This window comes from Microlunatus parietis (genome assembly GCF_013407955.1).
GTDB classification, from domain to species: Bacteria; Actinomycetota; Actinomycetes; order Propionibacteriales; family Propionibacteriaceae; genus Microlunatus; species Microlunatus parietis.
This window is the reverse complement of record NZ_JACCBU010000001.1, coordinates 4,852,232-4,907,171: the sequence shown is the minus strand read 5'-3', so window position 1 is coordinate 4,907,171 and position 54,940 is coordinate 4,852,232. Positions and strand designations below refer to the sequence as shown.

At 70.3% G+C, this 54,940-nt stretch carries 54 protein-coding genes, 1 tRNA gene, 1 pseudogene and 1 riboswitch (2 of these 57 cut by a window edge); of the genes and pseudogenes, 29 read left to right on the top strand and 27 right to left on the bottom strand.

Going from position 1 to position 54,940, the window contains the following annotated elements; genetic code table 11:
* Positions 1-542: the 5' portion of a phytanoyl-CoA dioxygenase family protein gene (locus BKA15_RS23570; protein ID WP_179754922.1), read on the bottom strand. 211 nt of this gene lie to the left of the window's left edge; only the first 542 of its 753 coding nucleotides appear in the window; it begins with the start codon at positions 540-542; its stop codon lies off the left edge, out of view.
* 352 nt (positions 543-894) lie between these two features.
* On the opposite strand from BKA15_RS23570, the gene BKA15_RS23565 reads away from it, so the two are divergent.
* Positions 895-2,322 carry an MDR family MFS transporter gene (locus tag BKA15_RS23565; protein ID WP_312879233.1) on the top strand — a complete coding sequence of 476 codons (1,428 nt, stop codon included), beginning with the start codon at positions 895-897 and terminating at the stop codon, positions 2,320-2,322.
* Here the strand turns inward: BKA15_RS23565 and BKA15_RS23560 are convergent.
* From BKA15_RS23560 to BKA15_RS23545, 4 genes are read right to left on the bottom strand one after another with little or no spacing between them, the layout of a single operon-like run.
* Entirely contained in the window at positions 2,316-3,092 is a 777-nt protein-coding gene (locus BKA15_RS23560) for an SDR family oxidoreductase (RefSeq protein WP_179754920.1), read from the bottom strand. The genes BKA15_RS23565 and BKA15_RS23560 overlap by 7 nt on opposite strands.
* Entirely contained in the window at positions 3,080-4,030 is a 951-nt protein-coding gene (locus tag BKA15_RS23555; protein WP_179754918.1) for a Gfo/Idh/MocA family protein, read from the bottom strand. Before BKA15_RS23555 ends, BKA15_RS23560 begins: the two co-directional genes overlap by 13 nt.
* Positions 4,031-4,058: 28 nt before the next feature.
* Positions 4,059-4,748, bottom strand: a complete 690-nt coding sequence (locus tag BKA15_RS23550) for a response regulator (protein ID WP_179754916.1) — start codon at positions 4,746-4,748, stop codon at positions 4,059-4,061.
* Positions 4,724-6,016, bottom strand: a complete 1,293-nt coding sequence (locus BKA15_RS23545) for a sensor histidine kinase (RefSeq protein ID WP_218871546.1) — start codon at positions 6,014-6,016, stop codon at positions 4,724-4,726. The genes BKA15_RS23550 and BKA15_RS23545 overlap by 25 nt, the downstream gene beginning before the upstream one ends.
* A gap of 128 nt (positions 6,017-6,144) precedes the next feature.
* On the opposite strand from BKA15_RS23545, the gene BKA15_RS23540 reads away from it, so the two are divergent.
* Positions 6,145-7,026: a CPBP family glutamic-type intramembrane protease gene (locus BKA15_RS23540; protein ID WP_179754914.1), complete on the top strand. Its 882-nt coding sequence runs from the start codon at positions 6,145-6,147 to the stop codon at positions 7,024-7,026.
* A complete protein-coding gene (locus tag BKA15_RS23535; RefSeq protein ID WP_179754912.1) occupies positions 7,023-7,598 on the top strand; it encodes a TetR/AcrR family transcriptional regulator in 576 nt (191 codons plus the stop codon). Before BKA15_RS23540 ends, BKA15_RS23535 begins: the two co-directional genes overlap by 4 nt.
* Before the next feature lie 120 nt (positions 7,599-7,718).
* Here the strand turns inward: BKA15_RS23535 and BKA15_RS23530 are convergent, their stop codons facing one another.
* Positions 7,719-8,228 carry a GNAT family N-acetyltransferase gene (locus BKA15_RS23530; protein ID WP_179754910.1) on the bottom strand — a complete coding sequence of 170 codons (510 nt, stop codon included), beginning with the start codon at positions 8,226-8,228 and terminating at the stop codon, positions 7,719-7,721.
* A gap of 79 nt (positions 8,229-8,307) precedes the next feature.
* Here BKA15_RS23530 and add point away from each other — a divergent pair, with 79 nt between their 5' ends.
* Complete coding sequence (gene add, locus BKA15_RS23525) at positions 8,308-9,315, top strand: adenosine deaminase (RefSeq protein WP_179754908.1); 1,008 nt, start codon at positions 8,308-8,310, stop codon at positions 9,313-9,315.
* On the opposite strand, the gene BKA15_RS23520 is transcribed toward add, so the two are convergent.
* A complete protein-coding gene (locus BKA15_RS23520) occupies positions 9,316-9,504 on the bottom strand; it encodes a hypothetical protein (RefSeq protein ID WP_179754906.1) in 189 nt (62 codons plus the stop codon).
* Positions 9,505-9,568: 64 nt separating this feature from the next.
* Entirely contained in the window at positions 9,569-10,042 is a 474-nt protein-coding gene (locus tag BKA15_RS23515) for a DUF6194 family protein (RefSeq protein ID WP_179754904.1), read from the bottom strand.
* Between the two features lie 61 nt (positions 10,043-10,103).
* Between BKA15_RS23515 and BKA15_RS23510 the strand changes: the two genes are divergently transcribed.
* The 3 genes from BKA15_RS23510 (at position 10,104) to BKA15_RS23500 (ending at position 12,792) form a co-directional block, all read left to right on the top strand.
* The gene (locus tag BKA15_RS23510; protein ID WP_179754902.1) at positions 10,104-10,832 is read left to right on the top strand and encodes a MerR family transcriptional regulator; all 729 of its coding nucleotides are present in this window, start codon (positions 10,104-10,106) and stop codon (positions 10,830-10,832) included.
* Between the two features lie 38 nt (positions 10,833-10,870).
* Positions 10,871-11,314: an Rrf2 family transcriptional regulator gene (locus tag BKA15_RS23505; protein WP_179754900.1), complete on the top strand. Its 444-nt coding sequence runs from the start codon at positions 10,871-10,873 to the stop codon at positions 11,312-11,314.
* An 80-nt stretch (positions 11,315-11,394) separates the two neighbouring features.
* The gene (locus BKA15_RS23500; protein WP_179754898.1) at positions 11,395-12,792 is read left to right on the top strand and encodes an MFS transporter; all 1,398 of its coding nucleotides are present in this window, start codon (positions 11,395-11,397) and stop codon (positions 12,790-12,792) included.
* Here the strand turns inward: BKA15_RS23500 and BKA15_RS23495 are convergent.
* Together BKA15_RS23495 and BKA15_RS23490 are read right to left on the bottom strand one after the other, a co-directional pair.
* Positions 12,776-13,930: a S8 family peptidase gene (locus BKA15_RS23495; RefSeq protein ID WP_179754896.1), complete on the bottom strand. Its 1,155-nt coding sequence runs from the start codon at positions 13,928-13,930 to the stop codon at positions 12,776-12,778. The genes BKA15_RS23500 and BKA15_RS23495 overlap by 17 nt on opposite strands.
* 326 nt (positions 13,931-14,256) lie before the next feature.
* Positions 14,257-14,853 carry a TetR/AcrR family transcriptional regulator gene (locus BKA15_RS23490; protein WP_179754894.1) on the bottom strand — a complete coding sequence of 199 codons (597 nt, stop codon included), beginning with the start codon at positions 14,851-14,853 and terminating at the stop codon, positions 14,257-14,259.
* 31 nt (positions 14,854-14,884) lie between these two features.
* Here BKA15_RS23490 and BKA15_RS23485 point away from each other — a divergent pair, with 31 nt between their 5' ends.
* Both BKA15_RS23485 and BKA15_RS23480 read left to right on the top strand, forming a co-directional pair.
* On the top strand, positions 14,885-16,627 hold the full coding sequence (locus BKA15_RS23485; RefSeq protein WP_179754892.1) for an ABC transporter ATP-binding protein: 1,743 nt from the start codon (positions 14,885-14,887) through the stop codon (positions 16,625-16,627).
* Positions 16,620-18,407: an ABC transporter ATP-binding protein gene (locus BKA15_RS23480; RefSeq protein ID WP_179754890.1), complete on the top strand. Its 1,788-nt coding sequence runs from the start codon at positions 16,620-16,622 to the stop codon at positions 18,405-18,407. The genes BKA15_RS23485 and BKA15_RS23480 overlap by 8 nt, the downstream gene beginning before the upstream one ends.
* Before the next feature lie 27 nt (positions 18,408-18,434).
* Here the strand turns inward: BKA15_RS23480 and BKA15_RS23475 are convergent, their stop codons facing one another.
* The 3 genes from BKA15_RS23475 to BKA15_RS23465 all read right to left on the bottom strand — a co-directional run bounded on the left by BKA15_RS23475 (position 18,435) and on the right by BKA15_RS23465 (position 22,475).
* Positions 18,435-19,703 (bottom strand): ATP-binding protein, encoded by a 1,269-nt coding sequence (locus BKA15_RS23475; protein WP_179754888.1) that lies wholly within the window; start codon positions 19,701-19,703, stop codon positions 18,435-18,437.
* A gap of 92 nt (positions 19,704-19,795) precedes the next feature.
* On the bottom strand, positions 19,796-21,862 hold the full coding sequence (locus tag BKA15_RS23470) for a RecQ family ATP-dependent DNA helicase (protein ID WP_246322411.1): 2,067 nt from the start codon (positions 21,860-21,862) through the stop codon (positions 19,796-19,798).
* Positions 21,863-22,004: 142 nt separating this feature from the next.
* Positions 22,005-22,475, bottom strand: a complete 471-nt coding sequence (locus tag BKA15_RS23465; RefSeq protein WP_179754886.1) for a hypothetical protein — start codon at positions 22,473-22,475, stop codon at positions 22,005-22,007.
* A gap of 246 nt (positions 22,476-22,721) precedes the next feature.
* Here BKA15_RS23465 and BKA15_RS23460 point away from each other — a divergent pair, with 246 nt between their 5' ends.
* From BKA15_RS23460 to BKA15_RS23450, 3 genes are read left to right on the top strand one after another with little or no spacing between them, the layout of a single operon-like run.
* Positions 22,722-24,752 (top strand): hypothetical protein, encoded by a 2,031-nt coding sequence (locus BKA15_RS23460; protein WP_179754884.1) that lies wholly within the window; start codon positions 22,722-22,724, stop codon positions 24,750-24,752.
* 16 nt (positions 24,753-24,768) lie between these two features.
* A complete protein-coding gene (locus BKA15_RS23455) occupies positions 24,769-25,839 on the top strand; it encodes a glycoside hydrolase family 43 protein (protein ID WP_179754883.1) in 1,071 nt (356 codons plus the stop codon).
* On the top strand, positions 25,836-26,159 hold the full coding sequence (locus BKA15_RS23450; protein WP_179754879.1) for an antibiotic biosynthesis monooxygenase family protein: 324 nt from the start codon (positions 25,836-25,838) through the stop codon (positions 26,157-26,159). The genes BKA15_RS23455 and BKA15_RS23450 overlap by 4 nt, the downstream gene beginning before the upstream one ends.
* A 66-nt stretch (positions 26,160-26,225) precedes the next feature.
* Here the strand turns inward: BKA15_RS23450 and BKA15_RS23445 are convergent, their stop codons facing one another.
* A complete protein-coding gene (locus tag BKA15_RS23445) occupies positions 26,226-27,479 on the bottom strand; it encodes a sensor histidine kinase (protein ID WP_179754878.1) in 1,254 nt (417 codons plus the stop codon).
* On the bottom strand, positions 27,476-28,132 hold the full coding sequence (locus BKA15_RS23440; RefSeq protein WP_179754875.1) for a response regulator transcription factor: 657 nt from the start codon (positions 28,130-28,132) through the stop codon (positions 27,476-27,478). The genes BKA15_RS23445 and BKA15_RS23440 overlap by 4 nt, the downstream gene beginning before the upstream one ends.
* A 219-nt stretch (positions 28,133-28,351) precedes the next feature.
* Here BKA15_RS23440 and BKA15_RS23435 point away from each other — a divergent pair, with 219 nt between their 5' ends.
* The 4 genes from BKA15_RS23435 to BKA15_RS23420 are packed head-to-tail and all read left to right on the top strand — an operon-like array spanning position 28,352 to position 31,879.
* Complete coding sequence (locus BKA15_RS23435; protein ID WP_179754873.1) at positions 28,352-28,912, top strand: hypothetical protein; 561 nt, start codon at positions 28,352-28,354, stop codon at positions 28,910-28,912.
* A complete protein-coding gene (locus BKA15_RS23430; protein WP_179754871.1) occupies positions 28,909-29,961 on the top strand; it encodes an efflux RND transporter periplasmic adaptor subunit in 1,053 nt (350 codons plus the stop codon). The genes BKA15_RS23435 and BKA15_RS23430 overlap by 4 nt, the downstream gene beginning before the upstream one ends.
* Entirely contained in the window at positions 29,958-30,662 is a 705-nt protein-coding gene (locus tag BKA15_RS23425) for an ABC transporter ATP-binding protein (protein ID WP_179754869.1), read from the top strand. The genes BKA15_RS23430 and BKA15_RS23425 overlap by 4 nt, the downstream gene beginning before the upstream one ends.
* Positions 30,659-31,879, top strand: a complete 1,221-nt coding sequence (locus BKA15_RS23420) for an ABC transporter permease (protein WP_179754867.1) — start codon at positions 30,659-30,661, stop codon at positions 31,877-31,879. The genes BKA15_RS23425 and BKA15_RS23420 overlap by 4 nt, the downstream gene beginning before the upstream one ends.
* On the opposite strand, the gene BKA15_RS23415 is transcribed toward BKA15_RS23420, so the two are convergent.
* Positions 31,880-33,184: a glycosyltransferase gene (locus tag BKA15_RS23415; RefSeq protein ID WP_179754865.1), complete on the bottom strand. Its 1,305-nt coding sequence runs from the start codon at positions 33,182-33,184 to the stop codon at positions 31,880-31,882.
* 49 nt (positions 33,185-33,233) lie between these two features.
* Here BKA15_RS23415 and BKA15_RS23410 point away from each other — a divergent pair, with 49 nt between their 5' ends.
* A complete protein-coding gene (locus tag BKA15_RS23410) occupies positions 33,234-33,842 on the top strand; it encodes a TetR/AcrR family transcriptional regulator (RefSeq protein WP_179754863.1) in 609 nt (202 codons plus the stop codon).
* A gap of 9 nt (positions 33,843-33,851) precedes the next feature.
* Here BKA15_RS23410 and BKA15_RS23405 read toward each other — a convergent pair whose 3' ends face one another.
* Positions 33,852-34,127 (bottom strand): ubiquitin-like small modifier protein 1, encoded by a 276-nt coding sequence (locus BKA15_RS23405; protein WP_179754861.1) that lies wholly within the window; start codon positions 34,125-34,127, stop codon positions 33,852-33,854.
* Positions 34,124-35,404 carry a threonine synthase gene (thrC, locus tag BKA15_RS23400; protein WP_312879229.1) on the bottom strand — a complete coding sequence of 427 codons (1,281 nt, stop codon included), beginning with the start codon at positions 35,402-35,404 and terminating at the stop codon, positions 34,124-34,126. The genes BKA15_RS23405 and thrC overlap by 4 nt, the downstream gene beginning before the upstream one ends.
* Before the next feature lie 13 nt (positions 35,405-35,417).
* Positions 35,418-35,529, bottom strand: a riboswitch (SAM riboswitch).
* Between the two features lie 98 nt (positions 35,530-35,627).
* Between thrC and BKA15_RS23395 the strand changes: the two genes are divergently transcribed.
* A complete protein-coding gene (locus BKA15_RS23395; RefSeq protein WP_179754859.1) occupies positions 35,628-36,041 on the top strand; it encodes a hypothetical protein in 414 nt (137 codons plus the stop codon).
* A gap of 19 nt (positions 36,042-36,060) precedes the next feature.
* On the opposite strand, the gene BKA15_RS23390 is transcribed toward BKA15_RS23395, so the two are convergent.
* Entirely contained in the window at positions 36,061-36,369 is a 309-nt protein-coding gene (locus BKA15_RS23390) for a DUF3263 domain-containing protein (protein ID WP_179754857.1), read from the bottom strand.
* Between the two features lie 184 nt (positions 36,370-36,553).
* Between BKA15_RS23390 and BKA15_RS23385 the strand changes: the two genes are divergently transcribed.
* The 4 genes from BKA15_RS23385 (at position 36,554) to BKA15_RS23370 (ending at position 39,433) form a co-directional block, all read left to right on the top strand.
* Positions 36,554-37,555 carry a Gfo/Idh/MocA family protein gene (locus tag BKA15_RS23385; RefSeq protein WP_179754855.1) on the top strand — a complete coding sequence of 334 codons (1,002 nt, stop codon included), beginning with the start codon at positions 36,554-36,556 and terminating at the stop codon, positions 37,553-37,555.
* A 20-nt stretch (positions 37,556-37,575) separates the two neighbouring features.
* Complete coding sequence (gene manA / locus BKA15_RS23380) at positions 37,576-38,766, top strand: mannose-6-phosphate isomerase, class I (RefSeq protein ID WP_218871545.1); 1,191 nt, start codon at positions 37,576-37,578, stop codon at positions 38,764-38,766.
* A 308-nt stretch (positions 38,767-39,074) separates the two neighbouring features.
* The gene (locus BKA15_RS34990) at positions 39,075-39,245 is read left to right on the top strand and encodes a CPBP family glutamic-type intramembrane protease (RefSeq protein WP_218871544.1); all 171 of its coding nucleotides are present in this window, start codon (positions 39,075-39,077) and stop codon (positions 39,243-39,245) included.
* On the top strand, positions 39,242-39,433 hold the full coding sequence (locus tag BKA15_RS23370) for a hypothetical protein (RefSeq protein ID WP_179754853.1): 192 nt from the start codon (positions 39,242-39,244) through the stop codon (positions 39,431-39,433). Before BKA15_RS34990 ends, BKA15_RS23370 begins: the two co-directional genes overlap by 4 nt.
* Here the strand turns inward: BKA15_RS23370 and recQ are convergent.
* Entirely contained in the window at positions 39,409-41,271 is a 1,863-nt protein-coding gene (gene recQ / locus BKA15_RS23365) for a DNA helicase RecQ (RefSeq protein ID WP_179754852.1), read from the bottom strand. The genes BKA15_RS23370 and recQ overlap by 25 nt on opposite strands.
* Before the next feature lie 154 nt (positions 41,272-41,425).
* Between recQ and BKA15_RS23360 the strand changes: the two genes are divergently transcribed.
* The 3 genes from BKA15_RS23360 (at position 41,426) to BKA15_RS23350 (ending at position 44,368) form a co-directional block, all read left to right on the top strand.
* Positions 41,426-43,219, top strand: coding sequence for a glycerophosphodiester phosphodiesterase family protein (locus tag BKA15_RS23360; protein WP_179758656.1), 1,794 nt, complete (start codon positions 41,426-41,428; stop codon positions 43,217-43,219).
* A gap of 62 nt (positions 43,220-43,281) precedes the next feature.
* A tRNA-Thr gene (locus BKA15_RS23355) sits at positions 43,282-43,353 on the top strand.
* Positions 43,354-43,399: 46 nt separating this feature from the next.
* Positions 43,400-44,368 carry a hypothetical protein gene (locus BKA15_RS23350; RefSeq protein WP_179754850.1) on the top strand — a complete coding sequence of 323 codons (969 nt, stop codon included), beginning with the start codon at positions 43,400-43,402 and terminating at the stop codon, positions 44,366-44,368.
* 51 nt (positions 44,369-44,419) lie between these two features.
* Here BKA15_RS23350 and BKA15_RS23345 read toward each other — a convergent pair whose 3' ends face one another.
* Together BKA15_RS23345 and BKA15_RS34985 are read right to left on the bottom strand one after the other, a co-directional pair.
* Positions 44,420-46,513: a PhoX family protein gene (locus BKA15_RS23345; RefSeq protein WP_179754848.1), complete on the bottom strand. Its 2,094-nt coding sequence runs from the start codon at positions 46,511-46,513 to the stop codon at positions 44,420-44,422.
* Between the two features lie 9 nt (positions 46,514-46,522).
* Complete coding sequence (locus BKA15_RS34985) at positions 46,523-47,230, bottom strand: CGNR zinc finger domain-containing protein (RefSeq protein ID WP_218871543.1); 708 nt, start codon at positions 47,228-47,230, stop codon at positions 46,523-46,525.
* Between the two features lie 83 nt (positions 47,231-47,313).
* Here BKA15_RS34985 and BKA15_RS37350 point away from each other — a divergent pair.
* Positions 47,314-47,859 (top strand): annotated as a pseudogene (locus tag BKA15_RS37350) (MFS transporter); the annotation flags it as partial.
* 43 nt (positions 47,860-47,902) lie between these two features.
* Complete coding sequence (locus BKA15_RS35805) at positions 47,903-48,157, top strand: hypothetical protein (RefSeq protein ID WP_246322409.1); 255 nt, start codon at positions 47,903-47,905, stop codon at positions 48,155-48,157.
* A 217-nt stretch (positions 48,158-48,374) separates the two neighbouring features.
* On the opposite strand, the gene BKA15_RS23330 is transcribed toward BKA15_RS35805, so the two are convergent.
* From BKA15_RS23330 to BKA15_RS23315, 4 genes are read right to left on the bottom strand one after another with little or no spacing between them, the layout of a single operon-like run.
* Positions 48,375-49,184: a GolD/DthD family dehydrogenase gene (locus tag BKA15_RS23330; protein ID WP_312879227.1), complete on the bottom strand. Its 810-nt coding sequence runs from the start codon at positions 49,182-49,184 to the stop codon at positions 48,375-48,377.
* Positions 49,181-50,248 (bottom strand): substrate-binding domain-containing protein, encoded by a 1,068-nt coding sequence (locus BKA15_RS23325; protein WP_179754844.1) that lies wholly within the window; start codon positions 50,246-50,248, stop codon positions 49,181-49,183. Before BKA15_RS23325 ends, BKA15_RS23330 begins: the two co-directional genes overlap by 4 nt.
* A 26-nt stretch (positions 50,249-50,274) precedes the next feature.
* Entirely contained in the window at positions 50,275-51,315 is a 1,041-nt protein-coding gene (locus BKA15_RS23320) for an ABC transporter permease (protein WP_179754842.1), read from the bottom strand.
* Entirely contained in the window at positions 51,312-52,883 is a 1,572-nt protein-coding gene (locus tag BKA15_RS23315) for a sugar ABC transporter ATP-binding protein (RefSeq protein WP_179754840.1), read from the bottom strand. Before BKA15_RS23315 ends, BKA15_RS23320 begins: the two co-directional genes overlap by 4 nt.
* A 130-nt stretch (positions 52,884-53,013) precedes the next feature.
* Between BKA15_RS23315 and BKA15_RS23310 the strand changes: the two genes are divergently transcribed.
* Positions 53,014-53,979, top strand: a complete 966-nt coding sequence (locus BKA15_RS23310; protein ID WP_179754838.1) for a sugar-binding transcriptional regulator — start codon at positions 53,014-53,016, stop codon at positions 53,977-53,979.
* The gene (locus BKA15_RS23305) at positions 53,976-54,476 is read left to right on the top strand and encodes an MFS transporter (RefSeq protein WP_179754836.1); all 501 of its coding nucleotides are present in this window, start codon (positions 53,976-53,978) and stop codon (positions 54,474-54,476) included. Before BKA15_RS23310 ends, BKA15_RS23305 begins: the two co-directional genes overlap by 4 nt.
* An 89-nt stretch (positions 54,477-54,565) precedes the next feature.
* Here the strand turns inward: BKA15_RS23305 and BKA15_RS23300 are convergent, their stop codons facing one another.
* Positions 54,566-54,940, bottom strand: partial view of an RNA polymerase sigma factor gene (locus BKA15_RS23300; RefSeq protein WP_179754834.1) — the final stretch only. It continues 876 nt past the right edge of the window; 375 of the gene's 1,251 nt are visible here — the last part of the coding sequence; its start codon lies off the right edge, out of view — the gene reads right to left on this strand; it ends in the stop codon at positions 54,566-54,568.

Sequence of the window (54,940 nt, the reverse complement as noted above, 5' to 3'; positions counted from 1 at the left end):
CGCAGATAGCCGCACTCGTCGTAGAGCCGGTCCGATCCCTTGAGCACCCGACCCTGTTGATCACGAGCGCGACCGCTCCCGTACCTCCCCACGAGGCGGTGCGACCCGGTGACCACGGGCGTCCCACCACCGCCCGGCCTCACCTCGTTGAGGAACGCGAACGCCTTGACCCAGCGCACCGGATCGCAATCGACGTCGAAGCCCCAGTCCTGATGCCAGCCCTCGTGCGGCAGCCGCCAGCCGGTCGGTCCGGGGAAGGTGATCAAGAAATCGCCCCAGTCGGACGGCCACTCCCAGCCTCCCTCGCCGAGCAGGTCGTCGACCATCGCCGCCAGCCGGTCCGTCAGCAGTTCCTCGAAGATCGGCGCAGCTCCGGCCTCGGCCAGCGGTCGTTTCCGGAACTCACCCCAGGTCGAGCGGTCCGCCCGGTCGAACCCGAAGTTCCAGCCCAGCACCTGCCAGACCAGGTCGCTCATCGCGGCGGCGGCCGGGCCGGGGAAGGCGCCGTCGACGCGGATGATCCCGCTGTCGCCGAACCCCATGCCTGACCTCCTCCTGCGGCTCCAACCAGGATCCGACCACGCTGCCGGACGCGCTGTCACCCGAGTTTGCTGGTCGCACACACGGGCCGGGCCCGGGCCGGGGTACGGAGCCGCCAGCCCAGGGTCGTTCGCACGGGCAGGGCGGAAGTGCCGAGCCTGACCCAGCCCTTCCCCTTCGACAGGCTCAGGGAACGTTCGAAACCACCGGACGCTTCGCAGCTGATTTCCGCCGGGTGTAACCGGCCGAAATTCACTCCGGACCGGGCGGAACTTCGGGACCCCGCGGAAGGCCGCTCGGAGCCGATGTGTTCTGGTTGGGTTTGTGGTCCAGCCCGAAATCACCCGCGCGTCCGTGGGTCTGCGGTCCGAGCGCGGTCCGGTCCTGTTGTCGGTGATGCTGTCGGCCGGGCTGGTGGCGATCGACTCGACGATCCTCGCCACCGCCGTGCCGGCGATCGTGGACGACCTCGGCGGTTTCTCCCAATTCCCCTGGCTGTTCTCGATCTACCTGCTGGCCCAGGCGGTCGCGGTGCCGATCTACGGCAAGCTGGCCGACATCATCGGCCGCAAGGCGATCATGCTGTTCGGCATCGGCGCGTTCGTGCTCGGTTCGGTGCTCTGCGGGCTGGCCTGGAGCATGCCCGCCCTGATCGCGTTCCGGGCGGTCCAGGGGCTCGGCGCCGGAGCCGTCCAGCCGATGGGGATGACGATCATCGGCGACATCTACACCCTGGCCGAGCGGGCCAAGGTGCAGGGCTATCTGGCCAGTGTCTGGGCGATCTCGGCCGTCGTCGGGCCGACGCTGGGCGGCCTGTTCGTCGACTTCCTCGACTGGCGCTGGATCTTCTTCGTCAACGTACCGCTCGGGGCGGTCGCGGTCTGGATGCTGGTCCGCAAGTTCACCGAGGAGCAGCTGACCCGGACCAAGCACAAGATCGACTACGCGGGCGCGGTCCTGCTGACGGTCGGCGGTTCGCTGTTGATCTTCGGCCTGCTGGAGGGCGGCGTGCTCTGGCCGTGGATCTCCTGGCCCAGCCTGGCCGTGCTCGGCGGTGGCGTGCTGTTGTTGATCAGCTTCGCGCTGGTCGAACGGAAGGCCGCCGAGCCGATCCTGCCCGGCTGGATCTTCAGCCGGCGGATCCTCAACGGGGCCAACCTGGTCAGCCTGACCGTCGGCGTCATCCTGATCGGACTCACCTCCTATGTGCCGCTGTTCGCCCAGGGGGTGCTCCACACGTCGGCCCTGGTGGCCGGCTTCGCGCTGGCCGCGATGACGATCGGCTGGCCGTTGGCGGCCTCCAACTCGGGCCGGCTCTACCTCTGGATCGGCTTCCGCAACACCGGCCTGATCGGGTCCGTGCTGGTGCTGGCGGGTGCCGGACTTCTGTTCACCTTGGGCGTCGGCAGCTCGATCTGGGTGGTCGCGCTGACCTGCTTCCTGATCGGCCTCGGCATGGGCCTGGTCGCCAGCCCGTCCCTGATCGCGGCCCAGTCGACGGTCGGCTGGCAGCACCGCGGCGTCGTCACCGGCGCGAACATGTTCGCTCGGTCGATGGGCAGCGCGATCGGCATCGCGGTCTTCGGAGCGATCGCCAACGCCTCGCTGGCCGGCAAGGGCGCGATCGGCTCCCACGGCAGCACCAGCAGCGACGTCCCGCCCGAGGTGCTGGCGCCGGCGATCCACCAGGTGTTCATCGGGTCGGCGGTCTTCGCCGTCCTGCTGGTGATCGCGGTGTTGATCATCCCGCGCAAGATCGAGACCGACGAGTCCGTTCAGTAGGTCGTCGAGAGCCCGCCGTCGACGGCGATCGTCTGACCGGTCAGGTACGACGCGCCGTCGCCGGCCAGGAACGCGACGATGCCGCCGATCTCCTCCGGCCGGCCCCAGCGGCCGAGCGCCGTCCGGGACGTGACGAACTCGGTGATCTTGGGGTCGGCCACGATCGGTGCGTTGGTCTCGGTGGCGAACGGCCCCGGCGCGATCGAGTTGACCCGGATCCGGTGCGGCCCGAGTTCGGCGGCCAGGGTCCGGGTCAGGCCGTCCAGACCCGCCTTCGCCACCGTGTACGCGACGTCGGCCCGGGCGCCCAGCAGCCCGCCGACCACCGACGAGACGTTGATGATCGACCCCGGCCGGCCGAGGTCGACCAGCCGGCGGGCGACCACCCTGCTCATCGTGTACGCACTCGTCAGGTCGACCCGGACCAGCCGTTCGAAGTCGGCCTGGTCCATCTGCAGCACGCCGCGCCGATCCCGCTGACCGACGTTGTTGATCAAGATGTCGATCGGGCCGTGATCATCGGCGAGCCGCTCGACCGCCTCGGCCGCACCGGGGCCGGCGACGTCGAACGCCGCGGGCCGAGCGTCCAGCCCGGTCGCCCGGAGCGACGCGCAGACCTCACCCAAGGGTCCGGCGTCGCGGCCGTTGATCAACAGCCGGGCTCCGGCCGCGCCGAGCGCGCGGGCCATCTCCAGGCCCAGCCCGCGCCGGCCACCGGTAATCAGGGCCAGCCGCCCGTCGAGTCCCGGCACCGGGGTCAGACCCGCCATCGGAGCTCGGCTCCACCCTGCCGCGCGGATTCGTCCGCCAGCAAGGAGATCCGGGTGCTCAGCAGCTGCTCGGCCACGGTGCTCGGCGCCGGCCGCCGGATCAGGTCGGTGAGCACCCACTGCGCCTCGTCGGCCGGCAGCCCGCAGGCGATCACGGCGGACGGCCGGTCGCCGATCATGGACCGGAACCTGCCGTTGCCGACCTCCCAGGCCACCGCGCCCTCGTCGCCGATCAGCTGCACCACGACCGTGTCGCCGGCCGCGGACGGATGGCGGATCACCTCGGCCAGGGCGTCGCCGTCCGGCCCGCTCCCCCGGACGGACATGATCACCAACTCCTCGGTCTCGCCGGTCTGTCGCACCGTCGTGCCCGCCCCGACGCCGCCGGTCACGGTGCCCTCGGTCACGCCGGTGAACCAGCGGAACAACTCCAGGACCTCACGCGTCGCGGCGGCCAGCGCGTCGTCCGCCACCTCGGCGGCCGCCTCCAGGACGACCTCCCGGATCCGGCCCAGCCGGCCCTGGTCGAACAGCTCGCGGGCCAGCCGAAACGCGGGATGGTTGCGGTAGGTGTGCACGACCGCGAGCCGGCGGCCGCCCGCGGTCGCGGCCTCGGCCAGCCGGTCCACCTCGGCCAGCGATCCGGTCAGCGGCGGCGCGACGATCACATCGACGCCGGCCGCCAGCGCGTCCCGAACCACCTCGGCGGTCACTTCCACCGGACTGGCGACCGCGATCATGGTCGGCTTGGCGCCGTCCAGCAACTCCCGATGACCGGCGAAGGCCGGCGTCTCATGCAGCACGGCGAACTCGGCCCTAGCCGTCTCGTCGGGCTCGCTGTAGCCGACCACGTGCACGCCGGCCCGGCGACGTTCCACCGGATGGACGAACAACCGGTGCCGCTCGTCGGCGACGCCGACCAGTGCGAAGTCGATCATGGTCTCCTCCCCGTGGCGGTGATCATGATCACCGCCGGTCCCCCCGCCGCAGGTACGCCAGCACGGCCAGCACCCGGCGGTTCCCGTCCGACTCCGGCGGCAGGTCCAGCTTGCCGAACAGGCTGCCGATGTGTTTGCCGACGGCGGCCTCGCTGACCACCAGGTTGGCCGCGATGGTGGCATTGGACTGCCCCTGCGCCATCAGGCCAAGCACCTCCAGCTCGCGCGGGGTGAGCCGCTGCAGCGGGTCGCGCCGGCTGCCAAGCAGGGCCCGGACCACGTCCGGATCGACGACGGTGCCGCCGCCGGCCACCTCGGTGATCGACTCGGCGAACTGGGTCACCTCGGCCACCCGGTCCTTGAGCAGATAGCCGACCCCGGCGCCCGAGGATTCGAGCAACTCGTCGGCGTAGGCCTGCTGGACGTACTGGCTGAGCACGATCACGGCCAGGTCGGGCCGGTCCCGGCGCAGCTGGACGGCCGCGCGCAGGCCCTCGTCGGTGAAGTCCGGCGGCATCCGTACGTCCGTGATCACCAGATCCGGATCATGATCACGGACCGCCTCGATCAAGGACGTCGCGTCGCCGACGGAGCCGACCACCCGGTGCCCGAACCGGGTCACCAGGCTCTCCAGGCCGGATCGCAGCAGCACCGAATCCTCGGCGATCACGATCGCGAGCGCGCGTTTCCCGGTCAGGGGCAGGTCAGTGGCTGGCATGGCACCTCGAACCGTACAACGGTGGGACCTCCTGGGGGACTCGACACATACATCCGGCCGTCGACGACGGCCAGCCGATCGGCCAGGCCGAGCATGCCCGACCCGACGGACGGATCGGCGCCGCCCTGCCCGTCGTCGGTGACCTCGGCGATCAGCCGGTCGGTGCGCCAGTCCAGCGACACCGTCGCCAGTCCGGCCCTCGCATGCTTGGCGACGTTGGTCAGGGCCTCCGCCACCGCAAAGTAGATCGCCGTCTCGACCGGCGACGGATAGCGGTCCTCGACGGACAGCCGGGTGTCCACTGCGACCGGGGATCGGGAGGCCAGGTCGGCCAGCGCCGTGGCCAGCCCGCGCTCGACCAGGACCTGCGGATAGACGCCGCGGACCAGTTCGCGCAACTCGACCAGGGCCAGCCGGGCCTGCTCCTGGGCCTGCGCCAGCCGGTCCGCGGCCTCCGAACCCTCCGGTACGTCCATCCGGGCCAGCCCGAGCTCGACGCTCAGCGCGACCAGCCGCTGCTGGGTGCCGTCGTGCAGGTCCCGTTCGATCCGGCGCCGCTCGGACTCGAACGCGTCGACCAGCCGGGCCCGGGACGTGGTCACCTCGGTCAGCCGGCGGCCCAGCTCGGACTCCTTGGGCGCCAGCACGGCCCGGCTGATCGCCGCCCGGGCGCCGGCCCAGGCGGTCACCAGGTAGGCGAAGAAGGGCACCAGGACCAGGCTGATCACGGCCACGGCCAGCGATTCCAGGACGTTGCTGCCGGCGATGATGTCGATGATCGACAGCACCGCCATCACGAACGGGGCCACGAACACGGCCAGGACGACGCCGTCCATCAGGCAGAGGATCGTGCAGACGACCGCGTACCCGATCTCCTGCCAGGTCAGCGGATCTCGGAGCCGGGTGGCCGCCCAGACCCGCAGATCGGTGTGCCCGCTGCGGTTTCGCGGCCGGTCGATCGGCTCGGCGTCGACCATCCGGACCCGGAAGCGCTCCACCCGGGCCAGGCCGAGCCCGCAGAGAACGAAGACGCAGAGCAGGACGATCACCCCGACCAGGGCGAGCACGGTCTGCGGGCTGAGCCGGGTCACCACGATCTGCTGGACCATCACCGTCATCGCGATCACGATCAGCGCGAAGCAGGCGCCGATCACCACACCGACGCCGACTCCGCTGAGCAGGTACGCCAGCGAGAGCCACGGCCACCGCGACAGCAGGAAGCGTCGCGGTGGCTGGACCATGGCCTGCCAGGGTGCGCGAGCGGACACGCTTGTGACCCTACTGACGCGGAGCCGACGGCACAGTAGGCCCAGGCCTACTCCCCGGGTCGGGCAGGCCTCCCCACCGGCCGGGCGGCAGGCGGCATCCTGTACGAACGTACTGTACGATCGTATGCATGAGCGTGGAGACGACCCCGACGACGACAACCGGACGACCGAGCTGGCGACTGACCCTCGGCCGAGCCCTCGCAGCCATGATCATCTTCTGCGTTGCGCTCGGGGTCGCAAGCGGGATCGGACTCGGGGTCGCGACCATGATGGGCTGGCCGTGGCCGGCCGGCCCGTTGCTGCAGGCCGCACTCTGCACGGTGATCACCCTGGCCGGGATCGGCTGGTTGGCCCGGGTCACCCGGTCCGCCGCCGAGTGGTACGGATTCCGCCGCAGCAAGATCATCCGAGACCTCGGCATCGGGGTCGGAGTGATCGCCGCAGCCGCGCTGGTGGTGATCGGGCCGACGGCCGTGCTCGGCGGAATTCACTTCCAGGGCGTCGATCCGGCCCCACTGCTGGCCTGGCTGGGCGTCACCGTGATCGTGGCGACCGGACTCGAGACGTTTCCCGAGGAGCTGGCGTTCCGCGGGCTGGCGTACAGCTCGTTGCGGGGCCGGCTCCGCCCATTCCTCGCCGCGACCGCCGCTACCGTGATCTTCGTCCTCGCCCCCGGGCTGGCGACGACGATCACCGCGCTCGTCACCCGGGCGCTCGGCGCCGGCGAGCCGCCCTGGTATTCGCTCGCACCGGCCGGCCAGGACACCGTCAGCTATCTGATGCTGCTGGTGCTGTGGAGCTGCTGCCTGATCCAGGCCCGGCAGGTCACCGGCAGCATCTGGGTCGGGGTCGGCGCACACCTGCTGCTGTTGATCATCAACCGGACCCTGCTCGGCTCGGCCACTGGCTCCGGCGTCGAGCTGGCGAGCCCGGACCTGATTCTGATCATTCCCGGGTACGTGATCCTGGCGACGGTCGGCTTCGGTCTCCTCCGCGGGCGCTGGTCATGACCGATGAGCCGCCGCGCGGCGCGCACATCCTGGACGCCGCCGTCCGGTTGATCGCCGCCGATGGCCTGGCCGGCCTGTCGATCCGGGCGGTGGCCGCCGAGGCGGGCGTGTCCGTGGCGCAGGTGCAGTACTACTTCGGCAGCAAGGACGCCCTGATCGAGGCCGCCTTCGACCGTGCCGGCGCCGAGTTCCTGAGCCTGCTGGAACCGGTCTTCCGGCGCCCGCCGTCCCCCCGCCGGCTGCGTGAGTTGATCATGCTCTGGCTGCCGCTGGACGAGCAGCGCGAGCACCGGGTCAAGGTGTGGCTCGCGTTCGCCGGCGCCGCCGCCTCGCACCCGGCGCTGGCCGAGTCGTCCCGGCAGAACGACCGCGAGGTGGCCCACTGGTTCGAGCAGGAACTGGCCGGCCTCGGCGTCGCCGACCCCGCCGTCCAGGCCGCCCACCTGCTCGCCCTGATCGACGGCCTCGCCCTCCGCTGCCTCACCCTGCCCCCGAGAACCCGGGCGACGTTGATCAAACAAGTCCTCGACTCGCACCTCGCGGTGCTCGTGCCCGGCACGATGCACACTTAGTCCGACAGCCGTATACCTGTGGAGGCCTGGAACATGGGGACCATCAAACTGGACGTCGATCACCACGTCCTCGGGGAACGCCATGCGCCTGGCTGGTGATCGGACCGGGTGATCCGGCCGTCAGGCTGCCCCACCCAGCAGCCGCGGGAAGATCGCCGACCAGCGTCCTTCATGATCAGGTTCCGGATACTGCGGAACATAGCCGAGCCGCAGATAGAGCTTGATCGCGGCCAGCCGGTGATCATCGGTCTCCAGCACCGAGGCGCCGAGGCTCTCGGCCGCGAACCGGTGCAGCACCGCGACGACGACCGCGAACCCGATGCCGCGTCCGCGGTCCGCCGGGTCGGTGGCGACCCAGTGCAGATAGCCGGCGCCGGGATAGCGGTCCGGCAGCGTCCGGGCCGACGCGGTCGCGATGATCCGGTCCCCCTCGCGGAGGACGAAGGTCCTGGTCACGGTCGGGTCGTCGAGCAGGTCGCGGTGCACGCGTTCGATGTCCCAGGGTTCGTCGAAGCAGGCGGTCAACAACCGGGCCAGGCCGTCCCCGTCCGCGGGGCCGGCGACCTCGGTGCCGTTCGGGGCGGCCGGCAGCGCCGCCAGGTCGGGCCGGCGCATCAACAGTGAGGTCATCAGTTCTCTCATCGGTACGAGGTGCGGGACCGCTGTCCAGTATTCACGGGTTCCGACGGTCTGCGATGATCATGACACCATGACCGGCCGTGATCTTCGACGCCTGCCCAAGGCCAACCTGCACCTGCATCTGACCGGCTCGATGCGGCCCGAGACGGCCGACGAGCTGGCGGCCCGGCATGGCCTGCCGCCCTTGCCGCCGGTCGATCCCGCGGGCCCGGTACCGCACGGCTGGGAGGTCTTCCAAGATCGTTACGACGCCGCCCGGAGCGCCGTCCGGACCGCCGCCGACATCCACCGGATCGTCACCGAGGCGATTGCCGACGACCAGGCCGCCGGCGCCGGCTGGGTCGAGCTGCAGGTCGACCCGACCGCGTACGCACCGCACCTGGGCAGCCTGGAGGCGGTGATCGAGGCCGTGCTCGCGGCGGTACGGGGACGGCCGGCGGGAGTGATCATCGCGGCCAGCTGGGGCGCGCCGGCCGATCACGCGGAGCGCCTGGCCGAGCTGGCCGTGCGCTACCGGCCGCACGGTGTGGTCGGCTTCGGGTTGTCGAACGACGAGCGGCGCGGCCGCACTGCGACTTTCGTGCCGGCCTTCCGGCTGATCACCGAGGCCGGTCTGCTCGCCGTGCCGCACGCCGGGTTCTACCAGGGTGCCTGGCACGTCCGCGAGGCGATCGAACTGCTCGGCGCACACCGGGTCGGGCACGGGCTGACCGCGGTCGAGGATCCCGCCGTGCTCGACCTCCTGGCCCGGCGCGGCATCGCCCTGGAGGTGTGCCCGACGTCGTACCCACCGTTCGGAGTGGTCGCCGATCTGGCCTCGATCCCTCTTGATCAACTCGCCGCGGCCGGAGTGCCGGTGGCGCTGGCCACCGACGATCCGTTGATCTTCGGCGTCGACCTGGCCGGACAGTACGCCCTGGTCCGGGACCACCTGGGCCGCACCGACACCGTGCTCGCCGCCCTGGCCGAGCAGTCCGTCGACGCCTCCGCCGCGCCGGCCGAGTTGAAGCAGCGACTCCGGGCCGGGATCAAGAGCTGGCTCGGCTCGCATAGCCGACCGCGACGCCGCCGGCACTGATCATGGCCGAGCCGAGCAGGCTGTTTCCCGCGGCGACCCGGCCCGCTCGACGTCGGCGGCCAGTTCCAGCCGGTGCACCGACAGCACGGCGCTCAGGCCGACGGTGGCGCCCAGGCCGCGGCGCAACGCCAGGGTGCCGCGCGGCAGCAGCGGCCGGGCACACCAGATCCCGGTCACCACCAGGAACACGGCCCGCCAGCCGAATACTCGGCCACCCCAGCACGGTGCTGGGGGCCCGGTTCTCCACTTAAGGTCAAGGCCGGCCCGATCGTCGCTCATACCGGCCCTTCGCCAGGTCGTACGCCTTCGTCAGCAACTCCCGGACGACGCCGGCGGTCTGTGGCCCCGGATTCACGACGGCGAGCCAGCCGAGCGAGCCGTAGACCGGGTGGGCGATCACCACGTCCTCCCGGCTCGGGTCACGGTCGTTCGGCAGCCCGGACTCGCGGGGCAGGTGCCCGACCTGCTCCACGAAGGCGTCCCGGCCGGCGGCCAGGTTAACCCGGAATGCGCCTGGCCGGTCCAGCCGGGACCGTTCGTCGTCCGGGTAGTTCTTGGTCACGACGGTGACGAACGGTTGCGTCGCCGTCGGCAGCACACCGTCCGGTGCGTAGTAGCAGAACACATCGCCCCAGGCGAGTTCCGGCGTCCCGTCGCCCGGACCCGACCGAAGCACCAGCGTCCCAGGCAGCGCGGCCAGCTGATCGACGATCTCCTCGAGTTCCATGGTTCGAGCGTTCCATTAAAGTGATTGTTGAGGCTTACGACTCTGAATCCGAGGAGAACCAGTGCCAACCCTCAATCGGCACGGCTGGCGCACCGGAGCCCTGGCCCGGCGGGCCGGCTACTCGGCCCAGCAGATCCGCAACCTGGAACGAGACGGCGTGCTGCCTCCGGCCGACCGCACCGACGCGGGGTACCGGAGCTACCGCGAGGTGCATCTGCAGTCCGCACAGGCCTATCGCGCGCTGGCCGCCGGGATCGGGCCGGTCGCCGCCAAGGCGTTGCTGCGAGCGGTGCACAGCCGGCCCGTGCACGAGGTGCTGGCCCGGCTCGATGCGGCCCATGCCGGCTTGGACCGGGAGCGGTCCGAGGTCCGACTGGCCCGCGCCGCCGTCGCGGCGATCGCCGACGAGCCGATCCGCGACGTCCGACCGAGCGACGCGATGAGTGTCTCCGAGCTCGCCACCGCCCTCGGCGTACGGGCCTCGACGTTGCGGCACTGGGACGCCGAAGGTCTGGCGGTGCCGGATCGGGTGACGCCCGGCGGCGCGCGCCGCTATGCACCGAACCAGGTCCGCGATGCCCGGATCGTGCAGCAGTTGCGACTCGCCGGCTACCGGATCGACACCCTCCGGGCCGTCCTGCCCGAGCTGACCGGCCACGGGAAGGCCGAGGTCACCGCCGCGCTGGCCGCCCGCGACGTCAGCATCGAGACCAGATCCCGGGCCCTGCTCGACGCCGCCGCCATGATCAGCAGGCTGCTCGCCGACCGGGACGCTCGGGCACGACTGTAACAACCTCTGTTACGGTTATCTCGAGAAGGAGGTGGGCGATGACCCTGAGCAGTCGCACGGCGGTGGCGATCCACACGCTGACCAAGCTCGCCCAGCACGGACAAGATCAACTTCTCACCTCGGCGGAGATCGCGGACAGCCTGAACGGCAACCCGGTGGCCGTCCGGCGGATTCTCGGCCAACTCCGCTCCGCCGGTCTGGTCGAGTCGACCGAGGGGTACGGCGGCGGCTGGCGGCTGAGCCGTCCGGCCCGGCAGATCAGCCTCTACGACGCGTACGCCGCGGTCGAGCCCGGCCCGGTCCTGGCCGGACACACACACCCGCCGAACCCGGGCTGCGTGATCGGCCGGCACATCACCACCCTGCTGCACAGCGAATTCAGCGCGGCCGAGACCGCCCTGCAGCGGCGGCTGAGCCGGACCAGCATCGCCGCCATCCACCGAAGCATCCTCGACCTGGAAACCGAAGCCGAGCAGGCCTGACCGTTCCACCATCCCTTCACCACTTGATCATGCCCAAACTGTAACAACTCTTGTTACAGTTTCAGAAAGGACTCCGCCCCATGCCGGTCGACCAAACCCGAACCGTCCGCCCGCGCACCACGGCGGGCGTGCTCGCGATCGTCGGGCCCGCCATGCTGCTGGTGGTGATCAGCAGCGACATGGTCACCCTGGTGCTGCCGATGATCGGCAGCGCGTACGGCGTCGCCAAGGCCGAGCTGGCCTGGCTGGTGACCGGCTTCCTGCTCACCTTCTCGATCGGCATCCCCTTCTACGGAAGGGTTGCCGACCGGTTCAGCCTGCGCAGCCTGTACGTCGGCACCTTGCTCGTGTTCGCCGGCGGCAGTGTCGTCGCCGCCCTCGCGCCCGGCTTCGTGCCGATCGTGATCGGCCGGGTGATCATGGGTGCCGGGGCGGCCGCGATCCCGGTCCTCTCGGTGGTCGCCGTGATGCGCCTGCTGCCGCCGGACCGGCGCGCCGTCGGTTTCGGCCTGCTGGGGGCGGTGGGCGGCACCGGAGCAGCGCTCGGCCCGGCCTTCGGCGGCGTCATCGGCCAGCTGATCGGTTGGCGAGGGCTGTTCTGGACCACGGCCGGGCTGGCGCTGGTGCTGCTGCCCGGCGTGCTTCAGGGCCTGCCGGCGACGCCGGGTGCGGACCGCCGCCCGATCGACGTGGCGGGCGGGCTCCTGCTCGGGTCGAGCATCGGCGCGCTGCTGCTCGGCGTCACCCAGGGCCAGACCAACGGGTTCGGGTCGCCGGCCAGCTGGCCGTTGATCATCGCGGCGCCGGTGCTGGCCGTGCTGTTCGTCTGGCGTCTGCGGACCGCCGCCCACCCGTTCGTGACGCCCGGACTGTTCGCGCACCGCGCCTTCACCGCCGCAACGCTCACCGTACTGCTGGCGATGGCGGTCAACCTGGCCACGCTGGTCTTCGTGCCGACCATGATCATCGAGGAGAACGCCCTGACGCCGGGCCTGGCCAGCGTGATCATGATCCCCGGTGGCATCGCCCTGGGCGTGCTCTCACCGGTCGCCGGCCGGCTGATGGGACGGTACGGCCCGCGGCCGCCGGTCCTCGGAGGCTTGATCATGATCGCGGCGGCGACGCTGACCCTGGCGTTCGGCGCCGGAGCGTCGCCGGTCCTGGTCGCGGTCGCGGTGACCGGCCTCGGCGCCGGCTTCGCGTTCGTGATCACCAACGTCACCGCGGTCGCAGCCGAGTCGCAACCACCTGAACTTGCCGGCGCGGGCCTCGGCATCTTCCAGGGCGCCCAGTTCCTCGGCGCCGGGACGGGGCCGGCGCTGGCCGGCGTCCTCCTCGACGCGCGGCACGGCACCGGCCCCGTGCTCCCCTGGTACGCCCTCGAGGCGCCCGCCTACTCCGACCTGTTCCTCGTACTCACCGCGGTCACCCTGATCGCGCTCGTGATCGCGGCCGGGACGCTCAGGTCACGGCCTTGACGCAGACCAGCCGGATCGTGCGTCCGTCCTTGCTCTTCGTCCCCGGCGAGACGGCCGCCCTCTTCAGCCAGGACTCGACCGAGGACGGGGTCACCGTCCGGTGCCGCGACAGATAGAGCGCCGCGGCGCCGGTGACGTGTGGTGCCGCCATCGACGTACCGGACATCGGGCCGATGCCGCCGCTGTTGCCGGTCGACTTGATGTCGACACCCGGCGCCCAGAGGTCGACGCACGGGCCGTAGTTCGAGAACGACGCCTCCCGGTCGCCGGAGCCGATCGCGGCGACGGTGATGATGCCGTTGTTGGTACCGGCGCCGGCCCGGGCCGGCGACTGCTCACAGGCCGACTTGCTCTTGTTGCCCGCGGAGAGCCCGTACACGACACCGGAGGCGGCCGACCGGCGGATCGCGTCGTCGAGCGCCTTGCTCGGGTTGCCGCCGATGCTCATGTTCGCCACGGCGGGCTTCTTGGCGTTCGCCGTGATCCAGTTGATCGCCGCGATCATGTCGGAATACCAGCCGTGGGTCTCGCAGTCGAGCACCTTCAGCGACGTGATCGGAATGCCCGGCGCGACGCCGACAACGCCGGAGGTGTTGTCCCGGGCGGCGATCGTGCCCGAGATATGGGTGCCGTGGCCGTGGCAGTCGGTGTCCGGCTCCTCGGTGAAATTGAGCCGTTTCACCACATTGAGATCGGGGTGCGGGGCGACCCCGGAATCGATCACGTACGCATTCACGCCGGTCACCGTTCCGGATCCGTTGCCGGCCTTGGTATAGCTCAGATCGGCCTGCACCCGGTTGATGCCCCAGGGGAAGAACTGCCCGTTCCCGGTGCCCTTCTGGTCCGGCTCGACGTACTTCACCTGCGGATCGGCCAACAGCTTCTTGACCAGCCCCTTCGGCATCGTCGCGCTGTAGCCCCGCAGACCCTTGTCGTACACGTGACCGATCTTCAGCCCGGTCATCGACTGCAGCCGGCGCAAGGTCGACCCGAGCAGGTCGGCCCTCTCGTCGAGGACGACGATGTAGCGGCCGAGCCGGTTGTCCTCCGGCTGCTCCGCCGCGGCCGGCGCTGCCGCCGCGCACGAGAGCAGGACGATCGCCGCGAATGCGGCGAAACCTTTCAAGAACCTGCGCATGAAAAACGTACCCCTCCCCCAAGACCCCCGCATCCGGCGGATACCGCCGGGTCTGATCTCGAATTCCGACCGTTCTTATCGGCCCGGAACTCACCATTTCGCAGGCCGTAACTCGGGAGCAATGAACTTCAAGAACTCCTGAGCGAGTCCCTGCGGAATACCGGGGAACCACAGATTCTTTGGGTAAGGGAATGTATTGACACCTGCAGGCGCTTTCCGCGGAGTTCATCGACTTCCGCCCTGCGGAGCGGGTTATCCGCTGGGTGCGCGGGCGGACGGTTACCGAGAATCGGCCGAGGGCCCGGTCGGGTTTCCGGCCGAGCGGGCTAGGTCGCCCGTTCGGCCATGATCAACCGGCCGAGCGAGCCGAGATTGCGCTCGAGCTCGGCCCGCCAGCGATCGCCGGCGACGGCTGCATCCGGCGGCGCGACGGGAACCGTGTCGACCTCCAGCGTGTCCGGCTCGGTGACCCAGAAGGCCTTGTTGGCAACGGAAACGCAGTAGCCGAGCAGGTGGGTGCTGATCAACCGCTCGACCCGGTACAGCTCGGCCGTGGACACTCCAGCGTCGTCGAGAATGCCGTACATCACCCGGACCACCCGGACGGCCTCCGGCGCGACATAGGGGCGGGTCAGGAGCAGCGGCATCACGGTCGGATAGCGGCGGCCGAGGGCCAGGAGTTCGAGCGCGACGTGCCGGAGCCGGGCCGGCCAGGGATCGGCCGGGTCGGGCAGGTCGAGCTCGCCGAGCAGGGCGCCGACCATCCCGTCGAGCAGTGCCTCCTTGCTCGGCAGGTGCCGATACAGGGCCATGGTGGTGAAGCCGACCTCCGCGGCGACGGCGCGCATCGAAACGGCACTGAGCCCGTCCCGGCCGGCGACCGCGAGCCCGGCCCGGACGATCTCGGAAAATCGGCTACCCACAGCAGAAGTGTACTTAGTACACTCCCGAGCCATGAGCAAGCGGGATCGGCGCGGACCGCTGCGCCGGATCCTGCCCTGGGCGAGGCCGTACCGACGCGACGTGGTGATCATGATCATCACCGACGTGCTGGCCCTCGGCGCGCAGATGTCGCAGCCGTTGCTGATCGCCGCCATGATCGACGGCCCGATCCTGCACGGGGATCCGGCCGGCATCTGGGGATACGGGGCCGCGATGCTCGCCCTGGGCGTCGTCCAGACGGTGATGTACGTGCTCCGCCGCCGCGCGATGCTGGCCTCGGTCCGCCTGGAGCACGATCTCCGGGTCGCGTGCTACGGCCAGTCGCTGCGCTGGGACCCGGAGCAGCACGCCCGGTCCGGCTCGGGGCACGTCGTCGCCCGGACGACCGGCGACCTGCACACGGTGGGCTCGTTCTTCAGCTTCGTGCTGCCGTACCTGATCTCGACGATGTTCACGCTGGTGTTCGTCACCGCCATGCTGCTGGTGCTGAACCCGGCGATGGGGGCACTGGTCCTCGTCGCGATGATCCCAATGGTGGCGGTGAGCCGGACGTTCGCCCATCGGTACGAGAAGCTCGCCGTCGAGGCCGGCAGCCGGACCGACCGGCTGACCACCGCGGCGTCCGAGTCGATCCGCGGGATCCGGGCGATCAAGCTGTACGGGCGGCGGCAGCTGATGCTCGACCGGTTCCTGGCCGGGGCGCACGGGCTGCGGGACGCCGAGCTGAGCCTGATGCGCCTGTTCGCGTCGTTCGACTCCGTGCTGGTCGCGTACCCGATCCTGGTGCTGGCCGGCGTCGTCGCGGGCGGCATCGCAGCCGTCACGACCGGAGCACTCAGCGTCGGCGGCTTCGTGGCGTTCACGGCCTTCTACTTCCGGCTGACCCGGCCCGTGATGGTGGCCGGCGGACTGCTGGCCCAGACCCAGCTGGCCTCGGCGGCGACGCGTCGGGTGCTGGAGTTGCTGGACACCGAACCCGCGCTGCGGGAGCCGCGTGATCCGCAGCCGTTGCCCGCCGGAAGTCTCGCCGTACGGTTCGACGGCGTGGTCCTGGACGAGGACCGGCCGGACTCACGGATCGACCTCGAGGTCGGACCGGGTGAGACCGTCGCGCTCGTCGGCGCCACCGGTTCGGGCAAGTCCCGGCTCGCCGCGCTGGTGCCGCGGCTGGCCGATCCGGTGTCTGGCCGGGTGTCGGTCGGGGGCATCGACGTGACCCGGCTCCGGCTCGCCGAGTTGCGGGAGCGGATCGGTGTCGCGTTCGAGGATGCGGTGCTGTTCTCGGGATCCGTACGGGAGAACCTCACGGCGGGTCGCCCGGCGATCGGCGAGGCCGAACTGCACCGGATCCTGGAGCTGACCCGGGCCGATTTCGTGCACCGGTTGCCGGACGGGCTGGACAGCGCGGTCGAGGAGCAGGGGCTCTCGCTTTCGGGCGGCCAACGACAACGGCTCGCGCTGGCCCGTGCGGTGATCGGACAACCCGCGGTCCTGGTGCTGGACGATCCGATCTCCGCCCTCGATGTCCGGACGGAGGCGGCGATCGAGCAGCGGCTGCGGCCGGTCCTGGACCGGGCGACCGTGATCATCGTGGCTCGCCGGTTGTCCACCGCGAGATTGGCGGACCGGATCGCGGTGCTCGACGCCGGCCGGATCGTCGACGTCGGAACCCATGCCGACCTGGTCCGGCGAAGCCCGGCGTACCGGTCCCTGATGCTGGGCCATCCCGGTCCGGAGGGTGGCCACGATGGCTGAGTCCGCTCTCGATTCCGTACGGCGGCGCCCCGGTGCCGCGCCGGCGGTTGCGCTGCTCGGTGATCTGTTGCAACCGCACCGCTCGGCGCTGTCAGTGCTGCTGGTGCTGGCGGTCCTGCAGACGGCCGTGTCCGTCACCGGACCCTGGCTGGTCGGCGTGGCCATCGATGTCGGGCTGAGCGAGGGACTGGCCGGCCGGATCGCCCCGGTGATCGGGGTGGTCGCCGCGCTGGCCGGCTCCGCCGTCCTGTCCGGCCTGCTGAACCGGCTCTGGATCAATCGCGCGGGCGTGCTCGGCCAAGAGGTGCTGTTGGCGCTGCGGACCCGGGTGTTCGACCGGCTGCAACGACACTCGGTCGCCTTTCATGATCGACTCGGCGTCGGCCAGGTGACGGCCCGGCTCACCTCGGACATCGCGACCGTCGACGCCCTCTTCGGGACCGCGCTGACCGGGCTGCTGCAGGCCGTGCTCACCGTGATCGTGATCATGGTCGTGATGATCGTGCTGGACCCGCTGCTGGCGCTGGTCACCGTGCTGGCCCTGGTCCCGCTCGCCGTCCTGACCGCGTGGTACTCACTCCGGTCGGCGGCTGCCTACCGTGATCAACAGGCGGCCGCCGCGGCGTTGACCGGACACGTCGTGGAGACCCTGGACGGCATCCATGCGGTGCAGGCCTACACCCGGGAGCCCCAGGCAGCCGCCGCCTACACCGCGTTGTCCGATCAGAGCCGGGCCGTCGGCGAGCGACAAGTCCGGCTCGGCACCGTCTACTTCCCGGCGATGGAGTTGATCTTCGGACTCACCACCGCCGTGCTCCTGGTCGCCGGCGGCTTCCGGGTGGCCGACCACAGCCTGCAGATCGGCATCCTCGCCGCGTTCATCCTGTATGTCGCCCAACTGTTCGGCCCGGTGCTCAGCCTGACCGGCTTCGTCGACGCCTTGCAGTCGGCGATCGCCGGGCTGGAACGGGTCGCTGCGGTGATCAACGCCCCCGACGACGTGCCGGAGCCGGAACAACCGATTCCGCTGCCGCGACCGGTCCACGGCCGGGTCGAGCTTCGAGCCGTCCGGTTCGGCTACCCCGGCTCCGGACGTACGGTGCCGGTCCTGAACGGGCTTGAGCTCGACCTTCCGGCCGGCAGCACCACCGCGATGCTCGGCGCCACCGGGGCCGGCAAGTCGACGATCGCCAAGCTGATCGCGAGGCTGCACGATCCGAATGCCGGCCAGGTCATCCTGGACGGAGTTGATCTTCGCCAGGTCGCTGACGCAGAGCTCCGCCGGTCGGTGAACCTGATCACCCAGGAGACCCAGCTGTTCGCCGGCACCATCGCCGACAACCTTCGGTTCGGCCGCCCGGACGCCACGGATGACGACCTCGTCGCCGCCGCCCGGTCTGTCGGCGCCGACGCCTTCATCGAACGGCTGTCCGACGGTTACGCCACGCTGGTCCAGGCGCGTGGCACCGGGCTCTCCGCAGGACAGCGCCAGCTGCTGGCCTTCACTCGGGCGCTGCTCGCCGACCCGACCGTGTTGATCTTGGACGAGGCGACCTCGGCGCTCGACGTCCCGACCGAGCGGGCGATCCAGACCGGGCTGCGCAACCTGCTCCGCGGCCGTACGGCGATCGTCATCGCGCACCGGCTCTCCACCGTCGAGATCGCCGACCGGGTCGTGGTGATCGCCGACCAGCGGGTCACCGCCGACGGCAGCCCGGCCGACCTGTTGCGCCGCGGCGTCCCGGAACTGGTCGCGCTGCACCGCGATGCCGGGGAATGATCATGGGCCCGTGAGCACCGATCATGGTCACGGGCCGAGCAGGCCGAGCGGAACGGCCGCTACACCATCGCGCCGACGGTAGGCGTGCTCACCGGCGTAAAGAACGAGAGCGTCGATCAAGTCGCTTCCGATCTGATCCCGGAGCCAGCGCAGATGCTTGACATCGTCGTCGACGACCCGGTCGGCCAGCTTGACCTCGATCGCAAGGATCCGGCCATCGGACCGTTGAACGATCAGACCCACCTCGTGATCACCATTGCGTGTCCTCAGGTGTGCGACGCGCGCCTCGGCAGCCTCCGCGTAGGTATGGACGGAGAGTGCCGCGAGGTGTTCGAAGAGCGCGCCGAGGATGGTTCCCTCAGACAACTGGGCGCGACCTTGCTCCGCGCGGAGCAGAGCAGGTCCGTCGAGCCCGAGCAAACGCGCCGCGAGCGACGGATCCGCGAGTTGGTGCTTCGGCGACTGCATAAGGCGATCAAGATGATTGCGGCTCGGTATCCAAGGAGGTATCGGATCGAGCAGCCAGAGGGACGACAACGCATCGCGATAGGCCATCGTGGTTTCCTTGGCCGGCTTGTTCGGCAGACCAGGTGTCGCTGCGTCCAGGATCTTCGTGTACGTCGTCGTCGTGGAGGTCGCCGCCGCATAGGCCGCCAGCCAAGACCTCAGCACCTCCGGCTTGCGGACGGGATAACCCTGTTCAGGGAACTCGCGATGCACGACGTTTTCGAGGTACGCATCCAGTTCTGCACGCCGGGCGCGTGCCGCGACCGGTCGAATCGCGGGGAAGCCCGAGGCGACGATCTCTTCGACGTACGCCGTCACACGAAGCCGAGTGGTTCCGCCAACGTCCGAATTGCCCCCAAGGAGGTCGGCCAGGCTGACCGTCGGATTCTCGATCTCCCGTTCAGCCAGGCTCAGCGGTCGCATGCGCATCGGTACGATCCGCCCGGCACCTGAATGGATGACCGCGCCGCGAGGCGCGGAGCTACCGGCGATGATGAAGTGACCGGCCGGCGACCCGTCGTCGACCGCGCGCCGAATGTGATCCCACACCTCCGGAAGCCGTTGCCACTCGTCGACAAGCACCGGTCCCGGCATGCTGGTCAGGACGGACGGATCGGCGGCCACGATCTGGCGCTGCCGCTCCAGGCTCAGATCGATCACCGACACAGCCCGCTGCGACGCGGTCGCGGTCTTGCCGACGCCCTTGGGACCATGGATCGACAATGCGCGGAGCTGCGGCTGAAGCTCATCCAGGGTGCGATCGATGATTCGTCGCCGGTAGCTGGGCATGCCTCTAGTCTACCGATCGCACGACTTCTAGTCTTCCAATAGCAGGACATCTACTCTTCCAATCGCAGCACCCCTAGTCTTCCGATCGCCGGTCAGGGCAGCTGGTGCAGGGCCAGCGGCAGCACGGCGGTTGCGCCGGCGTCGGCCAGCAGGGCTCCGGCCACAGTCACGGTCCAGCGGGTCCGGATCGTGTCGTCGACCAGCAGCACCGGGCCGTCGAAGGCGACGCCGGGCAGCAGCGTGGTCCGGGCCAGCAGGTCGGTTGCGCGGGCCGAGGACGAGGCGTCCTCGACCGGCCGCGGACCGGACACCGCGAGCGCCTCGATGTACGGCAGCCGGCCGACCTCGGCCACGTGCCGGGCTACCGATTCGATCATGGTCGGGAACCGGCGGGACGGCATCGGCACCACGGCGATCGGCCGCTCCCAGTCCCGTGCCCAGCGCTTCAGGACGGCGACGACGGCATCGAGGATCTCGCCGTCCACCGGCTCGTCGCGGATCCAGAGCCGGCGCAGCGCGTCGGTCCAGGCGGGGTCGTCGGCGAACGCCAGCGCCCGGCCGGGAGCCAGGAAGTTGATCTTGCCCTTGCGGTCGCCGAGCCGGGCCGCCCACTGCTTGCGCGGCTCGACGATCGTGTCCTGGCCGCGGAAGAACCGCTGGGCGGCGATGATCAACTCCTGGTCCGGCGCTGCTCCCGGGGCCGGCAGTTCGCCGGTACAGACCGAGCACCGCCCGCAGTCCTTGGGGTCGGGATCGTCGAGGGCCTGCTGCAGGAACCGCATCAGGCAGCCCTCGCCGTGCGCGTAGGACCGCATCAGCCCGGCCTCGTCGGCCCGGACCCGGCGCAGCGCATCCCACTTCTCGGCGTCGTAGTACCAGCGCTTCCCGGTCGCGACCCAGTCGCTGCGGTCCCGGTCGACGACGCCGTCGACGGCCAGGATCTTCAGCGTGGACTCGAGCCGGCCGCGACGGAGGCCGGTCGCGGCCTCGATCGCGCCGAGCCCGGCCGGACCGTCGGCCAGCACGTCGAGGATCTGTTCCACCTGGGCCTCGACCGGGATGCCCGCGGTGGCGAAGTAGTCCCAGATCCGCTCGTCGGACTCGGCCGGCACCAGCACCGCGACGGCGTCGTCAAGGGCGCGGCCGGCCCGGCCGACCTGTTGGTAGTACGCGACCGGCGAGGCCGGTGAACCCAGGTGGATGCAGAAGGCGAGGTCCGGCTTGTCGTACCCCATCCCGAGCGCCGACGTCGCCACCAGCGCTTTCACCTGGTTGTCCCGGAGCCGATCCTCCAGGTGCTCCCGGTTCTCGGTCTGCCCCGAGTACGCCTCGACGTCGAGCCCCTGGCTCTGCAGGAAGCCGGCCACCCGACCGGCCTCGGCCACCGTGAGGACGTACACGATGCCGGAACCGGGCAGCGAACGCAGCGCCTCGGCGACCCAGGCATAGCGTTCCAGCGGTGTCAGCTCCGGCACCACGGACAAGCGCAGCGAGGCGCGAGCCAGCGAGCCGCGCAGCGTCACGGTGTCCTCGCCCAACTGGCCCGCCACGTCCGCGGTCACCCGCTCGTTCGCCGTCGCCGTGGTGGCCAGCACCGGCGTCCCGGGCGCGAGTTCCAGCAGGGTCCGGGTCAGCCGCTGGTAGTCCGGCCGGAAGTCGAAGCCCCAGTCCGAGACGCAGTGGGCCTCGTCGATCACCAGCAGCCCGCAGCGGGACAGCAGTTCCGGCAGCCGGGCCGCGAAGCGCGGGTTGACCAGGCGTTCCGGGGAGATCAGCAGGACGTCGAGCTCGTCCGCGGCGAGGGCGGCGAAGATCGGGTCCCAGTCGTCGAAGTTGGTCGAGTTGATCGTCGCGGCCCGCAGCCCGGCCCGTTCGGCGGCGGCGATCTGGTCCCGCATCAACGCCAGCAGCGGTGACACCACCAGCGTCGGGCCGGCCGGTCGCTCACCGTGCCGGAGCGCAGCGGTCGCACCCCAGTAGACGACCGACTTTCCCCACCCGGTCGCCTGCACCACCAGCACCCGCTTCCGGTGGTCGACCAGTTCCTCGACCGCCCGGACCTGATCCGCCCGCGGCACGGCGCCCGGCCCGGCGACGGCCCGGATGGTCGCCGCCAGCTGCTCGGCGGTCCGGCTGCTGACCCTCACGCTTTCTGACATGCCCGCCATCATGCCCCTCCCCACCGACGGCCTCCCCCTCCCCGCCGACCGGTCACCAACGCAGCCGTTTCTGCGGCGTGTCGCTGCAGAGGTGACCACTCGATCCCGGGGACGGAAGGAGGTCGCGGCAGAGTTCAGGGGTTCAGCACTTGCCGACCAGCCGATAGCCGACCCAGAGTTCGCCCTTGGCGTTCACGTTGGCGGTGGACCCGAGATCCAGGATGTTGTTGTCTCCGTAGATCTTGTGATCGCCCACCTGAAGGTACGGCCGGGCCTGCCCAGCCGGTCCGGTGCCCTTGCCCGGGGTGAAGGTCGCCGACGCCCCGGCCACGAAGGTCTTCGAGTGCCAGCACGCCCGACCGGTCTCGATGTGCCGCAGCACGAGGTCGCCGTTCTCCTGCATCCGGAGCAGCGAGCCACCGTTGCACAGGGCCCGGCCCGGCCTCAGGATGTCGGTGTGGTCCAGGTGGTCCTGGGCGGAGCAACCCGGTGGTTCGGCTGCCGCTCCCGGTGCTGTGGCCACCTGGAACCCCGCGACGGCGACGATCGCCGCCGCTCCCGCGAGCCCGGCTCGGACCATGCGGGTTCCCGCCTTGCGCACGATCTCAGTCATCGTTCAACGCTCCCTTCTGCCCACCCTCCTCACGAAGAAGTGGGATCGATGTTGCGTACGCCAGCGACGCTAGGCCGGGCCGATGACGCCACACTGACCCGGCACTGACGCGGGGAATGGCAGGGAATAACGGCGTTATAGGAATCGTGCCAAGTTCGGGCGAAACTCTTGCACCGCCGGAACTCACCTGACTACGATTCCTAATATCGCAGTCATTTTCGATATTTGGAATATAGGACGGTTCCCATGCGGCGACGACGCTGTTCCTGGTCGATCTTCCTGATCTTGGTGGCCCTGGTGGCCGCGCTCACTCCCACCGTGGCCGCGGCCTCGCCGGGCGAGCGTCCGGACCGGCTGCCGGACGGCGCGTTCCTCACCGCGAAGAACGGCGGCAACACCGTCGCGGCGACGATTCGCGAGGCGGAGGCCCGGGCCGACGGTTACCGGCACATCGACACGCCTGCGATGATCAAGCGGCTCAAGCAGTTGAACGTCACGATGTTCACCTACGACATCTGGGAGAGCCCCACGGACTGGGACGATCTGGTCACCGAGCTCGTGCCGGCCGCCGAGGCGGCGGGCATCGACGTGATGGTCTATCTGGTGCCGCCGTCGGAATGCTTCCTGCACGAGAAGCCGCACGTGGCCGGCCGGTGCTCGCGGCCGTTCGAGTTGGACTTCGTCCGGTGGGCCGAGGAGATCGCGAAGCTGTCCCTGAAGCACCCGAACGTGAAGTCCTGGGCGATCGACGACTTCCTCAGCGGCCCGGTCAACCAGGCCTTGTTCACCAACGAGTACCTGACCAAGATCGAGAACGCCCAGACCGCGATCAACCCGGACCTGAAGTGGTACGTCACGCTCTATCCGGGAGAGATCAACGATCACTCGATGGAGCGGATCAAGGGCACGGTCGACGGAGTGATCTACGTCTACTTCGTGTACGGGTCGACGATCGACCCGAGCCAGGTCGAGGTCGGTCTTGATCAGGTTCTCTCGATCACCGAGAAGGCCGGCAAGGAACTCGTCCTGCTCGGCTACTTCGGCCGGTTCCTCGATGGCATCGTCCATCCCGACGAGCGCTACGTCGCCGAGGTGCTGCGGCGCGCGAAGCCGTACCTCCTGGACGGACGGCTGCGCGGCATCATGGCCTACGGCGCCCCGCTGGACGCGCTGACCCAGCAGCCCGGCACCGACTACCGCGCGCACTCCGGGATGGGCAGCCTGAGCTTCTCGATCAGCAACAACGTGCCGACCTCGCCCGGCCACTTCGCCGCGGCGTCCCAACGCGTCGCGGTCGATGCGAAGGCGGCGAAGAAGACGATCAGCTTCAAGCACACCGACTACCAGGAGGGCGGCGACGCCGGCTACCAGTTGAAGCAGTTGCTGGTCGACGAAAAGGTGGTCTGGAGCCAGGACTTCACCAGCGACACCGAAGAGGTGTGGCACGACGAGACGGTCGACGTCACCGACCTGCTCGCCGGCAAGGGGTCCGCCGATGTGACCTTCCGGCTGTACCACCAGCAGGGCGTCACGTTCTCGCCGAACGACACCCGGTTCGACGTCGTGACCGCCCAAGGAATCAAGATCACCAACGGCGGCTTCGAACGGCCCGGCGGCTGGCGGATGAGCCGCAACGCCACCCAGCTGCACCCCTACATCGACATCTACTCGCCGGCCAGGCCGGCCAAGATCTTCAACGCCATCAGCAAGGGATACGCCGAGCTCCGCGGCACCACCCACACGCCGCTGGCCGAGCCGACCTTCCCCGGGCTCGTGATCAGCCCGGCGAACCGGGCGATGACCGGGAACGGCCGGCTGAGCTTCACCATCCCGCGCGGCGTGGACGTCGCACCCAACACCTGTGCCGCCGCCGCGCAGACGATGCCGGTCGATCCGGACTCGCCGCGCTACGAGATCGACTTCTGGCACACCGACCCGATCGGCGGGCTGCACGGCCGCTACTTCAAGCAGCTGCTGATCGACGGGGTGAACATCTGGAACCGCGACGTCGGCGACGGCTGGCCCTGGTTCTACCTCCAGGGTTCCGATCACCAGGGCCCGATCGACATCACGGACTTCGTTCGCGGCAAGGAGAAGGTCAAGATCGAATATCGACTGTGCTCCGGTTCCGGCGCCGTGTCCGGGCTGGACGTCCTGGACTACAAGATCGACAACATCAGGACCATCGGCCTCGGCCTGAAGAACGGCGGCTTCGAGGACGATACCGGCTGGACCCTGACCGGCTCGGGCCCCGTCTCCGTTGCGTACGCGAACTGACCAGGAGAACCTGATCATGACCAGACCCTTGCGGACCGTCATCGCCGCCATGATCATCGCCGTGCTCGCCGGAGCGCTCGCCGCACCGGCGACCGCGGTGCCGGATGATCATGGAACCGAACGAGCCCGGGCCGGCACGTTCGCCAACCCGATCCGGGACGGCGCCGACCCCTGGCTCGCGTTCCACGACGGCCGGTACTTCCTGGCCAGCACCACCGCGTCCAACGTGGTGACCATGTCGTCATCGCGATCACTGGCCACGCTCGGAGCGGCGACGGCGACCGTGGTCTATGACGCGAGGACTCAGCCGACCGCGTATCAGGACAACATCTGGGCGCCGGAGCTGCACCGGTTCGGCGATCGCTGGTATCTCTACTACACGGCGCAGATCGGCGGCGACATCTCCACCCACCGCAACTTCGTCGCGGAGAGCCAGGGCGACAGCCCGCTCGGCCCGTACACCTTCAAGGCGCAACTGCAGGGCCCGGACTTCTTCAGCATCGACGGCACCGTGCTCGAGGTCCACGATCAGCTGTACTACGTCTACGCGGGCATCCCGTCGCCGGGCGCGCAGAAGCTCTACATCGCTCCCCTGAGCAACCCGTGGACGCTGGCCGCCGAGCCGCGGATCCTCTCCGAGCCGACCTATGAGTGGGAGAAGATCGGCAACGGTGAGACCCAGGAGGGCCCGTACCCGATCTACCGGAACGGCAGGATCTTCCTGACCTATTCGGCGGCCCAGTGCGGCACCCCGGACTACGCCATCGGCCTGCTCAGCTACACCGGTGGCGATCCGGCCGACCGGGCCTCCTGGACGAAGACACCGGAGCCGATCTTCAGCAAGAGCCCGGAGAACGGTGTGTACGGTCCCGGCCACCACAGCTTCTTCACGTCGCCGGACGGCACCGAGGACTGGATCGTCTACCACGCAAGGGACTATCCGAACAGCACCGATTGTGGCGAGCCCCGGACCATCCGGGCCCAGAAGATCAACTGGACCGCGGACGGCCGCCCCGACCTGGGCGTCCCGGTCCCACTCGGCGTACCGGTGCCGTTGCCGGCCGGCGATCCGCGGAGCCGGAAGTGATCGCCCGGGTCTGGCAGGGCTGGGCCGCGCCGGGATCGGCCGACGACTACCAGCGGCACTACGAATCGGAAGTACGGGAGCACCTCACCGACGTTCCCGGGTTCCGCGGCGCTCGGCTGCTGCGCCGGCAGATCGGCGACGAGGTGCTGTTCACGTCGATCACGTTCTTCGATGATCTTGACGCCGTCCGAGCGTTCGCCGGTGATCACTACGAGCATGCCGTCGTCGCACCGGCGGCCCAGCGGGCCCTGAGCCGTTGGGACGAGACCGTGAGCCATCACGAGGTCGCCGCAACAATCGAGCCGCCGGACGCGCCCTGAGCCTGTCGAAGGGCCAAGCCCGATCTGGTCCGCCCTTCGACAAGCTCAGGGAACGTTGTGGCCTACTCAGCAGCTGGACGCGTTGGTCGCCGGCAGGCTGACCGTGACGCAGAGTCCGCCGCCCGGCCGGGGAGTCAGGTCGAGTCGGCCGCCGTGGGCGGCGGTGATCGCGGTGACCACGGCCAGGCCGAGGCCGTGTCCGGCCACCGGGGCTCCGTCCTGGTCGCGGCGGCGCCGACCGGGGCCTCGAGTGAACGGCTCCAGCAGGCCGGGCAGGTCGGCCGGGTCGACCACCGGTCCGGTGTTCCGGACCCGGATCACGGCATGATCATCGGCGACGCCGGTGGTGATCATGACCGTGCCGCCGGAAACGTTGTAGCGCAGCGCGTTCTCGACCAGGTTGCGGATCAGCTGCTCGAGCAGCAGCGGATCCCCGCTCGCGGGCGCCGGGCGCAGGTCGGTGTTGATCACCAGCTCGGACCGGTCGGCCTGCTGCACCGACGCGACCGCGGCGCCCGCGGTGTCGGCCAGGTCGAGCGGCTCGACCTGCTCCACCCGGTTCTCGCTCTCGGCCAGCACCAGCAGCCCGTCGATCAACCGGGCGTTGGTCTCGATCTGTTCCAGCAACCTCGCTCCCAGGGCGACCGTTCCCGGAGCCGCGCCGGGCCTGGTGATCTCGACCTCGATCGTCGCCCGCTGCACCGCCAGCGGCGTCCGCAGCTGGTGCGAGGCGTTCGCGACGAAGTGCCGCTGCCCGTCGAAGGCGCGGTCGAGCGAGTCGAGCATCGCGTCGAACGCCGTCGCGAGCCGCCGTACCTCGTCGTTCGGCGCCGTGCCGGCTCCCTGGGTCAGGCCGATCCGCTCGTGCAGGTTGCGTTCCGGCCCTGTGGCGCGGGCGATCCGCTCCGCGGTCGCCGTCATCAGGTCGAGCGGACGCAGGCCGCGGCCGGCGATGATCCAGCCGCCCGCGCCGGCCGCGACCGCGACCACCAGCACCACGACGGCACCCTGGGAAACGATCGCGGCCAGGGCGGCGTCCCGCAGCGCGGCGCGGTCCTGCTCGAGCTGGGTGATCAACACGTCCAACTGAACGGTCGACCCGTCCGGCAGGACGATCGTGGAGTCGCCGCTCGCCGCGGCCCGCTCCCGCAGGGCCGCGATCCGGGCCTCGGTCGCGTCGCTGCCGAGCTCCTGGTCCAGCCGCTGCCCGACGACGACATAGATGCCGGCCAGGATCAAGGACCCGGCAGCGAGGATCAGGCCGCCGTACAGCAGGGTTAGCCGGCCGCGCAGGCCGAGCCGGGGTCGCCGGGTGATCATGGGATCCGGTAACCCACACCAGGTACGGTCTCGACGACGGCCGGCTCGCCCAGCTTGCGGCGCAGCTTCATCACCGTGACCCGGACCGTGTTGGTGAACGGGTCGATGTGCTCGTCCCACACCTTGTCCAGCAGGGATTCCGCGGAGACCACGGTGCCGCCGGCCCGGAGCAGTTCACCGAGCACGGCGAACTCCTTGTTGGTCAGACTGAGCGGTACGCCGTCCCGGTACGCCTCGCGGCGGCCGGCATCCCAGCGGATCCCGGCGCGCTCGATGGTCGGGGCCACCGGCGCCGAGGTACGGCGGCACAGGGCGTGCACCCGGGCCGACAGCTCGAGGAACGCGAACGGCTTGACCAAGTAGTCGTCGGCGCCGATCGCCAGGCCCTCGATCCGGGACCGGACCGCCGACGCCGCGGTGACCATCAGCACCCGGGTGATCACTCCGGACCCGACGATCCGTCGGCAGACCTCGTCGCCCGAGATGCCCGGCAGGTCCCGGTCCAGCACGACCACGTCGTAGGAATAGACCGCGATCCGTTCCAGCGCGCCTTCGCCGTCGTAGGAGATGTCGACCGCGAACGACTCCCGCCGCAGCCACTCGGCCATCGTGTCCGCCAGGACCGGCTCGTCCTCGACCACGAGGATGCGCATCTGACCCCACCCCTCTCCGTCCGGAAGGCCGATTCTGCTGCAGTCCAGGTAACCGGGGGATAACCAGCGGTCGCTGTGCGGCTCCCGTGCGCCGGCTGTGAGTCCGCGGGCCGGATAACCGGCGGATAACCGCGGCGTGCTCGCTTACGGCCCGGTTATCCGGCACCGGCTCGACTTGATCACGAGCGGTGATCGTCACCGCGATCAGGAGGACTCACGATGAAGATCAACCTCGGCGCCCGGGCCCTGTCCGGTGCACTGCTCGCACTGACTCTCGGCGTCGCGGCGTTGACCGGTTGCGCACCCGGCACCGACAGCGGCGGCGGGATTCCCAGCGCAGGACCGGGATCCGGCACCCCGAGCTCTTCCGCCGGCGCGCCCACCTCGAGTGCCCCTGGTACGTCAGCGCCGCCGACCCCGGATGCGTACGCCTACGCGGCCTGCATGCGCGAGCACGGCATCGACATGGCCGACCCCGACCCGAAGACGGGCTTGCCGACGGTCGGCGACTCGGTCGACCCGGAGAGCGCCGCGTTCAAGGAGGCGCACGAGGCGTGCGGCGACCTGCTGCCCGGCGGGATCCGCGGCCAGGGCGACGACACCGAGCTCGACGCCTACCTCGCCTTCGCCCAATGCATGCGGAAGAACGGGATGCCGGACTTCCCGGACCCGCAGCCGGGCAGCGGCGAAGGGATGTTCCCCGGCATCGACCGCAACGATCCCGCGTTCGGCAAGGCGTCCGAGGCCTGCCAGCACCTGTTGGCCGGGAGCGACCAATGAAGCGCCCGACGCGCCGGATGATCATCGCGGGTGCGGTGCTGGCGGCCGGCGCCATCGTCACCGCCGCGGCGCTCGGCTTCGGCGGCTCGGTGCCCCAGGTCGAGGCGTCCAGCACCGGGCTGCCGCCGGCCACGGCCAAGATCACGAAGGGCACGCTGACCCAGACCCAGTCGGTCGCTGGCACACTCTCGTACGGACCCGTGACACCCCTGACCGGCAAGGCCGACGGCACGATCACCTGGCTCCCCGAGCCGGGTGCGGTGATCAAGCCGGGCGACCCGCTCTACAAGATCGACAACGACCCGGTGCAGCTGTTCACCGGCAAGCTGCCGCCGTACCGGACGCTGTCGGAAGGAGACTCCGGGCCGGACGTCAAACAGCTGGAGAAGAACCTCAAGGCTCTTGGCTACAAGGGGATTCAGGTCGACAAGTACTTCGGCTCGTCGACCACCGAGGCCGTCCATGAGTGGCAGGATGATCATGGTCTGCCGGAGAACGGCGAGGTCGCCCCGGGCCAGTACGCGGTCGCCGCCGGCCCGATCCGGGTCACCGAGGTCAAGACCACGGTCGGCGCCACCCTCGCGCCGGGCGCCGAGGTGCTCGGCTACACCGGGACTGAGCGGCTGGTCGAGATCGACCTGCCGGTGGACAAGCAGCAGTACGTCGACGTCGGCAACCCGGCCACCGTCGTGCTGCCGGACGGCTCGAAGGTCAAGGGCACGGTGAGCAAGATCGGCGCCGTGGCCAGCACCGACGAGGAGGGCGACACCACGATCGGCGTCACGGTGACGATCAAGGACCAGAAGGCGCTCGGCACGCTGGAGGCCGCACCGGTCACGGTCCAGTTGATCACCGGCAAGGCGACGGACGTGCTGACCGTCCCGGTCACCGCGCTGGTCGCGCTGTCCGGCGGCGGCTACGGCGTCCAGGTCGTCGACGGCGGCCAGGTCAGCTATGTCACGGTGAAGACGGGCATGTTCGCCGGCGGCATGGTGGAGATCAGCGGCTCCGGTCTCACCGCCGGGACGGTCGTCGGGGTGGCGTCATGATCATTCCGCCGCCGCCGGTCGTGGTCCGGCTGGACGAGGTGTCGCGGACGTACGAGGGCGGGGTCGTCGCGCTGGACCGGGTCTCCCTGGAGATCCGGCCCGGCGAACTGATCGGCATCGTCGGGCCGTCCGGCTCCGGCAAGTCGACCATGCTCAACATCCTCGGCACGCTGGACCGGCCGAGTTCGGGTGAGGTCGACCTGGCCGGCTACCGGGTCCGTCGGCTGTCCGACCGGCAGTTGTCGGTGCTGCGCGCGTTGACGATCGGCTTCATCTTCCAGCAGTTCCATCTGGCCGCCGGGGTGCCGGCGATCGACAACGTGGCCGACGGGATGCTGTACGCCGGCGTACCGCGACGGATCCGGCTGGAGCGGGCCGAGCGGGCCCTGCACCGGGTCGGCCTGGGCGCCAGGATCGGTCACCGGCCGCACGAACTCTCCGGCGGGGAGCGACAGCGGGTGGCGATCGCGCGCGCCGTGATCGGCGATCCGCCGCTGCTGCTCGCCGACGAACCGACCGGAAACCTGGACACCGTGGCCGGCACCGGCGTGATGAGCCTGCTGCGTGAGCTCAACGCCGGCGGCACCACGGTCGTGATCATCACCCACGACCGGGACATCGCCGCGTCGCTGCCGCGCCGGGTCGAGCTGCGCGACGGCCGCCTGATCGCCGACGCCCGTACCGAAGGAGCACGATCATGATCACCACAGACCAGCCGAAGACCCGGCTTTCCCCGGCAGGGTTGGGATTCGGTGACCTGGTCCGGGTCGGCGGCGCGGGCCTGCGGGCGCGGCCGACCCGGATCCTGCTCTCCGCGCTCGGCATCGCGATCGGCATCGCGGCGATGATCTCGGTGATCGGCATCTCCAGCTCGAGCCGAGAGGACTTCAACCGCCAGATCGCCGCGCTGGGCACCAACCTGCTGACGGTGAGCCCGGGCCAGAACCTGTTCGGCGAGCAGTCCCACCTGCCCGTCGAGTCGACCGCCATGATCGACAACATCGGCCCGGTCGAGTCGGTCAGCGCGACCGGGGTGATCAGCGGCGCGCAGGTCTATCGCAACGACCTGGTGCCGGCGGCCCAGTCGGGCGGGATCAGTGTGATCGCGGCCAAGCCCGGCCTGCTGGACACCCTGGGCGGCGACCTGGCCGCCGGGACGTTCCTCGACGACGCGACCGAGGCCTATCCGGTCGTCGTGCTCGGCGCGACCGCCGCGGAGCGGCTCGGCGTCGGCTCGGTCGGTCCCGACCAACAGGTCTATCTCGGCGGCCAGTGGTTCACCGTGATCGGGATCCTGGCCCCGGTCACGCTGTCGCCCGAGTTCGACGCGGCCGCGATCGTCGGCTGGACCGCCGCGATCGAGCTGCTCGGCTTCGACGGGTACCCGACCACGATCTACACCCGCGCCGCGCAGCCGTACGTCGAGGAGGTCCAGGCGATACTCGGCAACACCGCCAACCCGGCCGTACCGAACGAGGTCGACGTGTCCCGGCCGTCGGACGCCCTGGCCGCCCAGCAGGCCGCCGACACGACCCTGAACAACCTGCTGCTCGGCCTCGGCGGCGTGGCCCTGCTGGTGGGCGGGATCGGGGTCGCCAACACGATGGTGATCTCGGTGCTGGAACGCCGCGGCGAGATCGGCCTGCGGCGGGCGCTCGGGGCGACCCGGGGCAGCATCCGGGCCCAGTTCCTCGTCGAGGCCCTGCTGCTGTCCGCCATCGGCGGGGCAGCCGGGCTGCTGCTCGGTATCGGGGTGACCGCGGCGTACGCCGCACTGCAGGGCTGGCCGACCGTGGTACCGCCGTGGGCGATGGCCCTGGGCCTCGGGGCGACGTTGGTGATCGGCTGCCTGGCCGGGCTCTACCCCGCCGTCCGGGCCTCCCGGCTGTCGCCCACCGAGGCGCTCACCGCCCCATGATCACGAGCACAGCTGCGGGCCAGGTCCGGAGCCGGACGCTTGCCGTACGACCTCGTGGATCAACTCGACCGCGCGGCCGACCCCGTTCTCGGCGCGGATGATCCGGCCCAGCTCCGCGGCCCGGGCGGCCAGGCCGGCGTCGCCGACGGCCTGCCGCAGCGCCCCGGCCAGGCTCTCGACGGTGAGCCGCCGCTGCGGCAAGGGAGCGGGGGCGACTCCGCTGATCATCATCCGCTCACCCCAGTACGGCTGATCGGCGATGAACGGGCAGATCACCTGCGGCCGGCCCGCGGCGAGCGCCGCCGCCGTCGTGCCGCCACCCCCGTGGTGCACGTTGGCGGCGGTCCGGGCGAACAGCCAGTCGTGCGGTGCCTGATCGATGATCATGATCCGGTCTCCGGCCGGCGTGGTGTCGATGCCGCCCCAGCCGGTGATCACCACCGCCCGGACGCCGGCCAGCCGGACCGCCTCGACGACGGTACGGCCGACCCGGCCCGGATCGGTGCCGGACATGCTGCCGAAGCCGATCGACACGGTCGGTTCGTCGGTGTCGAGGAAGGCCCGGAGCCGCTCCGGCGGTGTCCAGCCGCTCGACGCCGGCAGAAACCAGTAGCCGGTGGTGTGGGTCCAGGAGGGGAACTCGAGCGGTCCCGGGAGGACGTGCTCGCTGAAGGCCTGCAGCATCGTCACCCGCGCTCCGGCCGGCGTCCGCAACGGGTCGCCCTGGTTCGGCCGCCGCGGCAGGCCGAGGGTCTCCGATCGCCACTGCCTCGCCACCCCGGCCAGGCCCATCAGGGCCGGGTTCGGCAGCCGGTAGCTCGCCCGGTTGAGCGCGCACGGGACCGGGAACGGGAGCAGCGGATTCGCGAACGAACCGGTCGGCACCCAGCCGGGCTGCAGTCCGACCCCGACGGCCGGCCGGCCGAGCTTCTCGGCCAGGTGCTGCATCGGCAGGTTGACCGGGTGCACGACGACGTCGGCACCGGCCGCCGGCACCGCCGCCAACTCGTCCAGCATCCGGCGCAGCATCGGGCTGGTCCGCCGGATCAGCCGCAGGGCCATCCGCTTGCCCCGCAGGCCGCGGAAGTTGGTCTCCATCGCTGCGCGTACCTCGGGATCGTCCATGATCTCGTTCAGCCCGTCGTACACGGGCACGAAGGAGAACTCGTACGGAGCGACCAGCGAGGCAGAGCCCTCGGGAGCCACCAGCACGGCGTCGTGGCCGGCGGCCTGCAACGCCCGGGCCAGCGCGGCGAACGGCTGGACGTCGCCGCGGGTGCCGTGGGTGAAGATCATGACCTTCATCAGGCCATTGTTACACCAAGACTACTCATATTCCAGGTATACTGACTCGGTGACGGAAGGCCGCCGGGAACGCAAGAAGCTCCAGACCAGGCAATTGCTGATCGACACGGCGTTCCGGCTGTTCGCGGAGCAGGGCTACCAGCAGACGACGGTCGCCCAGATCGCCGCCGAGGCGGATGTGGCCAAGAAGACGTTCTTCAACCACTTCCCGACCAAGGAGGACGTCCTGTTCGCCGACGCCGGGCGGTTCGTGGAAGCGGCACACGAGGTCATCGCCGCCCGCGAGCCGGGCGAGCCGATCGGCGACGTGCTGCTGAAGGTGTACGACCACGTGCTGACCCAGCCACCGACCGCCGCACTCCCGGTGCCGGACGCGGCCGTGCTCGACATCGCCGCACTGGCCCGCACCGTGCCGGCCGTTCAGGCCAAGGCGCTGCAGGTCATGTCGGAACTGCAGGATCGGGTGGCGACCGCGTTCGCCGAAGCGTTTCCCGACGAACTGGATCCGGTCACGGCAGGAGCCGCGGTCGGCGCGCTGATCGGAGCCGGGCAGGGGGCCAGCATGGCCAGCCTCCGACTCGGCCACTCCCTGGCGGAGCACCTGGCCGGCACCCGGCGTGCGCTCGACCTCGTCCGGGACGGACTGCGAACGCTGTGATCGGAAGGCTCAGCCGCCGGCGACCGCGGGGATGATCGAGATCTTGGCGTCGTCCTCGACCTTGGCGTCCAGGCCACCCACGAACCGGACGTCCTCGTCGCCGACGTAGACGTTGACGAACCGGCGCAGTTCGCCGGCCTCGTCGACGACGCGTTCCTTGATCCCGGGGTGGGCCGACTCGAGCGAGTCGAGCACCTCGGCCAGGGTCGCGCCGTCGGCGGTGACTTCCTTGGCGCCGCCGGTGTAGGTCCGGAGGATGGTCGGGATGCGTACCGATGCCGTCATGGACGAACATCCTTCCAGAAATCCTCGAACGCCTCATAACGCGGCGGGATGGTGGTCTTCGGGCCGACCTTGTCGGCGACCGCGTCCAGCGTCTTCAGCCCGTCACCGGAGTTGATCACCACGGTCTCGGCGTCCGGGTCCAGGGCGCTGTCGGCGATCAGCTTCGCGGTCACGCCGACCGTCACACCGCCCGCGGTCTCGGCGAAGATGCCCTCGGTCCGGGCCAGCCGCTGGATGTTGGCGACCACGGTCTCGTCGTCGACATCGGTGATCACGCCGCCGGTGCGGCGCACGGTGTCCAGCACGTACGGGCCGTCGGCCGGGTTGCCGATGGCGAGCGACTTGGCGATCGTGTCCGGCTTCACCGGGCGGACCACGTCGTGGCCGGCCCGGTAGGCCTGCGCGATCGGCGAGCAGCCGGTGGCCTGGGCCCCGAAGATCTTGTACGGCTTCTCCTCGACCAGGCCGAGCTTGATCAACTCCTGCAGGCCCTTGTCGATCTTGGTCAGCTGGGAACCGGAGGCGACCGGGATCACGATCTGGTCCGGGATCCGCCAGCCCAGCTGCTCGGCGATCTCGTACGCCAGCGTCTTGGAACCCTCGGCGTAGTAGGGCCGCACGTTGACGTTGACGAACGCCCAACCCTCTTCCTCACCGGCGATCTCGCTGGCCAGCTTGTTCACGTCGTCGTAGGTGCCCTCGATCGCGATCAAGGTCGTGTCGTAGACCGCGGAGGCCAGGATCTTCTGCCGTTCCAGGTTCTCCGGCACCAGCACCACGGACCGGATGCCGGCCCGGGCGGCGGCCGCGGCGACCGCGTTGGCCAGGTTGCCGGTGGACGGGCAGGCCAGCACCTTCAGCCCGAGTTCGCGGGCCGCGGACAGCGCGACCGCGACCACCCGGTCCTTGAACGAGTGGGTCGGGTTGCCGGAGTCGTCCTTCACCCAGAGCTGCCGCAGACCAAGATCATCGGCGAGGTTGCGCGCGTCGACCAGCCGGGTGAACCCGGGGTCGGTGGACCGGAAGGTGGCGATGTCGGCCGGGACCGGCAGCAGCGGCGCGTAGCGCCAGATGCTCTTCGGCCCGGCCTCGATCTCGGCCCGGGTCACGGCCGGGAACTCGTACCCGACCTCGAGCGGGCCGAAGCATTCCACGCAGGCATAGAATGGGCCCAGCGGCCCGGTGGCGCCGCAGGCCCGGCAGATCAGATGGGTGGCGTTGCCGAAGGCTCCGGGTCGACAGCCGGTGGGCGCTTCGGTGGAAATAGCCGTGGTCACGCGATCACGTCCTTCATCATCTTTCTCGGTCGACTGTCGCCGAGTCGGAAGTGGCACCGTGTCCGTCGGTCGGCCGGTTGCCGGGGAGTCATCGGGCCGAATCCCTCATCCCCTCTTGATGGCTGATTCAGCGTAAGGTCCGGATCGGGCGTTTCCCGAATGCATTCTCGGATCGCAAGATGATCGTCCACATGTTGGACGTCCCGTCGGAGTGGAGGCCGCGATGGAGCTGCGATTTCACCTGCGCCGGATCGGCAACGCGATCAACCTGTCGACGCCGTTCGGCCTGCTGGCGGCCCGGATCGGTGGCGCGCGCGTGTCGGCGGGGCCGCGTGGGTTGTTGCTGGCCGAGGGTTACCGGCTCGGCTTCCCGTACGCGGCGGCCTTCACGGTCGGCAACGTCCTGATCGCGCGGGACAGCTGGGACGAGCAGGTGCGCCGCAATCCCCGGCTGCTCGAGCACGAGGAGGGCCACACCTGGCAATGGCTCAACTGCCTCGGCCTGCCGTTCCTGCTCGCGTACTCGGCCTGCCTGGGGTGGTCGATGCTGCGCACCGGGGATCGCGCGCTCGGCAACTTCTTCGAGCGCCAGGCCGGCCTGGAGAGCGGCGGCTATCTCCCGGAGCCGGTGGACTGAGGAGAGAACGTACGAATGATCAGGCGTCGATGTTGAGGTCGATGCCGAGGCGGCGAGCCGAGCGCTCGCGCTGCCGGTTGGCCCGGAGCCGGCGCAGCCGCTTCACCAGCAGCGGGTCGTGGGCCAGCGCCTCCGGGCGGTCGATCAGGGCGTTCAACACCTGGTAGTAGCGGGTCGCGGACAGGCCGAAGCGCTCCCGGATCGCCTGCTCCTTGGCGCCGGCAAATTTCCACCACTGGCGCTCGAAGGCCAGGATGTCGGAATCGCGTTCGCTCAACGTCTCCGTGGGTTCGACGGGGTGTTGCTGGGGATTCGTCGCGGCGACCATGTTCCTCATAGTAGGGGAGGAATCACAGGCATGTCATTCACCGCGCCGAGGCCCCCGCGAGCCCCGGAATCCCGGCGAAACCGGGCCGGGACGTCCGCGACGGCCGTGGCCGAGCGTAGCAAGCGGTTCCCAAGTCCGCTCACCCGAGCACCACGGACGGGCCGGATGCGGTTTGATGGTGGCCATGAAGGATCGCATCGGGTGGGGGATTCTCGGGGCCGGGCACATCGCCGGAGTGTTCGCGGCGGATCTTGCGCTGCTGCCGGACGAGGCTGAACTGGTCGCCGTCGGGTCCAGGTCCAAGGTCAAGGCCGACGAATTCGCCCGCCAACACGGTTTCGCCCGCTCCTACGGCTCGTACGCCGAACTGGCCGCCGACCCGGACGTCGATGTCGTCTACATCGCCTCCGTGCACAGCGACCACTTCGAGTCGACCCGGATCTGCCTCGAAGCCGGCAAATCCGTGCTGATCGAGAAGCCGATCACGGTCTCCGAAGCGCGCGCCAAGGTGCTCATCGCCTGGGCCCGGGAGCGCGGGCTGTTCCTGATGGAGGCGCTGTGGACCCGGACCAACCCGCTGATCCGGCAGGCCGCCGACCTGGTCGCCGCCGGTGAGATCGGCCACATCAAGCACATCTCGGCCTCGTTCGGGTTCGTCTTCGACGGCCCGGAGTCGCACCGGCTGCTGGACCCGGAGCAGGCCGGCGGCGGGGTGCTGGACCTCGGTGTCTATCCGGTGCACCTGACCGAGTTGTTCCTCGGCGAGCCGGACCGGGTGGTCGGGTACGGGAATCTCTCCCGGACCGACGTCGACACGCACGCCTCCGCCCTGCTCGGGTACTTCCCGCGGGACGGCCGGCCGGCCGCGACGGCGTCGGTGACCTGCAGCCTGGAGGCGAACCTGCCGACCCGGCTGGAGATCTTCGGCACCGACGGCCAGTTGATCATCGACGAGTTCATCCGGCCGCCGGAGCTGGCGCTGCGCCGCGGTACCGACCGGGACGCCAAGCCGGAGATCCTGATCGGCCAGTGGCCGGGCGGCGGCTACACGTTCCAGGCGCAGGAGGTCATGCGCTGCCTGCGGGCCGGCGAGCAGTTCTCGCCGATGGTGCCGTGGGAGTCGACCCTGGCCAGCATGCGCACCCTTGACCGTTGGATCGCGGGCGTCGAGGTCGCCCAGCCCTGATGACGACAGAGCAGCCCTTCATGATCAAGAGACTGACCGGAACCATCCAGCCGTACCCCTGGGGATCCAGCACCGCCATCCCCGAGTTCCTGGGGACGACGCCGACCGGGGATCCGCAGGCCGAGCTGTGGCTGGGCGCGCACCCGCAGGGGCCGAGCCGGATCGGCGACCCCTCCGGCGAGCAGGAGATCCTGGCCGACCATCTCGCAGTGGCGCCGGAGGCCCGGATCGGGGCGGCCTCGGTGGAGCGGTTCGGGCCGCGGCTGCCGTACCTGATGAAGGTGCTGGCGGCTGCCCGGCCGCTGTCCCTGCAGGCGCACCCGTCGCGGAAGCAGGCCGAGATCGGCTTCGCCCGCGAGGAGGCGGCGGGGATCGGCCGGGACGCAGCGAACCGCACCTACCGGGACGACTGGCCGAAGCCGGAGGCGTTCTGCGCGCTGGCCCCGGTGCAGGCCCTGTGCGGTTTCCGGGATCCGCTGCAGACGTACGGCTTCTTCGAGCGGCTCGGCGTGCCGTCGGCGCTGGAGCTGGTGGCGCCGCTGGCCGACGGCGGCCCGGACGCCCTGGCCGAGGTGTTCGGCCGGGTGCTCCGGCTGCCCGCGGAGTCCCGCGGCATCGTCGAGGAGGTGGTCGCGGCCGCGACCGACGGCCGGGAACGTGATCTTGACGAGTTCGGCACCACGGCGGTCGAGCTGGCCACCCACTACCCGGGCGACCCGGGCGTGATCGCCGCGCTGCTGATGAACCGGGTCAACTACGGCCCGTACGACGCGATCTTCCTGCCGGCCGGCAACCTGCACGCCTACCTGAGCGGGACCGGGGTGGAGATCATGGCCAACTCCGACAACGTGCTGCGCGGCGGGCTGACCTCGAAGTACCTGGACGTCGACGAGTTGATCACCGTGCTCGACTTCACCCCGCGGCCGGTCGAGCTGGTCCCGATCGACGAGGAGTCGCCCGGGCTGTTCCGCTACCGGACACCGGCGCCGGAATTCGGGCTCTGGCGGCTGGAGCCGGCCGATGCCACCGTTCCGTTGCCGGCGGGCAATTCCGGGCGGGTGGTGCTGGCCGCCCGGGGCACCGTGGTGATCACCGGCGGCGAGCAGGAGCTCGCCCTGACCCGAGGCGAGGCGGCCTTCGTGCCGGCCGACGCCGGGGAGCCGAAGCTGACCGGCTCCGGGATCGCGTTCGTCGGCGGCCCCGGCGTCTGAGCCCGCAGCAATGTGGAATAAGTACATCCGAGGCTGCGGGAAAAGTGCATTCGGGCGTGTGGAATAAGTCCATTGGCGGGCTGCTCGTCGGTGCAACCGGACTCGACCCAGTTGATCCGGGCGTTCGTCACGATCATCCACCAAGGGGGTTAACCCCCGTCCGAAGACGCCGGACGACCCTCAGCGCGGCCGCGAGCCGGAATCCGGCACCTGTCCCGACGTCAACGCCGGCCAGCCCGAGGGCGGCCCAGGGCACCCAGCTCAGCAGCAGGCAGAGCAGGCCGAACTGTGCGAGTCGCCGGTTCGAGGTGGTGGTCGCCGCGGGCGTCGGCGGGCCGCTGGCCGTGCTGGCGTACACCTTGGTCGCCGGGCCGCTGGCCGAGGAGTTCGGCTGGCGCGGGTGGCTGCAGCCGCGGCTCCGGCAGCGCTGGTCCCGGGCTCTGACCACGCTGGTGCTGGGCACCGTCTGGGCTACGTGATCTTGTACGCGAGCGAGCAGCTCCGCGGCGGAGTCTGGGCCGCCGTCGCCGCGCACGCCGGCTTCAACGGCGCCGGCGCCCTGCTCCCGGCCGACGGCGACGTCGCGGTCATGATCGAACTCGGCGTGATGATCATCCTCGCCGCCGTCGTCCATGCCCTGAGTCAGGCCTCGAACAAGTCCTCATGATCATCGGGCGGAGCGTCCCGGTGACCGAGCACCCCCAGCACCTGCTCGCCGTACTTGGCCAGCTTGTTCTCCCCCACCCCGCTGATCGTGCCCAGCTCGGCCAGTGACCCCGGCGCCCGGGTGGCGATCTCGCGCAGGGTGGCGTCGTGGAAGATCACGTACGCCGGCAGGCCCTGCTGCTTGGCGACGCCGGCCCGCCAGGCCCGGAGCTGCTCGAAGAGCGGTGCCGCGTCGGCGTCCAGCTCGACCGCGGCCGCCTTCGCCGACGAGGTACGACTCCTGGACTTGGCCTGGCGCGGCGGGTCGCGGCGCAGCGAGACGGTCCGGTTCTCGTACAGCACGCCGCGGCTGAGTTCGGTCAGCAGGAACGTCTGATAGGTGCCCTCGACGGCGAGCAGGCCCTGGGCCAGCAGCTGCCGGATCACGGTCCGCCAGTCCGCCTCGGTCAGCTCGGTGCCGACGCCGAAGACCGAGAGTTGATCATGGGAGAACTGCTCCACCTTCGGAGTCCGGCGGCCGAGCAGGATGTCGACGATCTGGCCGGCGCCGAAGCGTTGCCGGCGTTCCTTGTCCAGCCGGTAGACCGTCGACAGCACCTTCTGGGCCGCGACGGTGCCGTCCCAGGTCTCCGGCGGGGTGAGGCAGGTGTCGCAGTTGCCGCAGGGCTCGCCGGCCTGGCCGAAATAGGCCAGCAGCTGGGTCCGCCGGCACTCCACCGTCTCGCACAGGGCCAGCATCGCGTCCAGGTGCTGCGAGAGCCGGCGTCGATGAGCAAGATCACCGTCGGAGTCGTTGATCATCTTCCGCTGCTGGACCACGTCGGCGAGTCCGTACGCGAGCCAGGCGGTGGACGGCAGCCCGTCGCGGCCGGCCCGGCCGGTCTCCTGGTAGTAGCCCTCGACCGACTTCGGCAGGTCAAGGTGCGCCACGAACCGTACGTCCGGCTTGTCGATGCCCATCCCGAACGCGATCGTCGCGACCATGATCACGCCGTCCTCGCGGAGGAACCGGGCCTGGTTCTCGCTGCGGGTCCGCGCGTCCAGCCCCGCGTGGTACGGCAGCGCCGGATAGCCCTGGCCGGTCAGGAACTCGGCGGTCTTCTCCACCGAGGCCCGGGACAGGCAGTAGACGATCCCGGCGTCGCCGGCGTGCTCGTTCTTGAGCAGCTCGATCAGCTGCCGGCGCGGCTCGTTCTTCGGCTCGATCCGGTACTGGATGTTGGGCCGGTCGAAGCTGGCCACGAAGTGCCTGGCCTCGGTCAGGTCGAGCCGGGCCGCGATCTCGGTCCGGGTGGCCTCGGTCGCGGTGGCGGTCAGCGCGATCCGCGGGATGTCCGGCCACCGCTGGTGCAGTTCGGACAGCGCCAGGTAGTCCGGCCGGAAATCGTGTCCCCACTGGGCGACGCAGTGGGCCTCGTCGATCGCGAACAGCGCGATGCTGCCGCGGTCCAGCAGCCGCAGCGTCGACTCGACCCGGAGCCGTTCCGGCGCCAGGTAGAGCAGGTCCAACTCGCCGGCCACGAACGCCGCCTCGGTCTCGCGGCGTTCCTCCGGCCCCTGGGTCGAGTTGAGGAAGCCGGCCCGCACGCCGAGCGCGCGCAGGGCGTCGACCTGGTCCTGCATCAGCGCGATCAGCGGCGACACGACGACGCCGACACCGGGCCGGGCCAGCGCCGGGATCTGGTAGCAGAGCGACTTGCCGCCGCCGGTCGGCATCAGCACCAGCGCGTCACCGCCGCCGGTGACGTGGTCGATGATCTCGGCCTGTTCGCCGCGAAACGCGTCGTAACCGAAGACCCGGTTCAAGACCTCGATCGGCTGGGTGGCGACAGGCAGCATCACCCGATCGTAGGCTCTCGCCGCCGGCCCGGGGCACCCGACGCCGCCGTACGGACGACACCGACTGAGGATCGACAACACTCATCACCTCGTCGACTGGCCGTCACGTCGAGTTCGGGTGGTCGTGGCCGAGACGGGTCACGGTGGCCTGGTGATGATGATCGCGCGCGGGGCGCTGGTGTTGATCATGACCGTAGGCCTTTCCCTGATGGGAATCGGGCCCTCCTCCGCGGAGCCGAGATCGGGTCGGTTCGACCTGCAGGCCCACCGCGGCGGCCTCGGCCTCACCGTGGAGAGCACGATCACCGGGTTCACCCGGGCCCTCGAACTCGGTGTGAGCACGCTGGAGCTGGACGTCCAGGTCACCGAGGACGGGCACGCCGTGGTCACCCACGACCGATTGGTGTCCGGGACGAAGTGCCGCGACACGGTGCCGTACACGAACGGTGATCCGGAGTTCCCGTACGTCGGGAAGTGGGTCAAGGACCTCACCCTGGAGCAGGTACGACAGCTCGACTGCGGCAGCCAGCGGCTGGCCGAGCATCCCGGCCAGACCCTCGATCCGGGCGCCCGGATGCCGGAGCTGCGGGACGTCTTCGCGCTGGTCCAGCGCTACCGGGCGTACCAGGTCAAGCTCAACATCGAGACCAAGGTCGAGGCCGGAGCACCGGAGGAGACCGCGCCGCGGGAACAGTTCGTCCAGGTCGTCGCCGCCGAGGTGCGCAAGGCTCGGATCGCCCGCCAGGTGACGATCCAGAGCTTCGACTGGGGCGCGCTGATGCGGATGCGCGAGGTCGCGCCGTCCCTGCCGATCATCGCGCTGACCAACCGCGACTTCCTGCAGACCGGGCAGCCCGGCAAGTCGCCGTGGCTCGGCGGGATCGACATCGACGACTTCGACGGCGATCTGATCAAGGCCGTGAAGTCCTTCGATGCCGACGCCGTCTCGCCCGTGCACGGGTTCCCGCAGAACGGCAAGATCAGCGATCCGAACTACCAGCCGTACGTCGACGCAGCGATGGTCCGCTCCGCGCACCAGGCCGGGATCACGATCGTTCCGTGGACCGTCAACGACCCGGCCACGATGCGTTCCTTGATCAAGATCGGCGTGGACGGCCTCATCACCGACTACCCGGACCGGCTGCGCACCGTACTCGATGATCAAGGATTCCGGCTGCCTCGCAGCTACCGGGCGCCGAAGGTCGAGCCGCTGGCCCAGGCCCATGCGCACAACGACTACGAGCACCTGAACCCGCTGACCGACGCCCTGGATCGCGGCTTCAGCAGCGTCGAGGCCGACGTCTGGCTGATCGACGGCGAGCTGCGGGTCGCTCATGATCTGGACGAGACCGAGCCGGGGGTGACGCTGGAGAAGCTGTATCTCGAGCCGCTCGCCGAGCGGGCCGAACGGGGCCACGGCAGCATCTACCCGACCGCGCCGGGCGCCGGCTTCCAACTGTTGATCGACATCAAGAGCGACGGTCCGACGACGTACGCGGCGATCGACCGGGCGCTGCGGAAGTACGACGCGGTGTTCAGCCGGTTCACCGAGCGCGGCATCGAGGAACGTGCGGTGACCGCGGTGATCAGCGGCAACCGGCCGCTCGAGGTGATGCAGCAGCAGCGGGACCGCTACGCCGGCTACGACGGCCGACTGGCCGACCTCGGCTCCGGCTACGCCCCCGAACTGATGCCGCTGGTCAGCGACAACTGGACCAACCACTTCGACTGGGACGGCACCGGCACCTTCCCGGCCGCGAAACGGGCCAAGCTGCGCAAGATCGTCGCCGACGCCCACCAGGCCGGCTACCGGGTCAGGTTCTGGGCCACACCGGACCAGCCGGGCGCCGCCCGCGAGGCGCTCTGGCGCGAGTTGATCGCCGCGGGGGTGGACCACGTGAACACCGACGACCTGCACGGCCTGGAGCTGTTCCTCCGCGCGCGTTGAGCCGCCCGGCTGCGGTTCGGTACCCTTTTGGCGCCGTCTCCCGGTCCTCCCGGGGGAAGCCGGCCGCGTTAGCTCAGTGGTAGAGCGTCGATCTTGTAAATCGAAAGTCGAGAGTTCAATTCTCTCACGCGGCTCCGTTCTCAAGGGATGATCGACCCGGGTGTCGGTAGGCTCCCGGCCGTGACCTCGGCAGCGGAGATTCAGGCAAGGCTGGAGTCGGCGAGCGCGGTGGTCCGCGAACGGGACCTGCTCCGCGGTCAGATCGATTCGCTGAAGCAGGAACACGAGGCGGCGCAGCAGGTGCTCGCCGAGCGACGGGCCGAGTTGAGCGACGAGACGAAGGACGTCGACAAGCTGGAGAACTTCTCGCTGACCAGGATCGTGGCCGGCCTGCGCGGCTCCCGCGCGACCGATCTGGAGCGGGAGCAAGCCGAGGCCCGGGCCGCCGAACTGCGGGTCGCCGAGGCGCAGTCTCGGTGCGATGCGCTGCACCGGGAGTGGGAGACCCTGGCCGCCCGGGGTCGAGACCTCGGCGACGTCGACGCACAGTTTCGCGATGCGCAGGCCGCCAAGGAGCAGTGGCTCGCGACGCAGGGCGGCCCGGAGGCCCGGCGGCTGACCGGCCTCGCCGAGGAGCGCGGCCGGCTGCAGGCCGAGCACCGTGAACTTGCGGAGGCCGACCAGGCCGCCGTCGCGGCGACCCAGGCCTTGCAGGAGCTGGGCAGCATCCTGGACGACGCCGCCGGCTGGTCGACGTACGACACGTTCTTCGGCGGCGGGATGATGTCGAGCCTGGTGAAGCAGGACAAACTCGGTGAGGCCGCCGCCGCGGCCAGGCACGCCAACCAGCTGCTCGCCCGGCTGTCCCGGGAGCTGGCCGACGTCGGCGGCGGCTCCGTCAGCGCGCTGGCGGTCGACGACCTGACCCGGTTCCTCGACGTCTGGTTCGACAACATCTTCACCGACCTGTCGGTGGCGGGCCGGATCGACGAGGCGAAGGCCCGGACCGCGCACAGTCTCGAGGCGGTCGCCGGGCAACGGCAGCAGATCGCCGACCGGGGCGCGGACGTCGCACGCCGACTGGCCTACGTCGATCAGCTGCGCACCGACCTGCTGGCCGGTCCGGCCGGAGGACCGCTCCTCAGGTGACGGATCGCGGCAGTACGGCATCCGGGATGCTCACGGCCCGGTTGGGTACGGTCAGCGTCCGAGCAGCCCGTCGCCGGCCCGCCAGACGACCACCACCGCGGGGCGGGCCAGGTCCCCGTCCGGCCAGGTCGAGGCCGGACGATCCGCGGTGGCCCCGCCGACCTCGCCCGGGTGTTGCACCGACACCAGGGCCGTGCGCTGGTCGGGCGTCAGGTACGCCGAGGCCTGCTCGGCACCGATCGGCACCGAGAGGAACTGCCGGACCCGGCCGCGTTCCGGGCCGTCGACCGGAACCGCGAAGAGCCCGTCGTTGTACGGATCGCCGCCGGGACCGGTGACAGCGTTGCCGTCGGTGGAGATCCACAGGTTCCCGTCGGCGTCGAACGTCAGGTTGTCCGGGCAGGAGATCGGCGAGACCGACGTCTTGTCGAAGCCGGCGAAGTAGGTCGCCGGGTCGTCCGGATCGCCGCAGACGATCGGCAGGCTCCACGCGAACGTGTCGGCCGCCGGGTCGCCGCCGGTCTCGATCAGTTCCAGGACGTGACCGTGCTTGTTGTCGTGCCGCGGGTTGGCCTCGTCGGCCGCGGGCCGGCCGACGGCGCCGCGATAGTCGTTGTTGGACAGCGATACGTAGACCCGGTGATCGCGGGGATGGATCGCCACGTCCTCCGGCCGGTCCAGTGGTGTCGCACCGGCCCGGTCCGCCGCCAGCCGGGTGTGCACGAGGACCTCGTCGAGCGCCATCCCGTCGATCATGGACAGCTCGCCCTGAGCCAGCGGCAGCCAGCGCCCGGAACCGTTGAACGCGCCGTCGTCCGGCAGCGCGCCCGCGCCGTCGATCTCGCCGGCGCTGGTGAAGCCGAACTCGGCGGCATACAGGGTGCCGCGGTCGAGCAGGCCCCGGTTGTGCCGGCGGTCGTCCGCGGAGTCGCCGGTTTGGAGCCTTTCCTCGGAGACGAACTTGTAGAGGTATTCGAAGCGTTCGTCGTCACCGAGGTAGGCGACGACCCGGCCGTCGCCGGCGACGACGATCGTCGCGCCCTCGTGCTTGAACCGGCCCAGCGCCGTGCGCTTGCGCGGGACCGACTCGCTGTCGTACGGGTCCAGTTCGACGATCCAGCCGAACCGGTTCGCCTCGTTGGGGTGCTGAGCAAGATCAAATCGCTCGTCGGCCGTGTCCCAGTGCCGGCTGCCCGGCGGATGGCGGCGCTTCGTGTGGAAGCCGTACCGGTCGAGGGCCGGTTTGGCCGCCGCCGGTGCCTCGTCGCCGCCGACGAAGTAGTGATCGAAGTTCTCCTCGCCGGACAGGACGGTCCCCCACGGCGTGACCCCGCCCGAGCAGTTGCTCAGCGTGCCCAGCACCCGGCGGCCGTCCGGGTCGGCCGCGGTCCGCAGCAGTGCCGAGCCGGCGGCCGGGCCGGTGAACTCCAGCGGGGTCTCGACCGTGATCCGCCGGTTGTACGGCAGCGCTCCGGACCGGACGAGCCGCCACTCCCCCGTGTCGCCGACTCGCTCGAGTTCAACCACGCTCATCCCGTGGGCGGCCATCGCGACCCCGATCTGGGCGGCGGTCGGTGCCTTGTCGTCGTACCGGCGAAAGATCAACTCCTCGTTGGTGTACTCGTGGTTGACCACCAGCAGGCCGCGCCGACCATGATCATCCGCGCGCTCGGGGTCCGGCAGCGGCACGACGGTGAGGTAGTCGTTGTTGTAGCCGAACTGCTGCCGTTGCGCCGCCGCCGTCTGCCGTTCATGATCGAATTCCGGGGCGCCGGGCAGCACCGGGTCGCCCCACCTGATCAGCACCCGCTGCCGATAGCCATCCGGCACCCGGACCGCGTCGTCCCGATTCGGCGGCACCGGCTCGAACGCGAGCGGCGCCAGCGACGGGCCGGGTGACGCCGCGGTCGGAGTCGCCGGAGCAGAGTCCCTCGGCGCGGACGGGACCGCCGTACAGGCCGCCCCGGCACCGATCACCAGTGCGCCGAGCGCGCCGCCGAGCAGCCCGCGGCGGGACACCTCGGCGCGAACCAGGTCACCGAAGGGGGTGTTGCCGGACCGGTTCGGGGCCGTCCGGGCGCAGGCGAGACCGCAGCGGTGCCGGCAGGTCGCGAGGCTTCGAGAAGGTCCCGGCGTTCGAGCCATCCTTCGACCCTAGCGCCGGGTCGCCCGCGACCGACCTGATCGCGAAGCGCGCTCGGTCCGGCGGCGGGCGTTCTGGCGCCGCGACTTGTTGGTGTTGCCGCAGTCGGACATGCTGCACCAGCGGCGTGAGCCGTTCTTGGTGGTGTCGATGAAGAGCCAGCCGCAGGGGATGCCGTCCCGCCCCTCGCCGCCACAGATCTTGATCTTGGTCGGGGCGACGCTGCGGAGGGTGTCGAAGGCGGATACGGCGGCGGCCCAGCGGACGACTCGGAGGTCGGGTTCCGGCCAGTTGAAGACCGGCCCCGTCGAGGTGATCGCCAGCGTCCCGTTCCGTACGGCCTCGCCGTAGGCGGCCTGCAGGGCGGCGACATCACCGGGGCTGGGCGGCGCCCCACCGGCCAGCGCGGCGAACACGCGATAGGTCACATCGCTGAGTTTCCGGGTCCGGTGCAGCACCTCGCCGGCCGCCTCCGCCTCGCCGGCGACCCGCCAGAGGCGCTTGGCCCGATCGTGCCCGTACAGCTGCTGGTTCAGGCCCCACGCGACCAGGTCGTACGGGTCGTTGAAGTCCTGCCTCAGCCGCGGCGTGCCGGCCTGGTCAGGCTGAGCCGTGGCGCCGCGGGGTTCCACGCTGTTGGCGAAGTCCAGGCACAGGGCCCCGCCGAAGCTCGGGCCGAGCGCTTCGATCCGTGTGTCCAGGTCCGCCATCTCGATCATGCTACTCCCTATCAACGTTTCACCGGTAGCATTCTGGGTACTTCCACCAAACGACCGTTAGCCGGTAGCGAGGAGGAACTCGGATGAGCGGCCTGGACACCGGCCGGGCGAGTGTCGGAGCGGCAGCAAGGATCGCGGCACTCGGCTTCGGACAGCTCAGCATCGTGGTGACGTTCCAGGCGGTGGCGATCGTGCTGCCCGCCATCGGGGCGGACCTCGACGTCGCCCCAGCCGTCCTGCAGTGGCTGGTCGGCGCCACGGCGCTCACGTTCGCGGGGGTGCTGTTGCTGGCCGGACGGCTCGCCGACCGGTTCGGTGCGCCGCAGTTGTTGATCATGGGTTCGCTCGTGACAGCGGCCGGCGGAGTGCTGGCGGCGATCGCACCCGAGTTCGGCCTGCTGTTGATCGCCCGGGTGGCTCAGGGGGTCGGGATGGCGCTCTACACCCCGGCCATGGTCTCGCTGCTGTCCACCGGTTTCGAGCACCGGACCGATCGGCATCGGGCCTTGATCTGGTGGAACGTGGCGGGCGGCGTCGGCGGGGCGCTCGGAGTCGCCGGCGGCGGGTATGTCGCGCAGTCCGGCTGGCGTTGGGCCTTCTGGCTGCTGGCCGTGCCGCCGTTGATCACCGCGTTACTGGCCGTTCCTGCAGTCCTTCCGGCACGCGACGCCGTTGGAGGTCGGCCTCGGCTTCCTTCCCGCCAACGCCGGACTGATCGCCGGCTCCGCGCTCGGCGGCGTGATCGTCCGGCGCTGGAGCCATCGCGTCGCCGCCGGCAGCGGCCTCGCCCTGCTCGCCGCCGGCATCGCTGTGCTGGCGACGATCACCGAGGACAGCACGGTCTGGCATCCGTTTCTCACCGGCTGGCTGATCTTCGGCCACCGGCACCAACATCGCCCAGGTCGGCTTCATCGGCCTGGCCGGTGAGCAGACGCCGGGGGAGGCGGGCACCGTCGCCGGCCTCGTCTCCGCGGGCGCGCAGATCGGCACCGCGATCGGCCTCGCGGCCTTCGTCGGCCTGTCCGGTCTCGCGGCGAGCGAGCTCGGCGGCTACCGCCTCGCGTTCCTCGGCGCCGTGGCCACCGCCCTCGCCGGCGTCCTGATCGCCGCCGCGGCTCGCCGGCCCGCGGCCTGACGGTGATCTTCAGCGGATGGTGAAGCCGCCGTCCACGACGAGGTCGGCGCCGTTGATCATGTCGGCGGCGCCGCTGGCCAGGAACGCGGCCACGGCGGCGATCTCCTCCGGCTTGGCGAACCGGCCGACCGGGATCTCCGCCTGGTGCGCCTCCCCCTTCGGGTTGTCCCAGGCGTCGATGCCGAGCGGGGTCAGCACCACGGTCGGCGAGATCGAGTTCGTCGTCACGCCGCGGCCGGCCCACTCCAGGGCCAGCACCTTGGTCAACCCCACCACACCGAACTTCGAGGCACAGTAGGCGGCGTGCTCGGCGATCGCGACCGAGGCGGCCTGCGAGGCCAGGTTGATGATCTTGCCCCGGCCGCGGTCCAGCATCCGCCGGCCCACCTCCCGGCACATCCGGTACGTGCCCGTGAGGTTCACCGCCAGGGTGGCGTCCCAGCCCGTGTCGTCGAGCAGCTCCGCCGGGGCCAATCGGGCGATCCCGGCCGAGTTGACCAGGATGTCCGGCACCCCGGCCCGCTCGACCGTCGCCGCCACCGCGGTCGCCACCGAGGCACTGGACGCGACGTCGCACTGCAGGGCCAGCGCCTCGGGTTGATCATCGGCGCGCCCGGCGTTGAGCGCCGCCGCCACCTCGGCCGCGGCCACCAGATCACGATCCAGCAGCACCACCCGGGCCCCCGAGGCGGCGAACCGCTCGGCGATCGCCCGGCCGATCCCGGATCCGCCGCCGGTGATCACGGCGACCTTGCCGGTCAGCCGGACCTGCAGTTCGGAGACGTCGACGTCGATGTCGGTGATCAGCCCGCCGGTCACTGGGCCCCTTCCTGCTGCCCCGGAATCCCTTCGTAGGCGATGTTTCCGGTCTTCAGGTTCTTCTCGGTCAGCTCGGGCAGCCCGGCCAGGAACTCCTGCCGCTTGGTCACCACGTGCTCCATCGCCACGTCGACGTTCTCGGTGGTGATCTCGGCCATGATGTACGTCGGCTTGGTGTTCACCTGATCACCGCGCGCGATCGCGGCCGCCACGGCCAGGCCGGCGGACAGTTCGACGGTGCCGTTCTGCAGCATGGTGCCGATGAACTCGCCGGACTTCACGGCCCGCAGCCCGTCCTCGATGCCGTCGATGCCGACGACCGGGGTGTCGTCCATCCCGGCCTCCTTCAAGGCCTGCAGGGCACCGAGGCCCATGTCGTCGTTCTGCGAGACGACGCCGTCGATCTTGTCGCCGTGGGCGGAGATCCAGTTCTTCATCTTGTTCACCGCCTCGTCCCGCTTCCAGTTGGCGGTGTCCTGCGCGATCACCTTGATGTCCGGGTACTTCTTCAGCACGTTCTCGATCCCGGTCTGCCGGTTGATCTGGCCGGACTGGCCGAGCGGGCCCTGCAGGACGACGATGTTGCCCTTGCCGCCCAGTTCGTCGGCCATCATCTGCATCTCGCCCTCGCCGGCCAGCACGTCGTCGGGTTGGACGTCGCCGTCGATCTCGGGATTGTTCAGGGACGCGTTCACGGCGATCACCGGGATGCCGGCCGCCTTCGCCGCGGTCACCTGCGGCTGCAGCGAATCCGCCTGCACCGGCACCACGACGATCGCGTCCACCTGGGCACTGATCAGCTGGTCCATCTGGTTGGCCTGGGTGCTCACGTCGAGATTGGCGGCGTTCCAGGCGAGTTCGATGTTGTTGGCCTTCGCGTAGGCCTCCATCCCCTCCTTGCCGGCGGTGATGAACGAGCTCATGTCGTAGACGGTGACGCCGATCCGGAGCGGCTTGGCACCTCCTTCGGCTCCCTGTTGATCACGGTTCGGGTCGCCGAGACCGCAGGCCGAGACGAGCACCAGCGCACACGCGGTGATCATGGCGAGGACGAGCTTGCGCATGAGGAAACTCCTTTGTCGGTACGAATTCACTGGCGGCGTCGGGCGGTCCAGACGTCGACCGCTACCGCGAAGACGATCAGCACGCCCTTGATCACGTCCTGCCAGTACGAGGGCACCAGCAGGATGTCGAGCCCGTTGTTGAGCGTCTGGATCAGCAGCAGGCCGAGGGCGGTGCCCCAGATCGAGCCGCGGCCGCCCATCAGGCTGGCCCCGCCGATCACCACGGCCGCGATGGCGTCGAGCTCGTAGCCCTGACCGAGGTTCGGCGGGCCGGAGATCACCCGGGAGGCCAGCATCACCCCGGACAGGCCGGCCAGGGCACCGGAGATCGCGTACACGCTGAACAGCACCCGGCGCGTGTTCACGCCGGCGATCTCGGCCGCGACCCGGTTGCCGCCGACCGCGTACACCCTCATGCCGTAGGCGGTCCGCCGCATCACGATCGCCAAGATCACGATCCCGGCGATCATCACCAGCACCGGCACCTGCAGCCCGAGGATCGTCGTATTGGCGATCGCGCCGAACTCCGGCGGCAGGCCGTTGATCGGGGCGCCGCCGCCGATCGCGTACGCGGCACCGGATCCGGCGGTGAGCATGCCGAGGGTGGTGATGAACGGTGGCACGTTGACCACCGACACGAAGAACCCGTTGATAGCCCCGGCCAGCAACCCGACCGCGACCGCGGTCAGCACGGTCAGCCACACCTGGCCCGGGTTCGCCTTGGCCACGGCGGCCCCGGTCATCGCAGCCACCGCGATCACGCTGCCGACCGAGAGGTCGATGCCGCCGGTCAAGATCACCAACGTCTGACCGAGCGCGATCAGCGCGAACGGCGCGGCCGCGATCAAGATCGTGACCACGTTGTCCACGCTGGAGAAGCGCAGACTGCGATAGCTGAAGAAGCAGATCACCAGCACGACGACGATCAACATCGCGTTCCGCAGTGCCAGTTGGAACCACCACTGCCGGGAGAACCGACGGGCCTCGCCGCCGAGCAGGGTGTCCGGCACATCCGGCTCGAGGACCTCGGGCTCGGTGGCGAGCGTGGTCTTGGCAGGCTGGTTCATCGCACGTCCTCGGTGACTCGTTCGATCGGCTGATGGTCGAGATCGGCCGCCATCGCGAAGATCCGCGCCTGGGCGTCCGGGGCGGAGAGCTCGGTCCGGCTCAGCTCACCGGCGACGGCACCGCGACGCAGCACCAGCGCTCGATGGGAGAGGCCGAGGATCTCCGGCATGTCGGAAGAGGCCATGATCACGGCGACCCCGGAGGCCGCCAGGTCGGCGACGATCCGGTAGATCTCGGACCGCGCGCCGACGTCGACGCCGCGGGTCGGCTCGTCGAGCAGCAGCACGTTGATCTTGCCGGTCAGCCAGCGGGCCAGCACCACCTTCTGCTGGTTGCCGCCGGACAGCGTGCCGACCTCCTGGCTCAGCCCGCGGGACCGGAGCCGGACCGACCGCATGGCGTCCCCGACCGCGCTGACCCGGTCCCGGCCGCGCAGCCAGCCGGCGATCGAGAACTGGCTCAGCCGGGGCAGGCTTCCGTTGTCCAGCACGGACATGCCGAGAATCGCGCCGCCCGCCTTGCGATCTTCCGGCACCAGCGCCAGCCCGTGCCGGATCGCCTCGGCCGGTGCGCCGCGGCGCAGCTCGCGCCCGTTGATCATGATCCGGCCGGCGAGCGTCCGCCGGGTGCCGAAGATCGCCTCCAGCAGTTCGGTACGGCCGGCGCCGACCAGGCCGGCCAGCCCGAGGATCTCTCCCTTGCGTACGGTCAGGTCGACCGGTGCCGAGGCGCCGGCGACCCGCAGCCCGGAGACCTCCAGCACCGCGGGATCGGCTGCGGCCGGCTGCTCGGGCAGCTCCGGGAACAGGGTGCCGAGTTCGCGGCCGATCATGGCGGTGACGATGTCCGCGTCGGACACCTCGTCGATCGCCTCGTCCAAGATCAGGCTGCCGTCCCGGAGCACGACGACGCGGTCGGCCAGCGCGCGGATCTCGGCCATCTTGTGGGTGGTGTAGACCATCGCGACCCCTTGATCACGGAGCCGGCGGACCACCCGGTAGAGCTGCTCCACCTCGCGTTCGGAGATCGCCGAGGTCGGCTCGTCGAGCAGCAGCACCTTGGCTCCGGCCGGTCCGCCCTCGAAGGTCAGCGTGGCTTTGACGATCTCGACGATCTGCTGCAGGCCGACCGGCAGGCTGCGCATCCGAGCGGTGACCCGGAGCACGACGCCGAACTCGTCCAGCGCCCGCTGCGCCTCCTTGATCATCGCCCGCCGGTCCAAGAACCCGAACCGGCGCAGCTCGCGGCCGACGAACAGGTTCTCGTAGACGGTCAGGTCCGGGATCGACGCCAACTCCTGCGGGACGATCGCGACGCCGGCCCGGTGCGCGTCGGTGACGCTGCCGCCGTGCAGTTCCCGGTCGCCGATGATCACGCTGCCGCGATCGGCCCGGTACTGCCCGGAGGCGATCTTCATCAGCGTCGACTTGCCGGCACCGTTCTCGCCGGCCAGCGCGGTCACGGTGCCGTGCTCGAGATCCAGGCTGACCCCGGCCAGCACCGGAACGCCGCCGAAGCCCTTGGTCACGTCCCGACACCGAAGCACCGGCGAAGAGCCAGCGGTCACGTCGTCCTCCTCCGCACGTTGTCATCGTCGAATCGTGCTCGGATGAGCCACTGAGGCGCGAGATCACGCTCACCTGAGATTTCGGACGATAGTTCACACTCGAGCACTCGTCAAGGTTTACGGTGCTCACATGAGCAAGGCGGAGGACAAGCCGGCCAGGCGGACGGCATCCCTGGACGAGCAGCTGCTGATGGCCGACATCGCCCGGCGGCACTTCTGGGACGGGCGGACCCGGGTCGAGATCGCCGACGAGCTGGGCCTGTCCCGGTTCAAGGTGGGCCGGCTGCTGGAGACCGCGCTCAGCAGCGGCCTGGTCCGGATCGAGATCAATCTGCCGGAGGCGGTCGACTCGGATCTGTCGCTGCGGCTCAAGGAGCGATTCGGCCTCGACCGGGCGCTGGTCACGGCGCCGCGGGACGGGAGCCCGGAAGGGATCCGGGACGCGCTCGGCCGGGCCGCGGCGGCGCTGCTCGCCGACCTGGTCACCGAGGACGACGTGCTCGGCGTGACGTCCGGCCGTTCCATCGACGCCGCGGCCCGGCACCTGACCAGGCTGGCCGGCTGCGAGATCATCCAGCTCACCGGGATGCCCGGAAACCTCAACGACAACCCGGTCGAGGTGCTGCGCCGGGTCACCGAACTGTCCGGCGGCCAGGCGCATTCGATCTACGCGCCGCTGACGGTGGCCACCGCGGACTCCGCCGAGGCGCTCCGCTCCGATCCTCGGCTGGCCTCGGCCTTCGGGCGGTTCGCGGCGGTCACCATCGCCGTCACCGCGGTCGGCTGCTGGCGGCCGCCGGACTCGCGGTTCCACGACGGCATCGGCGAGGCGGACCGTACCGAACTGCTCCGGCGCGGGGTGATCGCCGACGTCGGCGGAGCACTGCTCGACGCCGACGGCCAGGCGGTCCACGACTTCGACGACCGTACCCTCGGCATCGGGCTGGAGGGCCTGCGGGCGATCGACCAGGTGATCGTCGTCGCCGGCGGCGAGTGGAAGACGCCCGCGATCCGCGCCGCGCTGCGGTCCGGGCTCGCCGAGACCCTGATCACCGACAGCACGGTGGCCCGGCGGTTGCTGGCCGACCCGTCTTGATCACCTCCCGGCTCCGGCTGGTGATCGTGCTGCTGGCCGTGGTGATGCTCGGGCTGGCCACCGTCTTCTCGTCGATCATCTCGGACCGGGTCGGCCGGCGCCGGGTGCTGGTGATCTCGGCCGCGATCGTGATCGGCTGGGCGTTGTTGATCTTCCCCCTGGTCGACTCGCGCAACCTGTTCCTGGTCTGGCTGGCGCTGGCCGGCTGCCTGTGCCTGATGGGGCTGTCGTTCGGCCCGATGAGCGCCTTCCTGCCGGAGTTGTTCCCGACCCGCTGCCGCTACAGCGGCGCCGCGCTGTCGTACAGCCTGGGCGGGGTGTTGGGTGGTGCGCTGCCCCCGATCATTGCCGTTCAGCTGCAGGCTTCGGTGGGTTCCTGGACCATCGGCGGGTACATCGCGGTGGTCGCCGCGATCTCGCTCGGCTGCGTTCTCGCACTGCCCGAAACCAGGCAGGTCGACCTCGATGCCACGGGTCCGGGAACAAATTTCCGGTAACGGCTTGCGTGCCGGGAATCGCGGGTAGTCTTGACCAACGGATGCGGGGTCGACCGCATGACCCGCAGCGTGCCGGTCCCCCGCATCCTCTAATTTTCAAGGCGTTTCGACAGGAACGCGCGTTCGGCTGTGTTGTCGCTGTGATCGATCGCCCGGCGGTACGCGAGCGCCGCCTCGTCGGTCCGGCCGGCCCGCCGGAGCAGGTCCGCCCGGGCCGCCGCACACTGCTTGGTCCATTCCCGGCTTCCGGTCTCCGGAAGTGACGCCAGCTCGGCCAGACCGGCCTCCGGTCCCCGGGCCATGGCGACCGCGATCGCCCGGTTCAGCCGGACCGTCGGGGACGGGACCAGGGTCAGCAGTTGGTCGTACAGCAAGACGATCCGGGACCAGTCGGTGTCTGCGGCCCGGGCCGCGGTGACGTGACAGGCGACGATCATCGCCTGCAGTTGGTACGGGCCGATCCG

Excerpts from the sequence above, each read along its gene's own strand:
- BKA15_RS23555 (WP_179754918.1), bottom strand. The coding sequence starts at position 4,030 with ATGATCGACTTCGCACTGGTCGGCGTCGCCGACGAGCGGCACCGGTTG.
- recQ (WP_179754852.1), bottom strand. The coding sequence starts at position 41,271 with ATGCTGCCTGTCGCCACCCAGCCGATCGAGGTCTTGAACCGGGTCTTC.
- BKA15_RS23465 (WP_179754886.1), bottom strand. The coding sequence starts at position 22,475 with ATGACTGAGATCGTGCGCAAGGCGGGAACCCGCATGGTCCGAGCCGGG.
- BKA15_RS23395 (WP_179754859.1), top strand. The coding sequence starts at position 35,628 with ATGGAGCTGCGATTTCACCTGCGCCGGATCGGCAACGCGATCAACCTG.
- BKA15_RS23470 (WP_246322411.1), bottom strand. The coding sequence starts at position 21,862 with ATGTCAGAAAGCGTGAGGGTCAGCAGCCGGACCGCCGAGCAGCTGGCG.
- BKA15_RS23325 (WP_179754844.1), bottom strand. The coding sequence starts at position 50,248 with ATGCGCAAGCTCGTCCTCGCCATGATCACCGCGTGTGCGCTGGTGCTC.
- BKA15_RS34985 (WP_218871543.1), bottom strand. The coding sequence starts at position 47,230 with ATGATCGAGATGGCGGACCTGGACACACGGATCGAAGCGCTCGGCCCG.
- BKA15_RS23390 (WP_179754857.1), bottom strand. The coding sequence starts at position 36,369 with ATGGTCGCCGCGACGAATCCCCAGCAACACCCCGTCGAACCCACGGAG.
- BKA15_RS23385 (WP_179754855.1), top strand. The coding sequence starts at position 36,554 with ATGAAGGATCGCATCGGGTGGGGGATTCTCGGGGCCGGGCACATCGCC.
- manA (WP_218871545.1), top strand. The coding sequence starts at position 37,576 with ATGATCAAGAGACTGACCGGAACCATCCAGCCGTACCCCTGGGGATCC.
- BKA15_RS23320 (WP_179754842.1), bottom strand. The coding sequence starts at position 51,315 with ATGAACCAGCCTGCCAAGACCACGCTCGCCACCGAGCCCGAGGTCCTC.
- BKA15_RS23480 (WP_179754890.1), top strand. The coding sequence starts at position 16,620 with ATGGCTGAGTCCGCTCTCGATTCCGTACGGCGGCGCCCCGGTGCCGCG.
- BKA15_RS23425 (WP_179754869.1), top strand. The coding sequence starts at position 29,958 with ATGATCATTCCGCCGCCGCCGGTCGTGGTCCGGCTGGACGAGGTGTCG.
- BKA15_RS23505 (WP_179754900.1), top strand. The coding sequence starts at position 10,871 with ATGACCCTGAGCAGTCGCACGGCGGTGGCGATCCACACGCTGACCAAG.
- BKA15_RS23500 (WP_179754898.1), top strand. The coding sequence starts at position 11,395 with ATGCCGGTCGACCAAACCCGAACCGTCCGCCCGCGCACCACGGCGGGC.
- BKA15_RS23455 (WP_179754883.1), top strand. The coding sequence starts at position 24,769 with ATGACCAGACCCTTGCGGACCGTCATCGCCGCCATGATCATCGCCGTG.
- BKA15_RS23515 (WP_179754904.1), bottom strand. The coding sequence starts at position 10,042 with ATGGAACTCGAGGAGATCGTCGATCAGCTGGCCGCGCTGCCTGGGACG.
- BKA15_RS23415 (WP_179754865.1), bottom strand. The coding sequence starts at position 33,184 with ATGAAGGTCATGATCTTCACCCACGGCACCCGCGGCGACGTCCAGCCG.
- BKA15_RS23445 (WP_179754878.1), bottom strand. The coding sequence starts at position 27,479 with ATGATCACCCGGCGACCCCGGCTCGGCCTGCGCGGCCGGCTAACCCTG.
- add (WP_179754908.1), top strand. The coding sequence starts at position 8,308 with ATGACCGGCCGTGATCTTCGACGCCTGCCCAAGGCCAACCTGCACCTG.
- BKA15_RS23550 (WP_179754916.1), bottom strand. The coding sequence starts at position 4,748 with ATGCCAGCCACTGACCTGCCCCTGACCGGGAAACGCGCGCTCGCGATC.
- BKA15_RS23420 (WP_179754867.1), top strand. The coding sequence starts at position 30,659 with ATGATCACCACAGACCAGCCGAAGACCCGGCTTTCCCCGGCAGGGTTG.
- BKA15_RS23540 (WP_179754914.1), top strand. The coding sequence starts at position 6,145 with ATGAGCGTGGAGACGACCCCGACGACGACAACCGGACGACCGAGCTGG.
- BKA15_RS23430 (WP_179754871.1), top strand. The coding sequence starts at position 28,909 with ATGAAGCGCCCGACGCGCCGGATGATCATCGCGGGTGCGGTGCTGGCG.
- BKA15_RS23495 (WP_179754896.1), bottom strand. The coding sequence starts at position 13,930 with ATGCGCAGGTTCTTGAAAGGTTTCGCCGCATTCGCGGCGATCGTCCTG.
- BKA15_RS23405 (WP_179754861.1), bottom strand. The coding sequence starts at position 34,127 with ATGACGGCATCGGTACGCATCCCGACCATCCTCCGGACCTACACCGGC.
- BKA15_RS23310 (WP_179754838.1), top strand. The coding sequence starts at position 53,014 with ATGAGCAAGGCGGAGGACAAGCCGGCCAGGCGGACGGCATCCCTGGAC.
- BKA15_RS23460 (WP_179754884.1), top strand. The coding sequence starts at position 22,722 with ATGCGGCGACGACGCTGTTCCTGGTCGATCTTCCTGATCTTGGTGGCC.
- BKA15_RS23560 (WP_179754920.1), bottom strand. The coding sequence starts at position 3,092 with ATGGCGGGTCTGACCCCGGTGCCGGGACTCGACGGGCGGCTGGCCCTG.
- BKA15_RS23485 (WP_179754892.1), top strand. The coding sequence starts at position 14,885 with ATGAGCAAGCGGGATCGGCGCGGACCGCTGCGCCGGATCCTGCCCTGG.
- BKA15_RS23435 (WP_179754873.1), top strand. The coding sequence starts at position 28,352 with ATGAAGATCAACCTCGGCGCCCGGGCCCTGTCCGGTGCACTGCTCGCA.
- BKA15_RS23345 (WP_179754848.1), bottom strand. The coding sequence starts at position 46,513 with ATGGCTCGAACGCCGGGACCTTCTCGAAGCCTCGCGACCTGCCGGCAC.
- BKA15_RS23475 (WP_179754888.1), bottom strand. The coding sequence starts at position 19,703 with ATGCCCAGCTACCGGCGACGAATCATCGATCGCACCCTGGATGAGCTT.
- BKA15_RS23530 (WP_179754910.1), bottom strand. The coding sequence starts at position 8,228 with ATGACCTCACTGTTGATGCGCCGGCCCGACCTGGCGGCGCTGCCGGCC.
- BKA15_RS23440 (WP_179754875.1), bottom strand. The coding sequence starts at position 28,132 with ATGCGCATCCTCGTGGTCGAGGACGAGCCGGTCCTGGCGGACACGATG.
- BKA15_RS23535 (WP_179754912.1), top strand. The coding sequence starts at position 7,023 with ATGACCGATGAGCCGCCGCGCGGCGCGCACATCCTGGACGCCGCCGTC.
- BKA15_RS23360 (WP_179758656.1), top strand. The coding sequence starts at position 41,426 with ATGATGATCGCGCGCGGGGCGCTGGTGTTGATCATGACCGTAGGCCTT.